Consider the following 55,443-nt stretch of genomic DNA (forward strand, 5'->3'; position numbering starts at 1 on the left):
GGAAGCACCGATCGCCGTGCACGTCACCTGCAGCACCCAGCACCTGGGGGAAAGCCAGGCGCTGATCGAACTGGCCCGGCGTTGCAGCAACAACGTGGTGATCCCCGAAGGCATCCACTGCTGCGGTTTCGCTGGCGACAAGGGCTTCACCACCCCGGAGCTCAATGCCCATTCGCTGCGCAGCCTCAAGGACGCGGTGCAGTACTGCAGCGAAGGCATCTCCACCAGCCGCACCTGTGAAATCGGCCTCAGCCAGCATGGCGGGATCGACTATCACGGGCTGGTCTACCTGGTGGACCGGGTCACCCGCGCCAAGTCCGCCTGAGGCCCAGGGTGCCCGGCGACGGGCGCCTGCTCCGGCCTTTTCGTATAAAAAACGAACCCCGGCCCACGGGCGCAGTCCACTCTCCAGGCCCACGATAAAAGTGGGCCTTCCCCCTGTGATCCAAGGAGACGACCATGAAGCGCTCTGCCCTGGCTGGACTGTTCATCACTGCTGCAATGTTGGCCTCATCGGCGTTCGCCGCCGGGCAAGAAGACCTGTGCCAGATCAACCTGCAAAAGATCCGCGACGCCAAGGTCAGCACCGAAGCCATGAGCTCGGACCTGAGCAGCGACATCGACTCCAAGGTCCAGCAAGCCACCGCCGAGCAGGCCAAGGGCACCGAGCAGGGCACCAAGAACTGCATCTCCCTGACCACCCAGGCGATCCAGATGTTGCAGAACAACACCAAGGGCGATCAGTAGCGCACCACCAAGGCCAACCTTCGGGTTGGCCTTCTGACGACGATTAGCGTAGAATCCGCCAACCTGTTGTCGATGCATGACAGGCTCGGGGCCGTTTTGGATTCGACGCCGGTTGCGAAACTTTAGGTGCATGCCGAGTTGGTAACAGAACTCGTAAATCCACTGTTGCAACTTCCTATAGTTGCCAATGACGAAACCTACGGGGATTACGCTCTCGCTGCGTAAGCGGCGCTAGCCCTTCCCCCCTGGTACCTTCGGGTCCAGCAATCATCAGGGGATGTCTGTAAACCCGAAATGATTGTCATATAGAACAGAATCGCCGTGCAGTACGTTGTGGACGAAGCGGCTAAAACTTACACAACTCGCCCAAAGCACCCTGCCCGTCGGGTCGCTGAGGGTTAACTCAATAGACACGGCTAAGCATGTAGGACCGACAGCGGAGTACTGGCGGACGGGGGTTCAAATCCCCCCGGCTCCACCAAATGATCAAAAAAAGACGTCCACGGACGTCTTTTTTTGTGCCTGCTATTCAGTACACCTTGATGGGCACAGAACACGAGGCTTGCATCCTGAATTTGAACTCAGCAGCAAAAGAGCGACGCGAACCGGTCAGACAGCCCCTCCTGACATAGAACAGATGCCTGGTTTCATCAGACCGCGACATTAACCGGCAGAGTTTTACAAAATAGCTCGTCTAAATCAGCGGGTGGCAGGTTAGCAAGAAGACTAGGCTGACGAAGTATGTCCTCAATGGGAAGCTCAAACGATTTGAAGGTTTCAGCCCAACCATTTACATTTATCCGATTGGCTAACTGATGAGCCGATGGAGCTGAGACATGAAAAGGGCCAATTTGCAGGAAACATGCGCTCGTCCGCGACGGACGACGTCTCTGCGTCAAATGGTGGGAGCTGCCGAAGCATTTGACCCTGTGCCCACATCATGCTCCATCACTAGAAAACCGTTCATTTCACTTGTGCTTTTTACGTCAATCTCACTGATTGAAGGCTGCAGTGCTCCAATACAAGCGTTCAAGCGAGACAGTATCGCTCCTCCACAGAACTAAAGCGCTTGTCGAGCAGGTCAATTTTCTTGACTTCTTCGCCAACGGAAAATAAAACATGAAGCCCTTAGCCACATAAATTAAAATAAAAGAGAATACTGGAAGCTCCAACATCTATCCTTATGAAAACCTTAATCTTACAAAAGGCTCCCAGAAAACATCTAACCTACATTAACTTTACAACATCTATCTTCACCCAAAACAGACACCTAAAATACTTAGCAAAATTAACTCAACAGAAATAGAATGCTAAAACACTTCTTCCAACTTACACGTTATCTGTTTGTCGGTGGTCTCACCTACGGAGCGGATCTTGGCACGTTTCTTCTACTATTGAATTTTTTTGGAGTGGATGCAATTCTTGCCAACCTAATCAGCAAGGTTTTAGCAGGTACATTTTCTTTTGTTGCACACCGAGCCTTCACTTTTGGTGTGAGCGATGCCGAAGGAAGAACACAGCAGGCAGTACGTTACTTCGCCCTGCTTGCACTGAACATCCCTCTCTCAGCCTTGATGTTATCCGCCATGATGTGGCTTACATCGATGGAAACCTGGGCCAAAGTCCTGTCGGACGTCTTGCTTATAATAATCAGCTATGCACAGTCAAAATTTATAGTGTTCAAAAGGGATAAAACCAACTATGAGTAATTTATTGGATGACGGCATTCATATAGCCAAGCGCAGCGACTTTAACTCCGACTTCATCACACAGTGGACCTCATTATTTAAGCGATGCTTCGGAGGCACCCAAAAAACAGCGGATCGAGTCTTCCAAAAGTACCAACTCAATGATTCCAGAATCTGCTATAGCGTCAAAAACGGCATCATGATAGCAGCCTATTGCGGCTTGAAATTAAGCCACGAAGGCTCTGCTGTTTTCCTCTCGACAGATACCATGTCCGATGGCACCCAGAAAGGCTCATCAATTACTCTTGGCAAGCGACTGTATAAGACCTTTCCCGAGGAAGAAATATCTGTCGTTTGTGGTTATCCAAACAAAAACATTAGAGCCATACGCGAAAGAGGTTTAGGTTGGACCCTTGAGGGTAATCTTTATTTGTATATAGGCATACCATTCCTTTGGCACCTATTCAGGAAGAAGATCAATGAAACCCTTTTATGGAAAGCTATAAGACCAAAAGACGGGTGGTATACCAGGGAAAAACCCCTCTTGGTCAACCTCCTCGGTAGAGATGGACTGTTCACCTCAAGCGCCGGACTCGTAATAACATTATCAGCCTATCGACCTGGAATATTTTTCATTAAAGCACCAGACTTTCTTTTCGAACCGAGATGGTTCGGCTACAGATTCCTGACCGAGGACACTGAAACAAACAAAGCATTTTTGCGGAAGGTCAAGTTCCTTGATCTCGATACAATCGACATCCCCTGAGTTCGAGGCCAGCGTATGAGACCAGTCTCCCTATTTCTATTAGCTCACCAGGATGACGAATTCGGAGTATTCCATCAGATCGAACACGAGTTGGCTGCCGGTCGGTGGGTTCGCTGCATATATGTAACCGATGGGGCTGCCACTGCTGATCCTGATGTCCGGGATAGAGAGTCTCTAATTGTTCTCCAAAAACTTGGTGTCGCAAGAGAGAACATAACGTTTGTCGGCCGACAGTTATCAATCGGTGATGGACAATTACATCGCCATATTGGCGCCTTCGCAGATTGGCTTGATCACTTCATTGATGATCATCCAACTCTACAATCGTGCTTTGTACCTGCTTGGGAAGGTGGCCACCCTGATCACGATCTGCTACATGCCGTGGCCGTGGAACTTTTAGCATCGCGCGCCGGTTCTACTCAAGTCTGGCAATACCCTCTATATAATGGAAGAAATTGCTCCGGCCCACTATTTCGCGCAATGTCACCACTGCCAGAAAATGGCCTTGTGGAAAAACAGGCAATTGCATGGAGGAGTCGTCTTCGATACATACGACTCTGCCTCTCCTATCCATCGCAATGGAAAAGCTGGGTAGGCCTCTTTCCATTCGTAGGTGGGCATTACCTATTCCATGGAGTCCAGAATCTACAAAAAGTGGAAAGGAAGCGCCTGGAACAACCACCTCATGAGCGCCCTCTTTATTATGAACGAAGAGGCTTTCTGAATTGGCCGACGATGCAAACTGCTATAGAGCAGCTGCATGACAAACTATCACGTCCTGACTGACCTCCTCACCGGAGGGGCCTCATCTCAAAGCCCTTCCGGCTGGCTTCCTCATATGCAGAGACAATACTGAACAGCCCCCTGCATTATCTTCAGTTCTTCACCGTCTCCTCCAACGAGAGACGGCCCAGCGGGCTCTGCTGGAAGTGTTCGATGTTCTTGCGCGAGATGTTGATGTACGGGCTGTAGTAGAGGTCGATCCAGTGGGTGTCCTGCTTGGCGATGGCCTGCAGCTCGGTGTACATCTGCTGGCGCTTGGCCGGGTCGGCCTCGACCCGGGCATCGGCTACCAGGGCCTTGACCTTGTCGTTCTTGTAGCGGGTCATGTAGTTCATGTTGGTGTCGTGCCCGAGGACGAAGGTGCTCTTCTGGTCGGGGTCGAGGATGTCGTTGGTCCAGTACATCACCGACAGGTCGTAGTCGCCGTCCACCAGCATCTGCCAGCTCTGGGTCGGGTCGACTTTCTGCAGGTTGGCGGTCACGCCCACGGCAGCCAGTTGCTGCTGGACCAGGACGGCGATCTGCTCGTCGGCCTCGTTGCCGGCATTGACCACGTAGTTGAGCTTCAGGCCCGAGGCCCCGGCATCCTTCAACAGTTGCTTGGCCTTGACCGGGTCATAGGGGCGCTGCGGGTTGTTGGCGTTGTGATACAGCGCGCCCTTGGGGATGTAGGAATAGGCCACCTGGCCCAGGCCGAAGGTCACGGTGTCGACCAGGGATTTCTTGTCGATCGCCATGTCCAGGGCCTGGCGCACTTCGGGTTTGCCCAGCAGGCCGTGATCGTGGTTGATCAACAAGTGATCTTCACGGGTGGAAGGGTCCATGTGGATCACCAGGTTCGGGTCTTTCTTCAGGGGCTCGACCCGGGAGAACGGCACGAAGATCGCCGAGTCCAGCTCGCCGGCCTGGACCTTCAGCATGCGGGTGTTGTCGTCCGGGATGGAGATCCACTCCACGCCATCCAGGCTCACCTTGTCGGCCTGCCAGAAGTGCGGGTTCTTCTCCAGCACCACGCGCTCGCCGCGCAGCCATTCCTTGACGATGAAGGCACCCGAGGCCACGGGCTCCTGGGCATAGGCGTCCTCGCCGAGTTTCTCCATGGCCTTCTGCGACAGGATCGAGACGTTGGGCGTGGCCAGTTGCGCGAGGAAAGGCACGGACGGTGCCTTGAGGGTCACCACCAGGGTCTGCGGGTCGGTGGCTTGGGCCTTGTCGATGATCTTGTAGGAATCGCTCCACAGCGAGCCCTTGTTGTCGCGAATCCGCAGCAGGCTGAACGCGGCATCGCCGGCGGTGATCGGCGAGCCGTCGGAGAACTTGGCCGGCCGCAGCTTGAAGGTGTAGGTCAGGCCGTCGGCAGACACCTGCCAGCTTTGTGCCAGGCCTGGCAGCAGCTTGGTGCCGGTGTTGTCGACCCGTACCAGCACGTCGTAGACGTTGGCGAAGACCCAGCTGTCGCGGTTCTGTGCGCTCTTGATGGGGTCGAAGGTGGTGCTTTCCTCACGGCAGCCAATGGTCAGCACCCCCGCCGCCTGGGCGATACCGGCGGCCAACGAACAGAGGGTCAATGTGGCGGCGGTCAACAACCGCAGGTGTTTCGAACGCATGGTCAAACTCCTTTTTGATGAACGTATTTCAAAGCACGGGTTCGGCGAGCACACAACGGTAGCTGTGCCCACCCAGGTCTCGATGGGGCGGCGGTGTTGCGGCGCAGGTGGATCGGGCCTGCCGGCAGCGCGGGTGGAAGGCACAGCCGCCTGGCAGTGCCAACGGGCTGGGTGGCTCACCCGGCAAGGGTTCGCTCGCCAAACGCCGATGGGGGTCGATATGCGGGATCGACTGGATCAACGCAGCGGTATAGGGATGGCGCGGGGCACCGAACACCGCATCGGTAGGCCCTTGCTCGACGATCTGCCCCAGATACATCACCGCCACCCGGCTGCACAGGCGCTGGACGATCGCCAGGTCGTGGGCGATGAACAGGATCGCCAGGTTCATGCGCTCGCGCAGCTCCAGCAGCAGGTTGATGATCTGCCCCTGGATGGACACGTCCAACGCCGCCACGCATTCATCGGCGACGATCAAGCGCGGTTCCACTGCCAGCGCCCGGGCGATCCCCACACGCTGGCACTGGCCGCCACTGAGCTCGCCCGGCTTGCGCCCGGCCAGTTCCGGGCGCAGCCCGACCAGGGTCAGCAACTCGTCGACCCGGCGCGCAATCAACGGTGCCGCGATCACGCCCTGTACCCGCAGCACTTCGGCGATGGCCTGGCCGATGCTCAGGCGTGGGTTGAGCGCGGCATAGGGGTCCTGGAAGATCATCGCGGTCTGCCGGCGCAGGTGCTGGATATCCAGCTTGCGGCCGCGTGTCACGTCCACGCCATCGAACAGCACCTGGCCTGCGTGGATGTCATTCAGGCGCAAGATGGCGCGGCCCAAGGTGCTCTTGCCGCTGCCCGACTCGCCCACCAGCCCCAGGATTTCCCCGGGGGCAAGGTGCAGCGACACCCCGTTGACCGCTTGCAGCCACTGAGGCTTGAAACCGAACAAACCCGTGCCGGGAGCGGCGAAGCGCACCTCTAGGTCCTTCACTTGCAGCAGGTTCATGACGGGCTTCCAGCCAGCAAGGGGTAATGACAGGCCACCCGCGTGCCCTGCCCCAGGGCTTGCATGTCCGGCAACGCCTGCGCGCAACGGCTGCCCGGCTGGAAGCAGCGGGGATTGAAACGGCAACCCGCCGGCAGGGCATCGAGCAACGGCGGCTGGCCGGCGATGGTACGCAGCCGGGCTTCACCGGCGCCATGGGTCGGCTGGCAACCGATCAGCGCCGCGGTATAGGGATGTCGTGGATGGGCCAGCAGCGCCTGCTTGTCGCCGTGTTCGCAGAGCCGGCCGGCGTACATCACCGCGATGGCATCGCAAGTCTGGGCGACCACGCCCAGGTCGTGGGTGATCATGATGATCGACAGCCCATGCCGGTCGCGCAGGTCCAGCAGCAGGCGCAGGATCTGCGCCTGCACGGTGACGTCCAGGGCCGTGGTCGGCTCGTCGGCGATCAGCACCTGGGGATTGCAGCCCAGGGCCACGGCGATCATCGCCCGCTGGCGCATGCCGCCGGAAAACTCGTGGGGGTAGCTGTCGATCCGCCGCTGCGGGTCGGGAATGCCTACCTGGCGCAGCACATCGATGGCCTTGGCCCGCGCCTCGCACCTGGAGGCGCCCTGGTGCAGGCGGATACCCTCGGATATCTGCTCGCCGATGCGCATCAGCGGGTCGAGATGACTGCTGGGGTTCTGGAAGATCATCCCCAGGCGCCGACCGCGCACACTGCGCATACCGGCCTCATCCAGTTGCAGCAAGTCCTGGCCGGCCAGTTGCACGGCCTTGCCCTGGGCCCGCAGGTTGGTCGCCGGCAACAGGCGCATCAGCGCCCGGCAGGCCATGGTCTTGCCCGAGCCGCTCTCGCCCACCAGGCCAAGGATCTCGCCCTCGGCCAGGTCGAATGACAAGCGATCCACCAGGGTGACCTCACGGCCATCGTTTTGGGCGATCACGCTGAGTTCTTCGACACGCAATACCGGCGAGGTCATGGGCGCCCCCCGAAGTGCTCGGCGATGCCGTCGGCCAACAGGCTGAAGCCCATGGCCAGGGTGACGATGGCCAATCCCGGGAAAGTGCAGAGCCACCAGGCCGAGGTGATGAAGCTCTGGCCCTCGGCGACCATGGTGCCCCACTCCGCGGTAGGTGGCTGCACGCCAAGGCCCAGGTAGCTGACCGCTGCGCCATTGAGCAGCACCAGCACCGCGTCGGACATGGAGAACACGATCGAGCCGAACAGCGCATTGGGCAGCAAATGGCGGAACAGGATGCGCCCATGGCCGAACCCCAGGCTCTTGGCCGCCAGGACGAAATCGCTGTGCTTGAGCACCAGGATCTGCGAGCGGATCAGCCGCGCGTAGGACACCCAGCCCACCAGGGCCATGGCGATGTAGAAGTTGCTCAGGCCCGGCCCGAGGATGGCCATGATCGCCAGCATCAGCACCAGGAACGGGAAGGCCAGGATCACATCGATCAAGCGCATGCACACCGTGTCGAAACGCCCGCCGATGTAACCGGCCAAGGCGCCGATGCAGGTGCCGATGAGGAACGGGAACAACACGCCGATCACCGCCAATTGCAAGTCGATGCGCGCGCCCCAGATCACCCGGGAGAGGATGTCGCGCCCGAAGTTGTCGGTGCCAAAGGGATGGGCCAGGCTCGGCGCCAACAGGCGGATATCGGTGTTCTGCGCGATCGGGTCGAAAGGCGCGACCCACGGCGCGCAGAGCGCCAGCAGCAACCAGCCGCCGACGATGGCCAGGCCCAGCACCATGGCCAACCGGCCATTGCGCAAGCCGAGGCCCAGGCGCCCGGCGGGGATCGAGGCCTGGACGCTCATCGCATGTTCACCCGGGGATCGATCGCCACCGTCACCACGTCGGCGAGGAAGTTGACCAGCACCGTGGCGCAGGCCAGCACCATGGCCACGCCCTGCACCACCATGTAGTCACGGGTGAAAATGCCACGCACCAGCAACTGGCCGATGCCGGGAATGGCGAACAGGCTTTCGATGACCACCGTGCCGCTGATCAGCCAGCCGATGTTCACCGCCAGCAGGTTGACCGCCGGCACCAGCGAGTTGGGCAAGACATGCCGGCGAAAGATCGCCCCTTCGGACAAGCCTCGGGCCCGGGCAGCAGTGGCGTGGTCGGCCTGCAGCTCCATGAGCATGCTGGCCCGCAGGTTGCGCACCAGCACCGCCGATAGCGCCAGGGCAATGGTCAGGCACGGCAGGACCATGTGGTGCAGCTTGTCGGCCAGGGTGCGGCCATAACCCGAGACCGGGAACAGCCCCAACTGCACGCTCAACAGCAGGATCAGCATGATCCCCAGCCAGAACGCCGGCATGCCCAGGCCAGCGGTGGTGAACAGGCGGATCAGGTGGTCGCTCCAGCCGCCCTTGTTGCGCGCCGCCAGCGTGGCCAGGGGAATGGCGATCAACAGCGCCAGCAACACGCTGCCGGACACCAGCAACAGCGTCGGCTCGATGCGGCTGGCAATCAGCTTGAGGGCATCGACCTTGTACAGCAGCGACTGGCCGAGATCGCCCTTGAGCAGGTTCTTGAGGAAATAGAAGTACTGCAGCCACAACGGCTGGTCCAGGCCGTACTGGGCGCGGATCTTGATCAACGCATCCGGGGTACTGCGCGAGCCCAGCAACGCCCGTGCCGGGTCGCCGGGAATGGAGCGCACCAGCACGAAGGTGATCAGGCTGATGCCGAACAACACCGGCAACAGCTGCAGCGGGCGCGACAGGATGAAGCGATAACGCGCCAGGTTCATGCACTAGCTCCGGTGGCGCTGCAGAAAGTCCAGCAACACCGGGAAGTAGGCCTGGGGTTCTTCGTAGAACGGCATATGGCTGCTGTTGGGGAAGACATGCAACTGGGCATCCTTGAGCGCCATCTTCATGCGCATGGCGCAGGCCGGGGTCAGCTCGTCGTGCTGGCCGGTGGTGATCAGCACCGGCATCTGGAAGCTGGCCATCTCCTGGATGCGGTTCCAGTCCTTGAGATTACCGGTATAGAGGAATTCGTTGGGGCCCTGCATGGTGACGTACGGCCCCATGTTCCAGTCGCCCAGGGAACGGTTCACCGGTGCCGGCCATTGCTCCAGGCGGCACACGTGCCGGTAGTTGAGCAGGGTGACCGCGGCCTGGTACTGGGGATGATCCAGGGTGCCCATGGCCTCGTGGCGCTGCATCATGGCCACGGTCTCGCTGCCCAGGGCGCTGCGCAGGCGCTCCAGTTCCAGGGACAGGTGCGGCAGGTCGCCGGCGGTGTTCTCCAGGATCAGGGTCTTGAGGGCCTGGGGATGATGGATAGCGTATTCGATCCCCAGCCAGCCACCCCAGGAATGCCCCAGCAGGTGGACCTGGCCCAGCTCCAGGGTCTGGCGCACGGTCTCTACCTCGGCCACGTAGCGGCCGATATCCCACAGCGCCGGATCGGTGGGCCGGTCCGAGGCGCCGGTGCCCAGCTGGTCGAAGGCAATCACCCGCAACCCATGCTCCTTGAGCCAGCCATGGCTATCGCGCAGGTAATCGCAGGGCAGGCCCGGGCCACCGTTCAGGCACAACAGCACCTCATCGCCTTCGCCAAAGCCATAGGCCACCAGTTTGTGACCATCGACTTGCACTTCGTATCGCTGGTCTGGCTCGACTTCACGCCACATCCTTGTTCTCCATCTGGTCAATGCCCTTTTGGCGAAACCTTACCGAGGAAGCCGTACGTCCATAACCTAGTATTTCCTATAGGTTTGGTCTGGCAGTCCTTTGTCCGGGCGTGGCATTCTACCGGCCCGATTTCAGGATTGAAATTGCCAAGGGAGCTGAATGGATGCAGACCAAGCTGTCTGATTTCAATGCCCGTCTCGTGTCCGGCAGGAGCCTGGACGAACAGATGGACAACGTATTGCGCATGGCCCAGGCGCTGGGCTTCGATGCCCTGGTCTACGACTACAGTCCGGTACCGCTGGACCACGAGGGAATATTGCTCACCCCTTCGGTGGTCAGGCTGCGCAACACCCCCGATGACTGGCAGTCGCTCTGGTGCCAGGAAGGCTTCTACCAGATCGATCCCGTCCAGCACGTGGCGGTCGATGCCGTTTCCCCTTTTGCCTGGTCCTATCGCCCGGAAGACGAGACGGTGCTGCAGCGGTTCATGGACCGCAACCATGCGCCCGTGATCAGCTACCTGCATGATTCGCAGATGACTTGCGGGGTCACGGTGCCGATCCATCTGCCCAAGGGCGGTTTCGCCACCCTGACGGGGCTGCGCTCGGACACCAGCGCCAGTTCCCTCGCCGATGCCCGCCAGGCCCTGGGGGATTTCACCCTGATCTCCCACGCCCTGCAGGAGGCGGCCTTCCCGCTGCTGGCCAAGGAGTCCCCGGCCTGCCGGATCCACCTGACCAAACGCGAGCGCGAGTGCCTGAAACTCGCGGCCGACGGGCTGACAGCGGCCGAAATCGCCAGCCGCCTGAACCGCTCGCTGGCCACCATCACCCTGCACCTGACCTCGGCGATGCACAAGCTGGGTGCCAAGAACCGGGTCCAGGCCGTGGTCAGGGCGACCCACTACCGCCTCCTGGATAGCTGAGCCGGCAAAAACCTATCTGTTTCTCTAGTTATCCCGGTGACCGCCTCCCGGTATCTTGTGTTGCAGGGTTTTTCACAGAGCGGCATGAAATGGAATTTCTCGCAACACGCGAAGGCTTTGCATCTTTTGGTCCCTACCAGACCTGGTATCGCATCACCGGCGACCTGGACAGCGGCTACACGCCGCTGGTGATCATCCATGGCGGCCCGGGCTGCACGCATGACTACCTCGACGCCTTCAGCGACATCGCCAGCAGCGGGCGCCCAGTGATCCACTACGACCAACTGGGCAACGGCCACTCGACCCACCTGCCGGAAAAAGACCCTGCGTTCTGGAACCTGCAACTGTTCCTCGAGGAACTGGACAACCTGCTCGACCACCTGCGTATCAGCAACGACTACGCGCTGCTGGGGCAGTCCTGGGGCGGCATGCTGGCCAGTGCCCATGCGGCCCGGCAGCCGGCCGGCCTGCGCGCGCTGATCGTCGCCAACTCCCCGGCGGACATGCGCACCTGGGTCGAGGAGGCCAATCGCCTGCGCCAGCTCCTGCCAGAGGATGTGCAGCAGACGCTGCTCGAGCACGAGCGGGTCGGTAACTACGGGGCCGCCGAATACCTCGCCGCATCACGGGTGTTCTACGACCGCCATGTGTGCCGGATCAGCCCCTGGCCGGACGAAGTGGCGCGCACCTTCGCCCAGGTCGATGCCGACCCGACCGTCTACCACGCCATGACCGGCCCCAACGAATTCCACATCATCGGCAACACCAAGGACCTGTCCATCGTCGATGGCCTGCACCGGATCAAGGTGCCGACCCTGTTGATTTCCGGGCGCCACGACGAAGCCACGCCAACCGTGGTCAAGCCGTTCCTGGATCTCGTGCCGGATATTCGCTGGGCGCTGTTCGAAGCCTCCAGCCACATGCCCCACATCGAGGAGCGCATGGCCTGCATGGGCACCGTGGTGAAATTCCTCGACGAATCCCTGGCCCGCTGATCTCCCCCTCGCCCCAGGCCTCCCGCGGCCTGGGCTGGCAGGCGCCGGGCTCAGCGCTCGGACATCACCACCATCACCTCGGCGTCCTCCACGCCTTCGGCCAGGTAGATATGGCCGATGCTGCTGTTGAAGTAGGCGGTTTCCTGCGGCCCGATGCTCACCTGCTCCCCCGTCTCGAACTGGATGCGCACCCGCCCGGACAGCACCAGGGCGAACTCCTGCCCAGGATGACGGATGTAGTCCTCGAACTGCTGCAGCTCACGGGCGAAGATCCGCGCATACATGGGCGTCATGTTGCGCCCCGGGAAATCGCCGGCCATGGGGTGGTAGTCATAGTTGCCGGTGCTGTAGCCCGGGGCATCGGCGATGGTGGTACTGACCACCGTGGGCTGCACCGCCCGGCTGGCCATGGCCGACGGGGCGAACAGCTGGGCGATGTCCACACCCAGGGCCCGGGCCGCCGCCGCGAGCTTTTCATAACTCACCGAAACCTGGGCCAGCTCCATTTTCGACAAGGTCGACAGCGCCACGCCGGAACGTTCCGAGAGCTGCTTGAGGGTCAATTTCTGCGCCTTGCGGATGCTGCGCAGGCGCGCGCCGACCTGGGTCCGGTCGGTCAGTGGATGGGCGGGGGAGCACGAGGCGGGCTGGGCTCGGTCGGCACTCATGGAGGCTCTCTGTCAGGCGGATAAGGACTGCCGCGACAGGAGCCGGGGCCAATGGCGAAATATTACCCCATGATCTCCGGTTGACTGGAAAATTCTCATATCTTAGATTTCTCGTATGCGAGAATTTATCTCGCAACCCTTTTCCGGACAATGAAGGTAGTTCGCCATGCACGACACCCAATGCTTCGATTTCGTCATCATCGGCGGCGGTATCGCCGGAGCCTCCCTGGCCTACCGCCTGGCCGGCCAGGCCAGCGTGCTGGTGCTGGAACGCGAATCGCAGCCGGGCTATCACGCCACCGGGCGCTCGGCGGCGATGTTCATGGAGGCCTACGGCACCCCGCAGATCCAGGCCCTGACCCGCGCCAGCCGGGCCTTCTATCAACGGCCTCCGGAAGGCTTCAGCGAGCACCCGCTGCTCGAACCCCGGGGTTGCCTGTACGTCGCCAACCACGAACAGCTGGATCAACTGCAGCAGACCTACGACGAAACCCGCGCCCGCTCGGCCAATGTGCGCCTGATCGACGCCGACCAGGCCCAGGCGCTGGTGCCCTGCCTGCGTCCCGAGGCCATCGCTGGCGCCATGCTGGAAACCGCTGCCCAGGACCTGGACGTGCACGCCCTGCACCAGGGCTTCCTGCGGGCCATGCGCCGGGCCGGCGGGGTCTTGCAGTGCGACGCGCAGATGGTCGAGGCCACCCGCGAAGACCGCCATTGGCTCCTCAGGCTCAAGAATGGCCGGCAGGTGCAGGCCCGCAGCCTGGTGAACGCCGCCGGCGCCTGGGCCGACGAGGTGGCCCGGTTGTGCGGCGTGGCGCCCGTGGGCCTGCAACCTTGCCGGCGCAGCGCCTTCACCTTCGAAGGTCCGCAAGACACCGACTTCAGCCGCTGGCCGGCAGTGATCGGCATCGACGAAAGCTTCTACTTCAAGCCCGATGCCGGCCAGCTGCTCGGTTCCCCGGCCAACGCCGACCCGGTGCCGCCCCAGGACGTGATGCCCGAGGAGCTGGACATCGCCACCGGCATCTACCACATCCAGAACGCCACCTCGCTGAACATCCGCCGTCCGCGCCACAGCTGGGCCGGCCTGCGCTCCTTCGTCGCCGATGGCGACCTGGTGGTGGGCTGGGACGACGACCGCGAAGGCTTCTTCTGGCTCGCGGCCCAGGGCGGCTACGGCATCCAGTCGGCCGCCGGTGTCTCGCAACTGGCCTGTGCCCTGTTGCTCGGCCAACCGGTCCCCGAAGAACTGCTGGGCCAGGGCGTCGACCCGCAGCGCCTGGCCCCGGCACGCTTGCGTTAATCCAAACCCCGTCCACGAGGAATACTCCATGTCCAACGAAATCCAGCGTTACCCCAGCTCCCTGCCCCTGCCCTTCTCCAGGGCGATCCGGGTCGGCGGCTTCCTGTTTCTCTCCGGGCAGATCCCCATGAGCGCCGAAGGCGAAGTGGTACGTGGCGATATTCGCGTCCAGACCGACGCGGCCATGCAGCGCATCGGCGACACCCTGGCCGAGTGCGGCGCGAGCTTCGACCAGGTGGTGAAAAGCACCGTCTGGATCACCGACATGCAGCACTTCGCCGGCTTCAACGAGGTGTACCAGGGCTACTTCAAGAACGGTTTCCCGGTGCGCTCCACGGTCGCTGCGCAACTGGCGCTGGGCGTGGACGTAGAGATCGAAGTCCAGGTCTGGGTCGGGGACAACTGAGCCACCCGCCCAACCTTCAAGTGCGATGCCCAGGATGACCACGGCCCTCCAGCGCCGTGGCGTCCTCCTTACATAACAAGAACAATCCGAGGCCAATCGTCATGAAAGAAAGTCTGAAGATCGCCGGCGCCTTCGTCGGTGTGATTGTCGGGGCGGGGTTCGCCTCCGGCCGGGAGCTGCTGCTGATGTTCGTCGATTTCGGTGTCTGGGGCCTGCTCGGGGCCGTGGTCAGCGCCGCGCTGTTCACCTTCCTCGGCATGGCCCTGGCCAGCCTGGGCAGCCGCTTGCGGGCTGCCTCGCACAAGGACGTGGTGCATGCCTTGTGCGGCCGGCACCTGGGCGCCCTGGTGGACCTGATGATCACCTTCTTCATGTTCGCCGTGACCGTGGTCATGCTCGCCGGCGGCGGCGCCCTGCTGGAGCAGCAGTTCGGCATCCCGGCCATCACCGGCAGCGTGCTGGTGACCCTGGTGGTGGTGGCCATCGTCTGCCTGGACGTGCACAAGGTGATCGGCATGATCGGCGCGGTGACCCCGTTCCTCATCATCACCGCCGTGGGCATCGCCCTGTACGGCGCCGCGACCCGCCACCTGGACTTCGAGCAACTCGACCACCTGGCCAGCCAGCAACAGGCCGGGGCCAGCCACTGGCTGCTGGGCGCCCTGCTCTACGTCTCCTACAACATCGTCGCCGGGGTGCCGATCCTGGCGATCATGGGTGGTGCGGCCAAGGGTGAGAAACAGGCGATGTGGGGCGGCATCCTTGGTGGTGCCTTGCTGGGCGTCTTGATGCTGGTGATGAGCCTGGGCCTGCTGTCGCGCCTGGACAGCGTGGCGCAGTTGCCAATGCCGATGCTGTCGATCGCCAGCGAAGTCTCGCCGACCCTGGGCCTGCTGATGGCGCTGATCATCTTCTGCATGATCCTCAACACCGCCGTCGGCACCCTGTACTCCTTCTCCGCCCGCCTGCTGCCCGCCGGCACCCGGCAGTTCCGCATCGGCTCGATCCTGGCCGGGGCCCTGGCCTTCGTCGGCAGCCTGGTGGGCTTCATCAGCCTGGTGGGCCAGGTCTACCCGTTCTTCGGCTACCTGGGTTTCCTGCTGATCGCCGCCGTGATCATCGGCTGGCTGCGCCCACGGCGGCTGGCGCTGGCGTAAGGCACCAGCTCGGATAGGCTCGGTACAAGCCACAAAAGCCCGGCCTGAACCGACAGCGGGTGCCCGAAGGCCCCCGCTGTCTCGTTGCGCCAGGCAGCCCTACGGCTGAACCGGCTCGGCCTGCGCCAGGGCATGCACCGAGCCACCGGCCAGCTTGCGCAGGGTCACGTAGAACACCGGGGTCAGGAACAAGCCCAGGAGCGTCACCCCGAGCATGCCGAAGAACACCGTGATCCCGGTGGCAGCGCGGATCTCGCTACCGGCGCCCGTACCGATCAGCAACGGCACCGCCCCGGCGATGAAGGCCACCGAAGTCATGACGATCGGCCGCAGACGCAGGCGGCAGGCCTCCAGCGCCGCGTCGACGATACCCCAGCCCTGGGCTTCCAGCTCCCGGGCGAACTCGACGATGAGGATCGCGTTCTTGCAGGCCAGGCCCATCAGCACCACCAGCCCGACCTGGACGAACACGTTGTTGTCGCCACCGCTGAGCCATACCCCGCTCAGCGCCGCCAGCATGCACACCGGCACGATCAGGATCACCGCCAGGGGCAGGGTCCAGCTTTCATAGAGCGCCGCCAGCACCAGGAACACCAGCATCACCGCAAGGGGGAAGACCACCAGCGCCGCATGGCTCTGGGTCACCTGTTGATAACTCAGGTCGGTCCACGCAAGGACGATGCCCTTGGGCAGCACCTGGTCGGCGATCTCCTGCAACTTGACCAGGACCTGGGCCGAGGAGAGCTGCTTGGGGTTGGCATCGCCGATCATCCCCGCCGCCGGGTAGCCGTTGTAGCGCACCACCGGGTCCGGGCCGAAGGTGTGGGTGACGGTGATCATCGCCGCCAGCGGCACCATCTCGCCCCGGTCGTTGCGTACCCGCAGCGCGCCGATGTCCTCGGCGCTCTGGCGATAACGGGCGTCGGCCTGGGCCATCACCCGGTACACCCGCCCGAACAGGTTGAAGTCGTTGACGTAGGCCGAGCCCAGGTAGACCTGCAAGGTGTTGAACACATCGCTCAGGGCCACACCCTGGGCCTTGGCCTTGACCCGGTCGACCTGCACTTCCAGCTGGGGAATGTTGGCCTGGTAGGAACTCACCGGGAAGCTCATGCCCGGGGTCCGGGCCACGGCCGCCTGGAAGGCGCTCATGGCCCCTTGCAGGGCGCCGTAGCCCAGGCCCTCGCGATCCTCCAGGTACAAGGCGTAGCCCGAGCCGTTGCCCAGGCCCTGGATCGGCGGCGGCAACAGCGCATAGGCGAAGCCTTCATGCAGTTGCGACAGCTTGGCGTTGAGCTCGGCGTTGATCTGCGCGGCGCTGCGGGTGCGCTGGTCGAACGGCTTGAGGATGATGTACGCCGCCATCACGTTGGGCGTATTCACCCCCTGCAAGGCATTCAGGCCACTGAAGGCCGGCGCCATGTCCACGCCTTCCACGCTCAGGGCGGTCTCGATGACCTTGCGCGTCAGCTCGTCGGTGCGCGACAGCGACGACCCCTCGGGCAGCTTGGTGCCGGCGAACAGGTAGAGCTTGTCCTGGGTCGGGATGAAACCGCCGGGCACGATCTGGAACAGCCAGACCGTGGCCACCAGCAACAGGCCGTAGATCGCGAAGACACTGCCGCGATGACGCAGGATCCCGGTGACCGATCCCTGGTAGCGCTCGGAGCTGCGATTGAAGAAGCGGTTGAAGACCTTGAAGAAGCCGCCCAGCAGGCGCTGGATCAAGCGTTCCAGGGGGTCCTTGGGGGCATCGTGGGGCTTGAGCAGCTTGGCCGCCAGCGCCGGCGACAGGGTCAGCGAGTTGATCGCCGAGATCACCGTGGAGATGGCGATGGTCACCGCGAACTGCTTGTAGAACTGCCCGGTGACGCCCGAGAGGAAGGCCATGGGCACGAACACCGCGCACAGCACCAGGGCGATGGCGACGATCGGCCCGGAGACCTCCTTCATCGCCCGGTGCGCGGCCTCCCGCGGGCGCAGGCCCTGGGCGATGAAGCGCTCGACGTTCTCCACCACCACGATGGCGTCATCCACCACGATGCCGATGGCCAGCACCATGCCGAACAGCGTCAGGGTGTTGATCGAGTACCCCAGCAGGTAGAGCCAGGCGAAGGTGCCGATGATCGACACCGGCACCGCCAGCAGCGGGATGATCGAAGCCCGCCAGGTCTGCAGGAACACGATCACCACCAGCACCACCAGGATCACCGCCTCGATCAGGGTGTGCTGCACCGCGGCGATGGACTCGCGGACGAACACCGTCGGGTCCCAGATCGCCTTGTAGGCCACGTCCTCGGGGAAGGTCTGCGCCAGCTCGTCGAACTTGGCATAGACCGCATCGGCCACCTGCAGGGCGTTGGCCCCCGGCAGCAGGAAGATGCCCACGGTGGCCTGCTCCTTGCCATCCAGGGAGGCACGCAGTGTGTAGTCGCCAGCTCCCAGCTCGATGCGCGCCACGTCGGACAACCGCACCACCTGGCCGTCCCTGCCGGACTTGAGCACGATATCGCCGAACTCCTGCTCGCTGCGCAGGCGTCCGCGAACGTTGATCGACAACAGGAAATCGGCCTTCTGCGGCGATGGTTCGGCCCCCAGCTGGCCCGCCGAGACCTGCACGTTCTGCTCGCGCACGGCGCTCAGCACGTCGGCCGCCGTCAACCCGCGAGACGCCAAAGCATCGGGGTCCAGCCACAGGCGCATGGCGTAGTCACCGGAGCCATAGACCCCGACATCACCGATGCCGGGCAGGCGCGACAGCGCATCCTTGACGTGCAGGGTCAGGTAGTTGCGCAAGTACAGCGAGTCGTAGTGGCCTTCCTTGGAATACAGGCTGACGTACATCAGCGGGGTCGGCGACTGCTTCTGGGTGGTGACGCCGTATTGCCGCACCTCCTCCGGCAAGCGTGACAACGCCTGGCTGACGCGGTTCTGCACCCGCACTGCGGCGGCGTCCGGATCGATGCCGGGGCTGAAGGTCACGGTCAGGGCCAGGGTGCCGTTGGAGCCGGCCACCGACTTCATGTACATGATGCCTTCGACGCCGTTGATCGCCTCCTCCAGGGGCACCGCCACCGACTCGGCGATTTCCTTGGGGTTGGCGCCAGGATAAGTGGCGCGGACCATGACGCTGGGCGGCACCACCTCGGGGTATTCCCCGGAGGGCAGCAGCGGGATCGAGATCAGCCCCAGGGCGAAAATGATGATCGACAAGACAATGGCGAAGATCGGCCGGTCGATGAAGAACTTCGAGAAATCCATGTTCCGTCTCCGTCAGTGGGCCGACAACGCCGGGGCATCAGGGCTCAACGACGGCTTCGCGCTGGACGGCGCCACCTCCTTGGGGCGGATCGGCATGCCGGGGTAGAAGATCTTCTGCGCGCCGCTGACCACCACCTGATCGCCTGGGGCCAGGCCCGACTCGATCACCCGCAAGCCATCGAGCAAGCGCCCGAGGGTCACGTCCTTGCGCACGGCCTTGTCCTCCGGGCCCAGCACATACACGTACTTGCGGTTCTGGTCGGTGAGGATCGCGCGATCGTCCACCAGCAGCGCCTGGGTTTCCCCGGCGCCCTCCAGGCGCACCCGCGCATACAGCCCGGGGGTCAGCTTGCCGCCGGGGTTGGGCAGTACCGCCCGGGCGCGGATGGTGCCGGTGGTGGCATCCACCCGGTTATCCAGGAAGTCCACCTGGCCACTGAAGGGAAAACTGTCGCGCTGGCTGGCCAGGCCGACCCGCACCTGATGGGCCAGCCCCGGGCGGGCACCCGCCACGGCCTGGTCGCTGTAACGCAGGAAGCTGTGCTCGTCGGCATCGAAGTAGACGTATATCGGGTCCTGGGACACCACTGTGGTCAGTACTGTCTGGTCGGCTTGGGCCAGGTTGCCCGCGGTGATCTGCGCCCGCCCGGCGCGCCCGGCGAACGGCGCCCGCACCTGGGTGAACCCCAGATTGAGCCGGGCCATGGCGACATCGGCGATGGCCGCATTGACCTGGGCCTGGCCCTGGCCCAGGGAGGCGCTGCGGATATCGCCCTCCTCGCGAGAAATCGCCGCCTGGCGAACCAGCGCCTGGCCGCGCTGGTCCTGGGCCTTGGCCAGGCGCAGCGAAGCCTGGGCCTGCTGCAGGCGCGCCTCGGCGCTGGCCAGGGCCTCGCGGTAAGGCCGCGGATCGATCTCGAACAGCACCTGGCCCTGGCGCACCTGTTCACCATCGCGAAACGCCACCCGGTCGACATAACCACTGACCCGTGGCCGCAGGTCGACGGTGTCTACCGCACTGATGCGCCCATTGAACTGGTCCCACTCGCGGATACTGCGCAAGGCCAGGGTACTGACCTCCACCTCCGGAGCCTGCGCCGCCGGGGGCGCCTTGCTTTCACCACAGGCCGCCAAGGCCAGGACCACGCCGTACAACGCCACACCTCGCGATACACCACGGGCCCGGTAGAGAACTCGCTGGGCTGAATTCACGAACATGCACTCCCCGACAATCGAACATTGGTTTTTTTGCTGCCGGCACGGTACAAGTTAAAGTCAACTTTAAGTAAAGCCCTCCCAGGAGCGAGCATGTATTCCCAAGGCGATCCTCACCTGACCATCACCGAAATCGCCCGACGCAGCGGAGTCAACGCCTCGGCGCTGCGTTTCTACGAGTCCCGCGGGCTGATCAATTCAGCCCGCTCCGGCAGCGGCCACCGGCGCTATCCACGCTCGGTGCTGCGGCGCGTGGCCTACATAGTGTTCGCCCAGCGGGTGGGCTTCTCCCTGGAGGAAATCAGCGAGCAGCTCGACGGCCTGCCCAACAACCACGCCCCCATGGGCGAAGACTGGCAACGCCTGTCCGCCACCTGGAAAGCCCGGGTGCAACAGCGCATCGCCGAGCTGGAACGGCTGAACATGAGCCTGGAGGAATGCATCGGCTGCGGCTGCATGTCCATGGACCATTGCAAGATGAACAACCCGGGGGATATCTACTCGCGCAACGGCTGCGGCGCCCGGCGCTGGATCGGCGACGAGAAGATCGATGTGGAGGAATTGCGGGGGGAAGCTTGAGTTTCTGGCAGCTCAGTGGCTATCGGGGCTGCCAGCGTGTGCCTGGAGCTAGCCGAAGGTTCTCATGAACGGCTCGGCACACTGCCTGATTGCGGCGACGACCTGCGGTGCTTGTTCAACCCATTCTGGCGAACAGGCCAACACCCGCTCCACAACTTGTAGCTGCTCGCGAATGACCTCTTCGGGCCGCGCTACATCACAGACCCTGGCAAATTCCAGCAAGCCTTGGCGCGAAGAGAACAGAGACTTGTTGCCAAGCAGATCCAGTGCAAGGACATCTTCCGGAATGTACGCGGTGGTATTGACGATGTCGTAGGCCGGCGCAAGCCGTGCGTTGCGCTGGGTAGGATCGGAGTACAACAGGCCAAAATTCTTCAGGTGGGCATCGCCATTACCCACGATGCAACTCAGGCTTACCATGGCAAACAACTGGTCTAGCGAGCCCCGCACGTGCTCGGGCGCACAGAACAGGCGGACTGCCTTGGCAATCGCCGAATAACTCTTGCCGTACTTCTGTTCGGTGCCCAGCCCCATCAGCGCAGCCATGTCCTCGAACCCCAGTGGGTCGAGCCGCTCGTCCCGATCGAAGCGACGCATGACGAACAATTTGCCGTTGGCGGATAGATAGAACTCCGGAACCGCAATCCCCGCCTCCCGGGCCATGGACATGCAAAGAAATTCGTTGATCGCCAGCCCTGGAAACTCATCCCGGCCACTTTTGATGATCAAGTCGGAAGTCTTCGAGGTAAAACGCGCTGGCATGGCGTCCTGCTGCTCAGGCACCAGCACCTTGGGCTGAACACCCGAGATACCGGCGCGCAGGATGTAGCGATCCACCAGGCCAGCGAAAATATCCTCGGTACCGTCCCAGGCCAGGATTTCCTCAAGCCGTTCTCCGGCAAACTGCTGGCGTTGCAAGAGCGCATCGATTTCAGGGGAGTGCACCATTACCCGGCCGATGGGAGAACTGCTGCCAGACAGGGCCAACAGCAACATGGGATCGATGCTCACCAACTTGGCCAGACGGTTGCGCAACTGCTCCAGAACATAACCTTCCGGCAGGTTCATCTGGAAAATCGGGTGCAGTTCGCGGTAGCGGTATTCCTCCAGGCGCACAGGCATCAACAGACTGATAGCGGCCTGGGCCACGGCGTCTTCGTGGTAGCGAAACAGATAGTCCCCGGCGGTATTGAAGACCTTTCCGCTCCCACCCTCTGGCGTTGCGACTTGCAGCATGGCCGGCATCACTCGAACACTCCCTGGATCTCGTCCAACGTGGGCATGGCGGCAGGCATCAGAGTGAACTCACAGTCCAGAGCTGCCAGTACTCGTGCGTACGCCATCATGCCCACCGACAAATCGCCCCTTTCGATGGTTATGACTTTCTGCCGGGTAATGCCTGCCAAGGAGGCCAAGCTGGCCTGGGTCAACCCGCGGTTCAGGCGGCGCTGGCGAATCTGCTCACCTAGACGCAATGTAATGAGTGCATGATCCATGTTCTATATACGTAACAATCAGATATTGAAGTAACGTATACATTACCTACAAAAAAATCAAAGCGACTCAGACCAGTTGCATTCGAGGCCCCAGGCAAAGCGGCTTCTGACCATCGGCGATACGGATTCCAGCCGCTATTGCTGACTTCTACGAACAACTGTATTGAGCATACCTGCCTGTTTCCCCCAGGCCGCGCCACGTACCTTGGCCCCACTGCAACCTGCCAAGGACTTTCCCATGTTCAATCGCTTGATCCTGCCCTTCACCCTGGTGTTTTCCATCGGTGCGGCCCATGCCGCCGATACCCAGAAGTGGTACCCCTCCAAATACGGCGCGCAAGACGAGATCGGCGCGGTCAACCTGCTGGATGCCCAATCGGTGCTCGATGCCGCGAAGCTGATCAAGACCGGCAAGACCTACCCGCTGGCGGTGCCCATCGACAAGAACCTGCCGGCCTTCCGCCACCGCAGCTTCCACCTGACCAACGTGCAACCCGGCGAAGCCGGCGGTACCTCCCTGGGGCCCAACAAGTTCACCTTCAACGATGAACTGGTGGTGGGCTGGACCGGGGTCGGCACCCAGCTCAACGGGATCGGCCACATCGGTATCGACAACGTCTACTACAACGGCAACCGCGCGGCGGACTTCGTCAGCGTCGAGGGCGTGAAGAAGCTCGGCATCGAGAAAGTGCCGCCGATCGTGACCCGGGGCGTGGTGCTGGACATGACCGCCGTCTACGGCAAGGCCATAGTCCCGGAGAAGACCGAGTTCACCGTCGCCGACATCCAGAAAGCCCTGGACCTGCAAGGCGTCAGCATCCGCAAGGGCGACGTGGTGCTGTTCAACACCGGCTGGCTGGAGCTGATCGGCAAGGACAACCAGAAATTCCTCGCGGTCGAGCCCGGTATCGGCATGGAGGCCGCCAAGTGGCTGGTGGACAAGCAGATCGTGGCCTTTGGCGGCGACACCTGGGCCTCGGAAATCTACCCGGCCAAAGATGGCCAGGAGTTCCCGGTCAACCAGTACATGCTGGCCAAGAACGGCATCTACAACCTGGAGCTGATCGACAGCCGGGCGCTGGTCCGGGACAAGGCCTGGGAGTTCATGTTCGTCCTCGGCCAACCGCTGTACAAAGGCTCGACCCAGGTCAACATCAACCCGGTGGCGATCCACTGATCGGCTGACCCGGATACGACCCGGCCGCGCCCTCCCCCGGAAGGCGCGGCTTTTTTATCGCCCTTGCTCAAAGCGGGCGCTCCATGACCAGGGTCCGCTCCTGGCCGTCGAACTGCTCGCGCACCGTGCGAAACCCCAGGCGCGCATAAAAACCTTCGGCGGTGATCGAGGCCGGGACGATCAACGACTGCTCGCCGGCCTCCCTGGCCGCTTGCTGCAAGACGGTCATCAGGTGCCGGCCGACACCGCGCTTATGCCAGGAGGGCTCGACGAACATGGTACGCACCACATTGGCGTCCAGGCTGGCGGTGCCCACCAGCACGCCATCGACCCAGGCGACGAACATCCGCCGGCGCTGCATCAGCTGCAGCACCCCGGCGGCGGTGAAACTGTGCCGGCCCCGTTCGATCACGCTTGCCGGGTAATCCCGGGCATTGCTGGTGAGCAGCGCCGCCAGGATCACCTGGCTGATCCGCGGGGCATCGGCCGCTGCGGCTTCACGTACCTGACACTGCATGAGCGCTCCCTGCCTGGCCCTGGTCAAAGGGCCAAATTACGTTGTGGCGCGCCGGCTGCCAAGGCGCTAGGGCAACTTGAACACCAGGCAGGGATTATCGTTCAAGCGCCCCTCGTACACCGGCTGCAGGTGCTCCAGCGCAGTGCCCTGGAGTTGTCCGCGCTCCTTGCGCGCGACAATCACCCAAGAGCCATGGGGCAGCCGATCCAGTTGTTGCACGGCGTCGTCCATGACGAACAGCGGTCGTTCGTCATAGTCCAGGTTCATCATGTAGCGCACCGCCCAGGTGTCCTGGCCGAGGTTGAAGAACACCAGCGGCCCGGGCCGTTCGGCCCGCAAGCGCTCGACCTGGGAGACGAAGCCCCGGGTGTCGTATTGCAGGTCCTTGGCCGGGTCCAGCACCGATACCAGCAGCAACCATTGCGCCGCCAGGGCCAGGCCACTGAGCAGCACCAGGCGGCGTCCCCGGTCTGCCATGGTGCGCCGCCAGTGGTACAACGCCAGCACTTGCAGCAAGGCGAAGATGACGACCAGCAACGGCATCGACACCGGCGGCCAGTAGCCGTGCTTGTGCCAGCTATGGCGCAGGATGAACAGCACCACGATGCACAGCCCCGGCAACAAGGCCACCAGCCACTGGTAGCCTTGGCCCACGCGGGCCAGCCATCCCTTGGCATTGAGCAGGCCGTAGGCCGCCACGGCAGCGAACATCGGCACCATGGGCAGGATGTAATAGGCGCGCTTGAAACTCGGCACAGAAAGCCCGAACAAGATCATCAGGCCACAAGCCCCCAGGCGCAGCACCAGTTGCAACTGCGCATCGACATGGCGTCGGGCCCACTGGCGCCGTAGCACCCAGAGCGTGGCCAGGGCCAGGGGCACGACCGGAAAGTAACGGTACAGCGACAGCTGGAAGTAGAAGTAGAACGGCTCGCCGCTCTCATCCAGGCGCCCACGCACCTGCATGCCGTAGACCTGCTGGACAAAACCGTCACCGCCACTGATATAGGCAAGCTTCATCAGCAGCCACCAGCAGCCGGCCAGGAGCGCGAGCCCCGCGATGCCGTAACCCACTACACGCATGAACATCGCCTTGCGCGCTTCTGGGGTACGAGCATCGCCCAGCAACCAGTAGAAGCAGATCACGCCACACACCTCCACCAACCCCAGGGGCCCGCGGATGGCAAAAGCCAGCACCAGCAGCGGCAACACCGCCAGTTGTCGCCATCGCGAGCCCAGCTGCTCGCCGGAGTGCAAGAGGTAGAAGGCGCCCAGGCACAACAGGGAAATCATCTGGTCCAGGCAAACCGAACGCGACTTGTCGAGCAACTGGCTGGTCAGCGCCGTGAGCAGTACCGAAAGCAGGGCCCAGGTCCGCCCCTGGGGCGCCAGCAAGCGATACAGCAGGGCCAGCACCCCGGCCGACGCCAGGGCCGTGGGCAGGATATTGGCCAGGTGGTTGGGGGCGCCGAACACCTGGGCGAACAGGTAGCTGAAAAAAGTCGCAGTCCCCAGGTAGTCCGGATAGGGCTGGCCATAGGTGGTGGGAAACAAACTGGCGCCGTGACGGAACATCTCCTGCAGAAACAGTGCCCAACGCCCATCGAAGCCCTGGGGCTGCTCGTCCCAGATGCCCCAGGTGAACAACACCAGCGCCACCAGGTATACCGCCCAGGACTCTGCACCGAAACGCTTTTCTCGAACCATCTTCGCTCTACCAGAAAGTGCCGGTGCCTGGGCTCGGCGGGAAGCAGGCAATGTTGCCGGAGCGACCACTGAACAGTGCCTGAACGACCTTCTGAAAATCGCGGCGCTTCGTCAGCGGGCCAGGGAGCACACGGAACCGGATCGCCAGCGACGCGGTGCCAAGGGCGACGCCCTGGCTCAGGTTGAACAGGGCCACAGGGCGCCCCTTCACTGCTGCCGCGCCTTGCCGGGGCGGCCAGCCTGCCTCTTGGCCGCGGTGGTGCGCCTGGGCTATAGCAGCCCGAGCGCCTTCACCGGGGTGTTTCGCAAGCTCCTGGGGCAGGCGCCCAGTCGCTACTTCGCCCGGGACCGGGCTTGAAAGGTCGCAGGCCCGGCAGTTGACCTGGCAGGCCCGGCCTGCGAGATCCGCGCTACAGGAACACGGCGGACAACATGCCCAGCGCGCCCAGGCAGAAGCCGATCAGCGCACCGCGCCCGGGCATCTGCTGGAACAGCGCCCAGATCACCAGCGGTTCCAGGAGCAGCAGCGAAGTCACCGAGACCACGGTGACGATCCAGATATCCCCCACCGCCATGTATCCCAGCCAGTAGGCCGCCAGCAGGCAAAGGCCACCCAGGCACATGATCAGCACCGGCACCAAGAGTCCGCTGCTCCCCGTGTTGCCGGCATGGGCCAGCCGCGCGACCACCACTTCACTGTAGATGGCGCAGAACTCGCCCAGCACCATCAGCCCTACAGCAGAAACTCCGAGTAATTCTTTGGACATGAAACAAACCCCTTCGTATTGAGAGCCCGATTTTTCAGCTCCCAGGCATTGATCGCTCCGTTGACGGAGCCGGCGTGGCAATGCACAGGGGTACGGGGCAACTCGGTTACGTTGAGGAACTTGATCATCTCCATCTCCTTCTGGGTGACTGACGCCAACATGGATCACAGCTCTGCTTGTATAAGTGATTTGCTCCCCCGGCGTCATCCGCCCGTGAGCCTTCGTCGCAAAAAAACCACGCAAACTCCACAGTCCACCAGCGCGCTTGCCGATAGCCTGGGGTGGTCATCCTCAACCTGCAGCCATTGCCTACCATGTCCCAGCCGTCCCTCCCTGTTCGAACCGTGCAACCCAGTGACTGGGTCGCCACCTACTTCATCGGCGTCGCGGCGCTGGCCCTGGTACTGACGCTCACGGTCTGCGTGATACTGCAGGTCTCCAACCGGGATCCGTGGAGCGACCTGGGCGGCTCGATATCGTTCTACGTGGTGGTGCTGCTGAGCACGGTGGTGATCGGGATCAGCGCCGCCCTGCCCAGTGTTCTGTTCTTCTGGCTGGCCCAGCGGTTCACCTGGCACCGCCTGCCGATCTACCTGGTGTGCGGCGCCCTGGCCGCCCTGCCCACCATTGCGGTGGTGAAGAGCCTGCTTTCCGGTTTCATCAGCCTTTCAACCAACGCCCCCGGCGTGGCCCGCTATCTGCCCGCGATGCTGCTGTTCAGCGCTTCGGGAGCCTTTCTGGGCGCCATCTTCTGGTGGCGCAGCGGACGTCACCTGCGCTGACGCCATCCCCCAGACACCGGTTTGCCGGCGAACAGACACGGGCCATGACCTTGGCCAGCCCACCTACCTGCTGAAGCGATATTTCCATGTCCTCGACACCTCCGACCCAACGCACAGTGCAACCTGAAGACTGGTTCGCCGCCTACTTCATCGGCGTCACCGCCCTGGCCGTGGTCGCGTCGGCAGGACTCATGCTGATGATGCTGGCCGGCGCCGGCACCGTGCGCTGGACCGAGATTTTCCAGGTGCTGTTCATGGGCCTGCTGACCCTGGTGGCGAGCGGCCTGGTGATCGGTATTCTCACAGCCCTGCCTTGCACCCTGTTCTTCTGGCTGGCCCATCGTTTTGCCTGGCGCAACGTGCTGATCTATCTGTTTTGTGGTGCAGTCTTTGCCTTGCCGACCATTCCCGTGGTGATGACCCTGATGCCCGATTCCTACGTCGACCTGCCCGAAGAGCCGCCAGTGCCCGGCCAGCTGGAGAACTACGCGTCCATGGCGCCGCTGTTCAGCACTTCGGGGGCCTTCCTGGGGTTGATATTCTGGTGGCGCAGCGGGCGCCATCTGCGCTGACGCGCCAGCGCCCGACACTCTCCTGCGCTTCAATGAGTTGCAACGGCGCCTGCCCGGGATTTCCCAACGCCCGCCGACCAGGCAGTTGCGTGACCTGGAAGCCGTTGGCCTGATACTGGACACGGCGTACGCCGAAGTCCCGCCGCGGTTGCAATGCCGATCAGTCAAGGAAATGGTAGGAGCGAGGCTTGCCCGCGATGGACTTGTGAGCGCTGCGTTTATCCAGCCAATACGCGCTACCGTTGACGTCCCTCGCGAGCATTCGAGCGTCGACCGGCTGCTCCTACCGGGATCACCTGAGGTCCCTGGCCGGCGCCCCAACCGCCCCCTGACCGCTAAGCACGACTGTCACCAAAACCCTCCACTTGTTCACAATTCGTTAAGACTCGCCTGCGTATACTCCGGCGCTTGCCCGCAGCCCTCGCCTGCCTCCCCGGACGCCATCCATGTCACGACCTGCCCCGTTGTTGTTCCTGCTGGCCTGCCTGCTGTTCTTCTTCGCCCTGGGCAACCATGAGCTGCAGGGTTCCACCGAAACCCGGGTCGCCGGGATCGCCATGCAGATGCACCTGGACGATGACTGGGTCACTCCGCGCCTGTTCGGCGTGCCCTTCCTGGAGAAACCGCCGCTGAGCCTGTGGCTCGATGCCGGCGCCATCCGCGCCTTCGGCGGTACGCCCCTGTCGGTACGACTGGCCTCGGCCTTTGCCGGGCTGTTCAGCGTCATGCTGCTGTATGGCCTGTTGCGGCGTTTCGGGCGTCCCGCCGCAGTGGCGCTGATGGCCGGGCTGATGCTGGCGACCATGGCCAGCTACTGGAGCAACGTACGCGGCGTGGGCGAGGATGCACTGCTGAGCCTGGGCGTGACCCTGGCCCTGCTGGCGTTCTTCCAGGCCCACCGGCGCCAGCAGGAGCGCCAGCCAGCCCCCCTGGCCTGGCTGGCATTCGCCGCCGGCATCGCCATCGCCACCCTGAGCAAGGGAGTACTGGGCCTGGCCATGCCGGGGGTGGTGATCTTCGCCTACCTGCTGGTGGACAGCCTGCTTGCCAAGCGCCTGGCCCTGGGCCATTGGGTACGACCCGCCTTGCTGACCCTGCTGGGCCTGGTGCCCCTGGCGATCTGGCTGGCGCTGCTGTACCAGCGCGGCGGCACGGCCGCCCTGGCGCAAGTGCTGTGGACCAACAGCATCGGACGCTTCAGCGGCTCCTTCGTCGAGGCCGGCCACTACGAACCCTTCTATTACTACCTGGCCAAGCTGCCCCAGGCCTTCCTGCCGTGGAACATCCTGGTCTACCTGGGCCTGTGGCACTGGCGCAAGGAACTGGCGAACAACCGCTACCTGCTGTTCTTCGTGCTCTGGCTGCTGGCGCAGTTCACCCTGCTGTGCCTGGCGTCGAGCAAGCGCACCGTGTACCTGATGTCGCTGACCCCGGCAGCGGCGGTGCTGGCGGCCGAGTACGGGGCGGTGCTGTACCAGCGCCTCGCCCGGCGCGCTGCGGGCAATGGGTTCTGGAGCGCGGTGGGACGCCGACGCAAGGGCCTGGTCGTGGGGCTGATGGGCCTGGTGGTGGCCGCCTACCTGGCGAACGCCCAGTGGTTCGCGCCGCGCCTGGACCGCGAGATGTCCTTCGTGCCGGTGACCGACCAGATCAAGGCGCTACGCGCCGAGGGCCACCAGTTGGTGCTCTACCAGGCCAGCGAACGCATCGCCGGAGCCAGTGTGTTCTACGTCCAGACGGTGCTCCAGGACCTGGAGTCCGAGGCCCAGCTCATGGCGTTTCTCGCCGAGTCGCCCAAGCACATGGCGATACTGGGCGGGCTGGAGCCACCCAAGTCGCCGCTGCAGGTGCAGAAAATGATGATGGTGGGACGCCAGGCCTACTATTTCGTCAACCTGGCACCCACCCACTGACACAACGAAAAACGGCACCCATCGGGGTGCCGTCGAGCTTGTCGGAGCGAGTAGGTCGCACCCGGCAAGCGCAGGATTACTGCGGGTTCTTCAGCTTGACCACGTCACCGGAGACCTTGGTGGTATAGCCATTGAGCACCCAGGCCCAGAACCAGTTTTCCTGGACCTGGGTATTGATCAGCGCATCGCCGCCCTTGGCCTTGATGGCAGCATTCTGGGCACGCACGAAACGGCTGTTCTGCTGGATCGGGATGAACCCGAACAGCATGATCCCGGTGGCGGTCGCTTCACTGTGGCCGATGACCGTGTACTGGCTGCTGTCCAGCTGCTGGGTCTTCATCGGAGCGCCGGTGCAACCAGCGAGAACCACGCCGAAACAGACAGTGGCAACGACTTTATTGATGTACTTCACGACACGACTCCATGAGCAAAACGCCGGGGAATCATTTCCCGGGCGGCGGCACTCTACTCGGCAAATTGGCAAATAGCCATTATTCGGCCCACCCCCGGAATTTCTCCTTTTATCATTCCCCCCGCTATAGCTCGCGCTCTGGCGCCCCTTGGGCGGGCGCAGGAATTGGCGACCACCTGGCGCGCACCTCCCCAGTTCGTCGGACGCGATCCAGCGCAGCAGCGCTGGGGCCGATACAACATCGGGGTGTAATAGTTCCCCGAAATAAGGGAGAGATTTCCTACTGCAAACCGGAATGGACATCTCCTTAGCATCGAACCGGCTTTATCCATAATTCCAAGGAGGTACCAAATGGACGTGAAAGACCTCAGCCTTATCGATGTTCGCCAACTTCCCCATTCGCTCCAGGCCCTCATCGACTGCATCGGCCTGGAAAACGCCTATCGCCTGACCTGCGAATACGGCGGCCGCCCCAAGTACATCCCCAAGCACGCCCAACGCACCACCCTGGCCCTGATCCTGCCGGCCGATGCCCTCAATGCACTGATCGAGCGCTTCGCGGGCCTGGCCCTGGAAATTCCCAAGGCCGACCACTTCTGCCGGCAGATCCGCAACCAGAACATCCAGTTGGAGAGCATGGGCGGGATTTCACGCAGCGTCCTGGCAGACAAATACGGCCTGAGCCTGCGCCAGATCGGCAATATCCGGCGCCTGGACGCCAGTACCTCCCGCTGAACGAGCACCTCTGGCCTGTGCCGATGACGCACCCGGCAGACCAGGGCAGGCTCATGCCATGGGCCAGCCAGAGGCGAATCGGCAAGAGTCGCGTCCACTCGGTGACCTCAGGGCTTGAGGCTCACCGAGCGCCAATCGCTGGCTTCGATCGACCCGAGCATCTTCGGTGCGCCGTCCAGGGTGTCGGTGGTGACGAACAGGGCCGCGCCGTATCCCAGGGTCGGAGTCGCCAGCTTCAGGTCACGTTCCAGTTGCGCCATGCATTCACTGTGGGTCACCAGCACCAGGTTATGTCCGGCGACCTTGTGCGCCAGGGCGTCGCGCAACATGTTGCCCTTGCAGTTGAAGAGCCAGTTGTCGCCGCTGCTGACCTTGCTGAACATGTAGCCGGCAGTCTGCGCGGTGCGGGTCAGGGGGCTATTGTAGATGTCGGCATGGGCCAGGCCCAGTTGCTCGAACCGCGCACCGAGCCCCACCGCCACGTCCCGGGCGCGGTCGGTGATACCGTCGGCCGGCCCCAGGCAAGGGGCATTGGACTGGTCGCAGCGCTCCACATGGCGCACCAGGACGATCATGTCGCCCTTGGCCCAACCGCTGGCCAATGCCTTGAGCCCACTGGCATTGCCGTGGGCCAGGTCGGGAACCGCCGCCGACTGGAGCAGGTACAGGCCCGCCAAAAGGCCCAGGCCCAGGCCCAGCAACCACGCCAGGTGCCGCTTGTAACGGGCCAGGGTGCGTCCCAGGGATGGGCCCCTGGCCTGCGCCAATACCAGTCTTGTGGTCACGTTCCAGTCGCCCTTTAGAGAATGATCCGGGTTATCGAGCAGCCCGTGCCGAGGCCAGGCAGGCCTGGTGGCAGACGAGCTGCGCCGCATGCCCAAGGGCAGCGACCGGCCAGACTCTAGGGGGATGACCGTGGGGCAGCGGTGAAATCAATGTGAAAAAAAGCTCAACGAAAAGGCGGTGCATCCCGCAAAATAGCCGTCAAAGCCTGAAACATTGTCTTGGCGCAATGCCGACGAAATCGTTTTAGCTATGGCACATCCCGCCGATACACCCCCTACAAATCACCTTGCTGGTCACCAAGAACAACAATCTTCCGGCCAACTGAGATCAAGAAGCGCTACGTTCCTGGAGGAATTCAATGAATAGCTGGTTCGCCAACATCAGCGTCAACCTTAAGTTGGGCCTGGGCTTCGGCCTGGTCCTGGCCCTGACCACCATTCTTGCACTGACCGGCTGGACCAGCCTGGGCGGCATGATCGACCGCAGCAACTGGATGAGCGACATCACCCAGTTGAACATCGGCCTGACCAAGCTGCGAGTCACACGCCTGCAATACATGCTGACCAACGGCGACGAAACCGCCGCGCAGAATGTCCAGGTCACCCTGGACGACTTCAGCGCCCAGCAGAAGAAGCTCCTGGCGTCGTTCCAGAGCCCGGAGAACATCAAGCTGCTGCAAGGCCTGGGCGCGACCATCGCCGCCTACCAGGACTCGCTGAACAAGATGCGCAACGCCTACCGCACCGGCAACGCCGCGCGCCAGGCCATGAACCAGAATGCCGACGACGCCAACGACCTGATCAACGGGATCAACGAGCGTGTCAAGCAGATGCCCCTGAGCGACGAGCGTTTCGAACAGTTCCAGGCCATCACCGAGGCCAAGGAAGCCTTCCAGCTGGCCCGCTATGAAGTGCGTGGCTACGTCACCACCAGCAACCCGGAGACCGAGCAGAAGGCCGTCGCCCAGCTCAACGCCGCGATCACCGAGCTCGAGCAGCTGAACAAGCACTTCAGCCGCACCCAAGGCGATGTCCTGCAACGCCTGACCACGGCCCTGACCGGCTACCGCAGCTCGCTGCAGACCTTCAAGGCAGCCTTCTCCGACGCCGTGCAGGCGCGCAAGGAAATGACCGACCAAGGCGCCGATATCGTCGAGCGCAGCGATGCCCTGTACCAGATCCAGCTGGATCGCCGCGATGTCGAAAGTGCCCAGGCCCGTAGCCTGCAACTGACCAGCACCCTGCTGGCGCTGCTGGTGGGCGTGCTGGCCGCGGTGATCATCACCCGCCAGATCACCCGTCCGCTGCGCGAGACCCTGGTAACGGTCGAGCGCATTGCCTCCGGCGACCTGACCCAGGACCTGCACGTCACCCGTCGTGACGAACTGGGCGTGCTGCAACAAGGCATCGCCCGCATGGGCGTGACCCTGCGCGAGCTGATCGGCGGTATCCGCGACGGCGTGACCCAGATCGCCAGCGCCGCCGAGGAACTGTCGGCGGTGACCGAGGAAACCAGCGCCGGGGTCAACAGCCAGAAAGTCGAGACCGACCAGGTGGCCACCGCCATGCACGAGATGACCGCCACCGTGCAGGAAGTCGCGCGCAACGCCGAGGAAGCCTCCCAGGCTGCGGCCGCCGCCGATGGCGAAGCCCGCGAAGGCGACAAGGTGGTGGCCCAGGCCATCGAGCAGATCGAGCGCCTGGCCAGCGAAGTGGTGCGCTCCACCGACGCCATGAACATGCTGCAACAGGAAAGCGACAAGATCGGCAGCGTCATGGACGTGATCAAGGCCGTGGCCGAACAGACCAACCTGCTGGCCCTGAACGCCGCCATCGAAGCCGCCCGCGCCGGTGAAGCCGGTCGTGGTTTCGCGGTGGTGGCCGACGAGGTCCGGGCCCTGGCCCAGCGCACCCAGAAGTCCACCGAGGAAATCGAGGAACTGGTGGCCGGCCTGCAGAACGGTACCCAGCAAGTGGCGACCGTGATGCACAACAGCCGGGTGCTGACCGACAGCAGTGTCGACCTGACGCGCAAGGCCGGCGCCTCCCTGGAGAACATCACCCGCACGGTGTCCAACATCCAGTCGATGAACCAGCAGATCGCCGCCGCGGCCGAAGAACAGAGCGCCGTGGCCGAGGAGATCAGCCGCAGCATCATCAACGTGCGCGATGTGTCGGAACAGACCGCCGCCGCCAGCGAGGAAACCGCGGCCTCCAGCGTCGAGCTGGCCCGCCTGGGCGGCCAACTGCAAATGATGGTCAGCCACTTCCGCGTCTGACTTGTAGCGCGTCCTTCGCTCATGTAGCCGCAGCCTTCGGCAGCGGCTACATGAGGTCTGCCGGACAGGCATTTACAGCGTTCGCGGTTTGCCCTTACCTTTCCCGGTCTCCATCCTGCTGTCCGAAGGATTCGTTGCCAGGAACCCAATCATGCCCAGCCTCGGTTTTACCTCGGTCCCGCCCCTGCTCAAGTACCTGCTCTATGCCGAGCAGTTGGGTATCGCCACGGAACCGGCGCTGGCAGCCGCCGGCTTGCAGGCGGAGCAGTTGAACGACACCAGCCTGCGCCTGCCGGTAGAGGTCCACGAACGCCTGCTGGACTACTTCTGCCTGCATTCGGGCGACCCGCTGTTCGGGCTCAATTCGGCACGCTTCGTCAAACCCAACTCCTGGAACGTACTGGGCTACATCACCATGAACTGCGCGACCCTGGGCGAAGCCATGGGCCGCATCATGCCGTTCGAGAAACTGGTGGGGGACATGGGCACCAGCCGCGCCGAAGTGCTAGGCGACGAAGTACGCCTGATCTGGAGCTGCCGCCACCAACGCCCGGACATCCGCCGGCACCTGGTGGAAAACGTGCTCGCCTCGTGGCTGCTGTATGCCCGCTGGATCGCCGACTCGCAGCTTTCGCCGGGTGCGGTGTGGTTCGAGCATCCACTGCCGGAACTGGCCCGGCTCGAGCAATACGAAGCGCTATTTGGCTGCCCGGTGCTGTTCCAGCAACCCTGCTCGGCCCTGGTGGCACCCCTGCACTACCTGCAACTGCCCCTGCGCCAGGCCGATGCGCGGCTGCTCAAGACCCTGGAAGACCATGCCCAGGCGATGATGGCCTCGCTGGCCGATGCGCCGGTGGCGCTGCAGGTGCAGAACGTCCTGCGCCAACTGCTCAAGGATGGCCTGCCGCGCAAGGAACAGGTGGCCGAACAGCTGCAAGTGTCGGTCAGTACCTTGCAGCGCCAGCTGCTCAAGGCCGGCACCTCCTACCAGCAGATCCTCGACGACCTGCGCCAGGAGTTGGCCGAGCACTATCTACGGCACAGCGAGCTGTCGATCCACGACATCGCCGATCGCCTGGGCTTCACCGAACCCCGTTCGTTCCACCGCAGCTTCAAGACCCGCACCGGCCTGACCCCGGGCCAGTTTCGCCAGGCTGCCCTCCCCTGCGCACAGGCCTGACCCGCATCAGGCACTGATGGTATTGGTGAATACCAACCGGTTACCGAAAGGATCGCTGATGGTCATGTCCAGGCTGCCCCAGGGCATGGCCTGGATACGCGGATCGGTGAACGGCAACTGCTTGGCCAGCAGCTGCTGCTGGAAGTCCTCCAGTTCGTCGGTATGGATGCGCAGCGCGGCGCCCGGGCTGCCGTCGCCCTGGTGCTCGGACAGATGCAGCACGCACTCGCCCCGGGAGACCTGCATGTACAGCGGCAGGTCGTGGGTGCAGCGGTGCTGCCAATCGAGGTGGAAGCCCAGGAAGTCCAGGTAAAACGCCCGGGCCTCGGCTTCATCGAAGATGCGCAGGACGGGGGTGGTTTTGCCAAAGCACATTAGGTGACTCCCTGACTGGAAACAGGTCGCTGAGAGCGACCCCGATTGCCAGCACTTCGGCGCCACGCGAGCTTTCTTTAATATCAATGCGCCACCACTGTGACGGCGATCAACAAATCAGCCTGGCGCATCGAAGCCCTGGCGCAAATCGCCATCCCGGGGCAGGAAGCGCCCATGGCGCTGCTCGCTGGCCTGGCCGGCGGCATAACTGCTCTCACCATTGACCCAGACCCCGTCGATCCCCTGGGCCGGGCGCCGTGGTTCCTGGAAGTCGGCCACGTCCCGGACCCGCTCTGGATCGAACAGCACCAGGTCGGCCCAATAGCCTTCGCGGATCTCGCCACGCTGGCGCAGGCCGAAGCGCGCCGCCGACAGGCCGGTCATCTTGTGCACCGCGGTGTGCAGCGGGAACAACCCCAGGTCGCGACTGAAGTGGCCCAGCACCCGGGGAAAGGCGCCCCATAACCGGGGATGGGGGAACGGGTCTTCCGGCAGGCCATCGGAGCCGACCATCGTCAGCGGGTGGGCGAGGATGCGCCGCACGTCGCTTTCGTCCATGCCGTAGTACACCGCTCCCGCCGGTTGCAGGCGCTTGGCGGCGGCCTGCAGGTCCAGGCCCCAGTCGGCGGCGATCTGCGAAAGGTCGCGTCCGCCCTGCTCGGGATGCGGCGTGGACCAGGTGATGGTGATGCGATAGGCATCGGTGACCTGCTTGAGGTCCAGGGTCGAGGAACTGGCGGCATAGGGATAGCAGTCGCAGCCCACCGGATGCTCCTGCGCCGCCTGTTCCAGGGCCGCCAGCAGTTGCGGGCTGCGCCCCCAGTTGCCGGCGCCGGCGCACTTGAGGTGGGAGATGATCACCGGTGCCCTGGCCGAACGGCCGATCAGGAAGGCTTCGTCCATGGCCTCCAGCACCGGCTCGAACTCGCTGCGCAGATGCGTGGCATACAGCGCGCCGAAGGCCGTCAACTCCTCGGCCAGCTGACGCACCTCATCGGTCTCGGCGCAGAAGGCACTGGCGTAGGCCAGCCCGGTGGACAGGCCCAGGGCGCCGTGCTCCAGGCTGTCGCGCAGTTGCCCACGCATCGCCGCGATCTCGCTGGCGCTCGCCGTGCGGTACAGGTCCGCCAGATGGTTGCTGCGCAGGGCGGTATGCCCCACCAGGGCCGCGACATTCACCGCCGGGCGGGCCGCATCCACCGCCGCGCGGTAGTCGGCGAAACGCGGGTAGACGAACATCTCGCGCTGCCCCAGCAGGTTCATCGGGTCCGGCGGATCGCCCTTGAGGGTCACCGGCGCGGCGCTGATGCCGCAGTTGCCGACCACCACCGTGGTCACCCCCTGGCTGAGCTTGGGCAGCATCTGCGGCTGGCGGATCACCACCGTGTCGTCATGGGTGTGCACATCGATGAAGCCCGGGGCCAGCACGCGGCCGGCGGCATCGATCTCGACCTCGGCGAGCGCACCGGCCAGCTCGCCGATGCGCTGGATGCGCCCGTCGAGGATGGCCAGGTCGGCGTGATAGCCAGGACGGTCGCTGCCGTCGATGACCAGGGCATTGCGGATCAGAGTGTCGTAGCGCATGTCAGTCTCCCAGGGGCAGGCTGTCGGCGCCGCCACGGTAATGGTCCAGGGCCAGCTTGATCCTGCGCAGGCGCTCTTGATTGTCGTCGGGCATGGCCAGGGCCAGTTCCGTGGCCAACACGTCGATGGCCAGCAGCATGCCGTAGCGGGCGGCGGTGGGCTTGTAGATGAACGGGGTCTCGGCGCTGTGCAGTGGCAACAGCACGTCCGCCAGCCCGGCCAGGGGCGAGTCGGGCAAGGTGATGGCGAGCACGGCGGCGCCGTAGCTGCGGGCCAGGGTCACCGCGTCCAGCAGCTCCGGGGTGAGGCCGCTGAGGGAACAGGCGATCACTGCGTGCTGCGGTCCCAGGGAGGCAGCGGTCACCCGCATCATCACCGGGTCATGGCAGGCGGCGATGCAGTAGCCCAGGCGCACCAGGCGCACCTGCAGCTCGGCGCTGCACAGGGTCGAACAGCCGCCGGTGCCGAAGGCGTGGATCATCCGCGCGCGGCCCAACAGGCGCACCGCATCGGCGAATTGCGCCTCCTCGAAACCCGCCAGGTGCCGGTGCAGCGTCGCCTCGATATCGCCGACGATCTGGCGGTAGAAACCGGACGCCTCGGTGCTCGCCCCCGGATCGAGGAAGCGGCTGCCCACGCCGCTGGCCTGGGCCAGTTGCAGGCGCAGCTGGCGCAAGTCCCGGCAGCCGACGCTGCGGGCGAAACGCGACAGGGTCGCGGCACTGACCTCGGCGCGCCGGGCCAGCTCCTCGAGGCTGGCGGAGGCGGCGAAGCCCACGTCATCGAGCATCAGCCGGGCGATCCGCGCCTCCCCGGTGCTGAGATCGTCCAGGCGCGAGCGGATCTGGTAAAGGATGTCCATCTAGAGAAACTCCGCGAGAACCAGGGTCAGGCCGAAGGCGATCAGCGAGATCAGGGTCTCCAGCACGGTCCAGGTCTTGAAGGTCTGGATGACGCTCATATTGAAGTATTCCTTGACCAGCCAGAAGCCGCCGTCGTTGACATGGGAGAGGATCACCGAGCCGGCGCCGGTGGCGATCACCAGCAGTTCGGGGTGGGGATAACCCAGGCCGACGGCCACCGGCGCCACCACCCCCGAGGCGGTGGTCAGGGCCACGGTGGCCGAACCGGTGGCGACCCGCATCAGCACCGCGAACAGCCAGCCCATCCACAACGGCGACAGCTGGAACTGATGGGCCAGGCCGGTCACCTGCTCGGTCACCCCGGAGTCGATGAGGATGCGGTTCAGGCCGCCACCGGCGCCCACCAGGAGGGTGATGCCGGCGGTCGGCGCCAGGCATTCGTTGGTGAACCTGAGGATCGACTCGCGGTTCAGCCCCTGGGCCAGGCCCAGGGTCCAGAAGCTCACCAGGGTGGCGATCAGCAGGGCGATCACCGAGTTGCCGATGAACAACAGGAACTGGTTGAGCCCGGTACCCGGGGCGGCGATCAGGTTGGCCCAGCCGCCCAGCAGCATCAGCACCACCGGCATCAGGATGGTGCCCAGGGTCAGGCGAAAGCTCGGCAGCCGCACGCGCGGTTCACGGTTGATGAACTGCTGCTCCAGCGGGTTGTGCGCCGGCAACTGGATGTGCGGCACGATCAGCCGCGCATACACCGGGCCGGCGATGATCGCCGTGGGCACGCCGATCAGGATCGCGTACAGCAAGGTCTGCCCCACCGGTGCCTGGTAGGCCTGCACCGCCAGCATCGCCCCCGGATGCGGCGGCACCAGGGCATGCACCACCGACAGCCCGGCGACCATCGGCAGGCCGACCATCAGCAGCGATACCCCGACCCGCCGCGCCACGGTGAAGGCGATCGGCACCAGCAGCACGAAACCCACCTCGAAGAACAACGGCAGCCCCACCAGGAAGGCGATGCAGACCATGGCCCAGTGGGCATTGCGCTCGCCGAAACGGGCCACCAGGGTGCGGGCCACCTGCTCGGCCCCGCCGGATTCGGCCATCAGCTTGCCGAGCATGGTGCCCAGGGCCACCACCAGGGCGATATGCCCCAGGGTCTTGCCGACCCCGGCCTCATAGGCCGCCACCACCCCGGAGGCCGGCATGCCGGCCACCAGCGCCAGGCCCACCGAGACCAGGGTAATGACGATGAAGGGATTGAGCCGGTAGCGCGCGATCAGGACGATCAACGCGATGATGGCGACTGCGGCGTAACCCAGCAGTCCGTAAGCCGATACAGGAGCCACGGATACCTCCTTGAAAACAGCGTCGTTTCGAATGGTTATGAAAGTTTTTAATCACTTCAGGCAGTGAATTTCAAACCATATGAAACTGATTTTCGTAAAGAGGCAGGCTTTGTCGTGCATGGCTATGCCAAAGCCCCGGTGATGAAAATCGGCACCGGTTATTTTCATGCATATGTCGGGCGGGACGGGCGAGCGCGAAGGCTCGCCCGCAGGCCGTCAGTCGTGCTGGACCCGGGCGCGCTTGAGCAGCTTCTTGCAGCGCTCGGACAGGTGCAGCACCCGCAACTGCTTGCCGGCCTTGGCATAGCGTTCGCGCAGGGTCATGAGCGCGGCGATGGCCGAATAGTCGACGAAGCTCAGGTGCCGGCAGTCGATGGTCACCCGCGATGGGTCGTTGGCCGGGTCGAACTGGTTGAGGAACGGCGTGGTGGAAGCGAAGAACAAGGTGCCGTGCAGGTGGTAGAGCTTGCTGCCGTCGGCTTCCAGGTGGCTGTCGGCGTACAGCTCGCGGGCCTGCTGCCAGGCGAAGTTGAGGGCGGCGATGACGATGCCGCACATGACCGCGGTGGCCAGGTCGGTGAACACGGTGATCACCGTCACCGCGAGGATCACCAGCACGTCGTTGAGCGGCACCTTGTTGACCACCCGCAAGGAGGCCCAGGCGAAGGTCTGCTGCGACACCACGAACATCACGCCCACCAGCGCCGCCAGGGGAATGCGCTCGATCAGCGGCGACAGGAACAGCACGAACAGCAGGATCAGCACCCCGGCCACGACCCCGGACAAGCGCCCACGGCCGCCGGAACTGAGGTTGATCACGGTCTGGCCGATCATCGCGCAGCCACCCATGCCGCCGAAGACGCCGGAGACCATGTTCGCCGCGCCCAGGGCCACGCACTCGCGGTTGGTGTAGCCGCGGGTCTCGGTGATCTCGTCGGTGAGGTTCAGGGTCAGCAGGGTTTCCAGCAAGCCGACCATGGCCATCAGGAAGGCATAGGGCGCGATGATGCCCAGGGTTTCCAGGGTCCAGGGCACCTCCGGCAGCGCCAGCGCCGGCAAGCCGCCGGCGATGTGGGCCATGTCCCCCAGGGTGCGGGTCGGCAACCCCAGCACGTACACCAGGAGGCCCACGCCAAGGATCGCCACCAGCGCCGGCGGCACCGCCCGGGTCAGGCGCGGCAGCAGGTAGACGATGGCCATGGTCAGCGCCACCAGGCCGGCCATCAGGTACAGCGGCTGGCCGCTGAGCCAGTGCTCGCCGCTCTTGAAATGCTCCAGCTGGGCCAGGGCGATGACGATCGCCAGGCCGTTGACGAAGCCCAGCATCACCGGGTGCGGCACCATGCGCACCAGCTTGCCCAGGCGCAGCAGGCCGAAGGCGATCATCACCAGCCCGCCCAGCAGTACCGTGGCCAGCAGGTACTGCACGCCGTGCTGCACCACCAGGGCGACGATCACCACCGCCATGGAGCCGGCAGCACCGGAGACCATGCCCGGACGGCCGCCGAACAACGCGGTCAGGGTGCAGATGAAGAAGGCGCCGTACAGGCCCATCAACGGGTTGAGGTGGGCGACCAGGGCGAAGGCGATGCACTCGGGCAGCAGGGCGAAGGAGGTAGTGAGTCCGGCCAGGACATCGGCACGCAGACGTTTTGCTTTCATGATTGACCTGATAGTTGGGCCGCGCAGGGGCCCGGGGAATGGCGGGGGAAATCAGGCGGGAATGGTACGGAATCAAGACGCCGCCGACCAGCCGGCCGTCGGCGCGCAGCCAAGCCCTTGCCGGAACCGGCGTACCGGCTCAGGCAAGGGCGCAGCGGTTACTTAACGACTTTGCCGACGCCACGCCCACGTGGGTCGGAAGCGGTTTCAAGCTGGGAACCATTGACCCGGATGGCCTGGATATCACCCATCTCCCAGCCCTGGTCCTCGAGGGTGTAGCCCATGGCCTTGAGTTCATCGGCGACCTGGCCGGTGAGCGGCGCATAGGCGTCGTAGTAGATCGTGTCCTTGGGCAGCAGTTGGTGATGCACGCGTTGCGCGGCCACGGCTTTCTCCAGGGGCAGGTGGAAGTCGTAGAGGTTGTTCAACACCTGGAAGATCGAGGTGAAGATCCGCGATCCGCCGGGAGTGCCCAGCACCAGGGTAACCTTGCCGTCGCGGGTCACCAGGCTCGGGCTCATGGACGACAGCATGCGCTTGCCCGGGGCGATGGCATTGGCATCGCCACCCACCACGCCGAAGGCATTGGCCACGCCGGGCTTGGCGCTGAAGTCGTCCATCTCGTCGTTGAGCAGGAACCCCGCGCCCTTGACCACCACGCCGCTGCCGTAGTCCCAGTTCAGGGTGTAGGTATTGCTCACTGCATTGCCCTGGGCATCGACGATGGAGAAATGGGTGGTCTGGTGCCGCTCCAGCCCTGGGCGCACCTTGTCGGTGGGCGAGATGGCGTCGGGGTTGACCTGGGCCGCGCGCTGCTTGAGGTAGGCCGGGTCGGTCAATGGCTTGACCGGCACCTCGGAAAACGCCGGATCGCCCAGGTAGTCGGCACGGTCGGCGAACACGCGCTTCTCGATTTCCGCCAGCAGGTGGATGTACTTGGCCGAATTGAGCTCGACGCCCTTGAAGTCCGCGGCGCGCTCTTCCTTGATGCCGATCAGCTGGGCCAGGGCGACCCCGCCGGAACTGGGCGGCGGTGCGGTGTACAGCACGTTGCCACGGAAACCCACCTGCAGCGGCTGGCGCCACTGGACCTTGTAGTCCTGCAGGTCCTGCTTGGTGATCAGGCCCTTGTCGGCCTGCATCTGGGCCACCAGCAAGTCGGCGGTCTTGCCGCTGTAGAACTCCTTGGCGCCCTGGTCGGCGATGCGTTCCAGGGTCGCCGCCAACTCCGGCTGGCGGAAGGTCTGGCCGGGTTGCATGCTGCCAAAGTAATCACCGAAGTTGGTGCTGCCGTTGAACAGCTTCAAGGCATCCTCGCGGTACTGGTACTGCTTGTCCGCCACCTTGAAGCCGTTCCTGGCGTAGGCCACTGCCGGGGTGACGAGTTCGCTCTAGGGCAGCTTGCCGAATTTCCGGTGGGCCTCCCACAGGCCCATCACGGTGCCCGGCACCCCGGCGGCGCGGGCGCCCACCAGGCTGAGGTTCTCGATCACCTCGCCCTTGTCATTCAGGTACATGTCGCGGGTCGCGGCCTTGGGCGCGGTTTCCCGGTAGTCGAGGAAATACGGCTTGCCGTCGATGAACAGCGTCATGAAGCCGCCACCGCCGATATTGCCGGCTTCGGGATAGGTCACGGCCAGGGTGAAGGCCGTGGCCACCGCAGCGTCCACCGCATTGCCGCCCTTCTTGAGGATCTGCGCCGCGACATCGGCGCCGTACTGGTTGGGTGCGGCCACCGCACCGCCTTCAAGGGGCGCGGCGAAGGCTGGAATACTGGCAGCGAGCGCCAGGCCCAGGGTGAGGGTCATGCACGGCAAGATACGCATGGAGTCCGTCCTTTATCGTTGTTTTCAGACCAGACGAACCTTAGCAGGCCGTTGAAAAACTATCTGCGTTGCCATCGCTGCGTTAAAAACAGGCCGGTGCGCCAGCCCGGTCAAAATGCTCATTTACCATTTGTAAACTGCGCTTTTTCGCCTGTTTTCGCCTTGCGCTGGCTGCCTCGCCTACGTTTTTCAACGGCCTGTTAGACGCTTTGTTGCGCGGAGGGCAAACGCCCACAGCAAAACGGCCGCCCGCAGGCAGCCGTTTGTCGCAGACGGATCAGTGGAGCAGCCGCTCCTCAGACCATCTCGTGCTCGATCCACTCCAGCACCGAAGTCCGCTGCGGCGCCCAGCCCAGCAGCTCGCGGGCCTTCTTGCCGCGCACCCGGCTGTTGGAGCCCAGGCCATAGTTGGCCATCTCGTAGCCCCACTCGGCCTCGGCGGCAGGCAGCGGCCAGTCCTCGGGTTCGCCCAGATGCAGGGCACGGGCCATGGCGCGGGTCATGTCGATGAAGGATGCCTCGCCGCTCTCGACGAAGTAGAAACTGCCCGGGGTGTTGCCGGTCAGGGCCAGGGCGTAGAGCGCCACCACGTCCTCGATGTGCACGTTGGACCAGATGTTCTGCCCCGGCCCGACGTGGCGCACCACACCGCTCTTGCGCGCTTGCTTGAGCAGGCGCGGCAGCTGCACGCTGTCACGCTTGACGCCCAGGCTGTGGCCGTAGATCAGGGTGTTGCACAGCACCGCCGAGTTCACCCCGTCCTTGGCCGCCGCCAGGATCAGGTTGTCGATGGCCACCCGGGCGGCCTTGTCCACGGTGGGCTCCGGCAACTGGTCTTCGTAGTAGACGGTATCGCTGGCCTTGCCGCCGGAAGCGTCGCCGACGATGCTCGAACCGCTGGTATGCAGGAACGGCTTGTTCGAACCCTTGAGCGCGGCCAGCAACACTTGCACCGCACCACGATGGTCGCTGCTGGCAGCGTTGATCACCGCGTCGGCGGCCCGGGCCTGTTCGCCCAGCAGGGCGCTGTCGTCCAGGCTGCCCACCACGGGCTTGATGCCCAGGGCCGTCAGCTCGGCGGCTTGCTCGGCGCTGCGCACCAGGCCAGTGACCTGATGCCCGGCCTTGACCAGGCCGGTGGCGATGGAACCGCCGATGAAACCCGCGGCACCGGTAACGAATACGTTCATGGAGAGACTCCCTGGGTGGATAAGTGATGGCGCCAGTATCGGCGCGCCTGTTCCGACGAAACAGCCGGGCTGGACCAAATCACTCTTGCGCAGGAATCACGAATCCCCAGCCTGGGAAGCATGACCTCAGCCCTCGAAGCCCGGGTCAGCGTAGTCGGCCAGCTTGCCCTGGATGAAGTCCAGGAAGCACTGGATGCGCAGGGCCAACTGCGAGTTGCGGTAGTACACGGCGTTGATCGGCTGGCGGTAGCCGCTGTTGAACTCGCCGAGGATCGGCATCAGGCGCCCGGCACGGATGTCGTCGATGGTCATGAAGTGCGACAGGCAGGCGATGCCCTGCCCCTCCAGTACCAGGTGGCGCAGGGTCTCGCCGCTGGAGGCGCTGATGCCCGGCTGGATCTGCCAGCGGTCGCCATGGGGGTGGCGCAGCGGCCAGTGGTTGAGGCTTTCGGTCTGGGTGAAGCCCAACAGCGTGTGTGCGCTGAGCTCGGCAACGCTGTGCGGGGTGCCATGGCGTTCCAGGTAAGCCGGGCTGGCCAGGATGCGCAACGGGCTGCAACCCAGGGAGCGGGCATGCAGGGTCGAGTCGGCCAGGGTGCCGATGCGGATCGCGATATCGGTGCTCTGCTCCAGGAGATCGATGATCAGGTCGTTGCTGTTGAGCTCCAGCTGGATATGCGGGTACAGACTGCGGAACTCGGCGATGTAGGGCACGATGGCATGCAGCATGAACGGCGAGGCGGCGTTGATCCGCAGGCGTCCCGAAGGGGTCTGCTGGCGCGACGACAGGCGCTCTTCCAGTTCGTCCATCTGGTCGAGGATCGACTTGGCCTGCTCGAAGAAATACTTGCCCTCCTCGGTCAGGTCCATGCGCCGGGTGGTGCGGTTGATCAGCGTGGTATCGAGCTTGGATTCCAGGCGCGACAAGGTGCGGCTGACCGCCGATGGCGTCTGCCCGACCTGCTCGGCGGCGGCGGAGATGGAACCGCACTCGATGACACAGACGAAGATCTGCAGTTCGTCGGATCTGGCTTTCACAGGGAACCCTCTATCGATTGGTAGCTGTAGCCGCGCGCAGACTGCGACGCGCGGCGGCTACAGGAACGGCCTACCGATATTAGCGGCTTTGGGCCTCAAGGCCGAACACCTGGCGCAGATGCTGCTCATAGCGGCGCACGTCGCCCTCGACGTCCGGACGCTTCATCACGTCGACGCAGAGGAAGGTCGGCAGGGGGCTCATGCCCAGGAACTGGTTGGCCTTGTGGAACGGGAAATAGACCGCGTCCACCCCTTTGCCTGCGAAGAAATCGCTCGGGTCGTCGAAGGCCTGCTGCGGTGCATTCCAGGTCAGCGAGAGCATGTACTGCTTGCCCTGGACCAGGCCGCCGCTGCCGTACTTCTGCGAAGCGTCGGAGCGGGTCCGGCCGTCGTTGGCATACAGGCTGCCGTGACCCTGGGTGAAGACTTCGTCGATGTACTTCTTGACGATCCAGGGCTCGCCCATCCACCAGGCAGGCATCTGGTAGACGATCACGTCGGCCCAGAGATACTTCGCCACTTCTTCCTGGGCGTCGTAGCCCTGGTCGATATGGGTGACCTTGACGTCCAGGCCGCCACGATCCAGCACCGCCAGCGCAACCTCATGCAAGGTAGTGTTGTAGCGGCCATCGGAGTGGGCGAATTGCTTGGCGCCATTGAGCAGCAGTACTTTTTTCATGAGCGGGCCCTGTCGCGGGAACGGCCCCTTGCATGCGTCGCGCGACGCCAGGCCGTTGGGGTGGAAAACGAGGGCGGCAGGTTAGTGAAGGGCTCGCGCGGGAATAAGCCCCGGGCGCTCAAAATACATTTGCCGCAAAGGCACGAATCAAACCTTGATTGTTGCCTTAGAATCCCTGGCAATTTCCTTTGCCATGAGTGCATCGCCATGTCCCGCCAGGCTTTCATCCTCCATGCCAAGACCCGCCCCGAACGGGCTGCCGAATTCGAAGCGCTGTTCCTGGGTTATGTCGCCGCCAGCCGGGCCGAACCCGGCTGCATCGAGTACCACATGCTGCGCGACCGGCAGGACCCTAGCCTGTTCATCTTCTACGAAGTCTGGGAGTCCCAGGAGGCACTGGACGTGCACTCCAACCTGCCGCACATGAAGCAGTTCCGCGATGCGCGCATGGAGTACCTGGAGCGCGACTTCGAGATCCGCGCCATCGACATGCTCAGCCCGGCTTCTGCTAGCCGCTGACGAGCAGGTGGGCCCCCAGCAGGGCCAGGCCGATGAAGAACACCCGCTTGAACAGCAATGCGCTGATGCGCTGGCGCAACCACTGCCCCAGCCACATGCCCAGCAGCGCCGGAACCAGGGCCAGCAACGAGGCCCCCAGCTCCGCACCGCCCAGTTGACCGCCCCAGGCCAGGCCGGCGGCCAGGGCCAGGGTCGAGACGGTGAATGACAGGCCCAGGGCCTGGACCAGCGCATCGCGGCCCAGGCCCAACGCTTGCAGGTAAGGCACCGCCGGAATCACGAATACCCCGGTGACCGCAGTGACCAGGCCAGTGGCCAACCCACACAAGGGCGCCAGCCAACGCTCATGGGCCGGGGCGATGCGCAGCTGCGGCAAGCACAGGCCCGCCAGGGCATAGAGCAACAGCGCCGCGCCCAGCCCCCGCACCACCCACGGCCCACCATCGATGCCCAGCCACAGGCAGCCGCCCAGGGTGCCGACGCAGGTCGCCAACAACAGCGGCCACAAACGCCTGAGCAGGGCCGGCAGGTGCCCACCCAAAGCCAGTTGCCAGAGATTGGTCAGGGTCGCCGGAATGATCAGCAAGGCCGCAGCCTGCGCCGGAGCCATAGCCAGCCCCAGGAGCCCCATGGCCACCGTGGGCAGGCCCAGGCCGATCACACCCTTGACCATGCCAGCCATGACGAAGATGCCGAGCACCCATAAAGACAGGGCCAGGCCGAGATCCTGATAGAACGCGAGGGAAGTATTCATGGGCCTATCCTGCACTCGCCCGGCTGCGCTGAAAATCTGCCATATACTGAGCCAGCCTCTTGCCGTACAAGAGGCTGGTTCCCGATACCCTGGCTGTGGAGGCCCCGCATGCACTTCGACCTGGTGGACCTGCGCTTGTACTTGAATGTCCTCGAAGCCGGAAATATCACCGCCGGCGCCCACCGCAGCCACCTGTCCCTGGCCGCCGCCAGCGCGCGGATCCGCGCCATGGAAAGCTCCCTGGGGATCGAGTTCCTCGAACGTGGCCGTCGCGGGGTCAGCCCGACACCGGCCGGCAAGGCCCTGGCCCAGCACGCCCGGACCCTGCTGCGGTATGCCGAGCACCTGCAGCAGGACCTCACCGAGTACGCCAGGGGGGTCAAGGGCCAGGTGCGCTTGCTGTGCAACACCAGCGCCCTGAGCGAATACCTGCCGGAGTTGCTGGCGGACTTCCTGCGTGACCGGCCCCAGGTCGACATCGAGCTGCAGGAGCTGCCCAGCATGCGCATCACCCATGCCCTGCGCCAGGGCGCGGCGGAGCTGGGCATCGTCTCCGACGCCGTGGATACCCATGGCCTGGAGAGCCGGCCGTTTCGCGACGACCCGCTGTTCCTGGCGATGCCTGTGGACCACCCATTGCGCCAGCAGGCCGAACCGCGCTTCAGCGACACCCTGGCCCACGACTATGTCGGCCTGGCCAGCCACAGCGCCCTGGCGGTGTACCTGGAAGAACAGGCCCTGCACCTGGGCCGGCGCATGCAGTTGCGAATCCGCGCCGAAGGCTTCGACGCCGCCCTGCGCATGGTGGCCCGTGGCGCCGGGCTGGCCCTGGTGCCCCAGGCCGCCGTGGAACGCAACCGCCACCTGGCCCTGCATGCCCGGCCCCTGGGCGAGCCCTGGGCCCGGCGCCGGTTGCTGCTGTGCGCCCGGGATTTCGCCACCTTGCCGCTGTATGCCCAGGAGCTGTGCCAGGCCTTGCTCGAACCTTGACTCTACCCCTAGGGGCAGACCTTAGCCTGCGGGCTTCTTCCTCAAGGACCAAGGCAATGAGCAAACGCATCCTGGTGATTCTCGGCCACCCCTCCCGCGCCAGCCTGTGCGCGGCATTGAGCGAGCGCTATGTCGCCGCGGCGCAGCAGGCCGGCAATGAAGTGCGCTGCCTGTACCTGGGCGACCTGCGCTTCGATCCGGTGCTGCAGGAGGGTTACCGACGGATCCAGCCACTGGAGGACGACCTGCAGCGAGCCCAGGCCGATATCCTCTGGGCCGAGCACCTGGCCTGGGTCTTCCCCATCTGGTGGGGCGGGATCCCGGCCTTGCTCAAGGGCTTTCTCGACCGGGTGCTGCTGCCCGGCTACGCCTTCAAGTACCGCCCCGGCAAGGCCTTTCCCGAGCAGTTGCTCAAGGGCCGCACCGCCGACCTGCTGGTGACCATGGACACCCCGCCCTGGTACTACCGCTGGTTCTACCGCATGCCCGGCCTGCACCAGATGCGCCGCACCACCCTGGCCTTCTGCGGCATCCGCACCTTGCGCACCCTGACTTTCGGCCCGGTGCTGGACGCCAGCGACCTGGCCCGCGCCAGCTGGTTGCAGCAGGCGGAGCGACTTGCCAGGCGCTGAATCTGCCCGATAATGCGCGGCACCCGGCCACCCTGCCCGGTCCAGCACAAGGAAGCCGCCATGTACATCGGCCAAGCCGCGCGATTGTCCGGAACCACCATCAAGAGCATCCGCCACTACGAGGCCATCGGCCTGTTGCCCGAAGCGCCGCGCCAGGGCCGCTACCGGCTCTATGACGCGCAGAGCGTCGAGCAACTGGTGTTCATCAAGTGCGCGCAACAGCTGGGATTCAAGCTCAAGGAGCTGCAACAGGTATTCGCCGCCCACCAGGGCCAGGCCTTCCCCTGGGACCAGGCCCAGGCGGCCCTGGCGCGCAAGAAGCGCGACCTGCGGCGCCAGATCGATGACCTGCAACAACTGCACGCCCGACTGGAAGCCTTCGAGGACAGCCTGCAACAGGCCCGGGAGGAGTGCCCCCTGGACAGCCTCTAGCGGGCCGTTGAAAAACTGGCGGCGTTGCCATCGCCTATGTTTTTCAACGGTCTGCCAGGGCCGCCCGGGAAGCGGCGCATCAGACTTGCGACAACGCGGCCGAGCTCCTGGACCGGCGGAAGAACAGCCAGTAGACCAGGCTCAGCAACAGCAGGAAGGGTACGCCGAACACCAGGGTCATCTTGAATGCATCGGTGAAGAAGGTAGTGATCATCACCGCCCCCATCAGGAACAAGCCGAGCAAGGTGCTGTAGGGAAACAGGCGCATGCGGAACGACAGCGGCTGCTCGCCATGGCGCTGGTGGTAGCGCCGGAAGCAGTAGTGGGTGAGGAAGATCATGAACCAGGTGAAGATCGCGCCGAACATCGAGATCGCCATCATCAGGGCAAACGAGCTCTCCGGGTAGAACACGTTGATCAGGGTCGCCAGGGCGATGCCGGAGCTGGACAGCAGCAAGGCATTGAGCGGGATCCCGCTCTTGCTCAGGGCGCCCATGGACTTGGGCGCATAACCGGCGCGGGACAGGCTGAACATCATCCGCGTGGTGATGTAGAGCTGGCTGTTCATGGCCGACAGCGCGGCGATCAGGATCACGAAGTTCATCACCCCGGTGGCCCCGGGAATGCCGATGGTCTGCATCACCGTGACGAACGGACTCTGGGCCTTGCCCGCCTGGACCCAGGGCACGATGGCCAGCATCAGTGCCAGGGTCAGCAGGTAGAACACCACCAGGCGCAGGATGGTGGCGCGAAACGCCTGCTTCACCGCGCGCTGCGGATCCTTGGCCTCACCGGCCGCCACCGCGATCATCTCCACGCTCAGGTAGCTGAAGATCGACACGATCACCGCGATCCACATGCCCTGCAAACCGTTGGGGAAGAAGCCGCCGTGGGCGCTGTAGTTGTGCACTCCGTAGTCGGGGTTGCCGGAGCCGAACACCACGTACACCGCCAGGATGATGAAGCCGACGATGGCGGCGATCTTGATGGTGGAGAACCAGTATTCGAAGTTGCCGAAGGTCTTCACGCTGATGGCGTTGAGCAGGATCAGCATGCTGGAGAAGGAGATGATCCACACCCACTCCGGCACGTTGGCGAACCAGTACTTCATGTACATGGCGATGGCCGTGACCTCGGCCCCCACCGCCAGGACGATGGCCGCCCAGTAGGCATAGCGCACCAGGAAACCGGCCAGGGGCCCGATGTAGAACTCGGCATAGGCGCCGAAGGAGCCGGAGGTGGAATGGGCCACGGTCATTTCCGCCAGGCACCCCATCAGCAGCAGGGTGATCAGGGCGCCGATGGCATAGCTGAGCAGCACGCTGGGCCCGGCATAACCTATGGCATAGGCGCTGCCCATGAACAGCCCGGTACCTATGGCTCCACCGATGGCGATCATGCTCATCTGGCCGGCGGTCAGCTGCCGCCTCAGGCCGTGCTCGCGATTGGAAATCGCTTCGAAACCCTTGTTGGTGGTGGTCACGTTCAGTGCCTCTTTATTGTTGTGTGCACGTGTTGATCTATTTGGCGGCGCGTCCTTGTGCCACGCAGTGTCGTCATGCGGCGCAGGCCGCGAGCGGGCCGGGCCCGGTCGCGGCCTGCGCCAGCGGCTAGCGGCTTCAGGTCACGCTGTGGCGCACCTGGAACTGCGGTTGCGCCCAGGTCTTGGCATCGAGGATCTCGCCGAGGATCTGCACCGCGTCCCACACCTCACTGAAGGTGGTGTACAGCGGGGTGAAGCCGAAGCGCATGATTCGCGGCTCGCGATAATCGCCGATCACGCCCCGGGCGATCAGGGCCTGGATCACCGCGTAGCCCTCGGGATGCTCGAAGCTCACGTGGCTGCCGCGCTTGGCGTGCTCACGGGGGGTCACCAGCGTGAGCTGGTGGCCGGCGCAGCGCTGCTCCACCAGTTCGATGAACAGGTCGGTCAGGGCCAGGGACTTGCGCCGCAGGCTCTGCATGTCGGTCTGCTCGAAGATCTCCAGGCCGCACTCGACCATCGCCAGCGAGGTGATCGGCTGGGTGCCGCACAGGTAGCGGGCGATACCGCTACTGGGTTCGTAGGCGGTGGCCATGTCGAACTGCCGGGCATGGCCGAACCAGCCGGACAACGGCTGGGTCACCAAGTCGCACAGTGCCGGGGCGACCCAGGCGAATGCCTGGGAGCCGGGGCCGCCATTGAGGTACTTGTAGGTGCAGCCGATGGCGTAGTCGGCGCCGCAACGCTTGAGCTCCACCGGCACCGCGCCGGCCGAGTGGGCCAGGTCCCAGATGCTCAGGGCGCCGGCCTCGTGGATCAGCCCGGTCAGTTGCTGCATGTCGTGCATGTGGCCGGTCTTGTAGTTGACGTGGGTGAGCATCACCACCGCGGTGTCCTGGTCGATGGCCGCCGGCACCTGCTCGGGGCTGTCCACCAGGCGCAGCGAATAGCCCTGCTGGAGCAGCTGGGTCAGGCCTTCGGCGATGTACAGGTCGGTGGGGAAGTTGCTGCTTTCGGAGACGATCACCCGGCGCTCGGGCGCGCGCTCGGCCTGGACCCGCAAAGCGGCGCTGAGCACCTTGAACAGGTTGATCGAGGTGGTGTCGGTGATCACCACTTCCCCGGCATCGGCGCCGATCAGCGGCGCCAGGCGATCGCCCAGGCGCTGGGACAGGTCGCGCCAGCCGGCGCTGTTCCAGCTGCGGATCAGGCCATCGCCCCACTCCTGCTCGATCACCTGTCGGGCCCGCTCCAGGGAGGCCACGGGGCGCGCGCCCAGGGAGTTGCCGTCGAGGTAGATGACCCCCTCGGGCAAGGCGAAGCGCTGGCGCAGCGGCGCCAGGGCATCTTGTTCATCGAGGCGCAGGCAGTGGTTTTTATCGATCATTGGAAGTCCTGTCTTGGTCAGTGCCCTGCCCGTCCCGAGCGGGAACGCAGGGCGTCGGCAATGGATAAACCCGGAAAATAATGAACGAAGCGATGGAGAATTTTCGTGCAAAGTGCGGCGCGATCCCGTACTAATCTCGAATTAAATTCTAAACCTTCAATAAAAAACGTGGATTTATGCCAGCCATGATTCTCGACGCCACCGACTTGCGCATCCTCCATCACCTGCAACAGGACGGGCGCATCAGCAACCAGGAACTGGCGGAGAAAGTCGCCCTCTCGCCCTCGGCCTGCCTGCGCCGGCTGCGCATGCTGGAGAACGAAGGCATCATCAGCGGCTACCGCGCCCAGCTCGACGCCGAACGCCTGGGCATCGAACTGGAGGCCATCGTCCACGTGTCCCTGCGCCAGGATGTGGAAGGCTGGCACGAGACCTTCATCGCCAAGGTCCAGCAGTGGCCGGAGGTGATGGCCGCCTACGTGATCACCGGCGCCAGCAACTACGTACTGCGCATCCAGGCACGCAACCTCAGGCACTTCTCGGACTTCATCGTCAACCACCTGAACCGCGCCAGCGGGGTCACCGACATCCGCTCGGAAATCGTCCTGCAGAAGATCAAGGAACAGAACAACCTGCTGGACCTGGTGCCACGCAAATGACCGCCGCGCCACCGCTCAGTTGCGGGTCGGATGGCGCTGGGCCGTGACGCTCGGGGCTTCGTCGAACAGCTTGCGGTACTCGGCGGAGAACCGCCCCAGGTGGGTGAAGCCCCAGCCCAGGGCAATCTCGGAAATGTTGCGCGCCGCGCCTTGCTCGAGAATTTCCTGGCGCACGCCGTTGAGTCGATGGCGCTTGAGATAGGCCATCGGTGACAGCGCGAAGTATTTGCCAAAGGCCTCGAACAGCTTGTAGCGCGAAACCCCGGCGGCGGCTTCCAGATCCTCCAGGTGCACCGCCTCGCGGGCATGCTCCTGCAGGTATTGGCGGGCCCGCACCAGGTAATGCGGCAGCTTGACCCCGAGCACCTGGCGCAACTCGCTGGAGTAATTGTTGGGCTGGGCCAGGATCAGGCCCTTGATCAGCGAGTTCTCGATCTCCCGGGTGAAGGCCAGTTGCTCGTAGAGCTCGTTGCCCTGGGCCAGTTCGCCGAGGAAGTGCCGGGCCATGCGCCACCAGGAAGCGGTCGCGCCATGCAGCGCATCCATGCCCGGCTCGAAGCGCAGCGGCTGCTGCACCGGTCGTTGCAGCAGGGCCTCCAGGGCCTCGCTCATGGCCGGCCGGGAAATCACCACCTGCAGCTTGCGACAGTCGCCGGAGATGGCCAGCGCCTGGCTTTCATTGGGGGCGATGATCACCCCATGGGCGCTGTCGGAGTGCAACAGGCGGCCGTCCTTGCTCAGCTCCTGCTGGCCACACAGCGGCAAGCTCAGGCTGTAGCTGCTGAAGCGCTCGATATCCTCGATATCCACCACCACGTCGGTGCCGTACTCGATGATGCCCAGGGTGGTGGCCCGCGACCTGAGCACATGGGCACTGTGGTGGAAACGGATCCGCTCCGGAGTGGCGGTCTCCAGGCGATGCGGGCCGCAGATGCCCGACATCCAGCGCCTGGCGCCTTCGAGGTCGTAGTGATCGACGCGAATATCGCGCAACTGCCCATCAGCCTTGTTGTTCATCACGGCACACCCACGGCAATTTTCTTTAGCGCGCTCTGACGGCGCGTCTTGTCTGGCAGGGCAAGTTTTGCGCCAACCGGCGAAGCTGCCAACCCAGTGGATAACAATAGCCGACTAAGTGGATAAACCGCCCGGCCATCCGGGTCGTGTCCACCCTCGTGCTGCCACCTGCCGTGTAGAAACGCCCCACTCTGCAGCCACAACACGGGGCGCCGCCGGGGGCTTTCACCCAACCTCCCGCGCTCGACCGCCACAACAGGCACCCTGGCCAATTTGTGGATGCGCTTGGCCGACTAAGCGGATAGCCACCCCTGCCCCGCTCTCACTCTAATGACCGTACCGATTGGCCTGAATAAAAAAGGTACCGACCATGAGTGGTGCAAGAAGCATCGAGCAATGGCAAGAGTTCATCCACGGCTGCCTGGATTTTCGCCCCGCTGACGGGGTGTTCCGCATCGCCCGGGAGATGTTCACCGAGCCCGAGCTGTTCGACCTGGAGATGGAGCTGATCTTCGAGAAGAACTGGATCTACGCCTGTCACGAAAGCGAACTGCCCAACAACCACGACTTCGTCACGATGCGGGCCGGACGCCAGCCGATGATCATCACCCGCGACGGCGAGGGCCGGCTCAATGCGCTGGTCAACGCCTGCCAGCATCGCGGCACCACCCTGACCCGGGTCGGCAAGGGCAACCAGTCGACCTTCACCTGCCCCTTCCATGCCTGGTGCTACAAGAGCGACGGCCGTCTGGTGAAGGTCAAGGCCCCCGGCGAGTACGCCGAGGATTTCGACAAGGCCACCCGCGGCCTGAAGAAAGCCCGGATCGATAGCTACAAGGGCTTCGTGTTCATCAGCCTGGACGCGAGCGGCGAAGACTCCCTGGAAGACTTCCTCGGCGACGCCAGGATCTTCTTCGACATGATGGTCGCCCAGTCGCCCACCGGCGAGCTGGAGGTGCTGCCGGGCAAGTCCGCCTACACCTACGACGGCAACTGGAAACTGCAGAACGAGAACGGCCTGGACGGTTATCACGTCAGCACCGTGCACTACAACTACGTGGCCACGGTGCAGCATCGCCAGCAGGTCAACAGCGAGAACGGCACCGCCAGCGCCACCCTGGACTACAGCAAGCTCGGAGCCGGCGATGCCGCCACCGACGACGGCTGGTTCGCCTTCGCCAACGGCCACAGCGTGCTGTTCAGCGAGATGCCCAACCCGGCGGTGCGCTCCGGCTACGCCAGCATCATGCCGCGCCTGGTGGAGGAGTACGGCCAGGCCCGGGCCGAATGGATGATGCATCGCCTGCGCAACCTGAACATCTATCCCAGCCTGTTCTTCCTCGACCAGATCAGCTCGCAGCTGCGGATCATCCGCCCCATGGCCTGGAACAAGACCGAGATCATCAGCCAGTGCATCGGCGTCAAGGGCGAGAGCGACGCCGACCGGGAAAACCGCATCCGCCAGTTCGAGGACTTCTTCAACGTCTCGGGCATGGGCACCCCGGACGACCTGGTGGAATTCCGCGAGGCCCAGCGCGGCTTCCAGGCCCGCCTGGAACGCTGGAGCGATGTCTCCCGCGGCCATCATCGCTGGGCCACCGGGCCGACCGCCAACACACGGAACCTGGACATCCAGCCGGCCATGACCGGCACCGAGATCACCCATGAAGGGCTGTACGTCAACCAGCACGAGAACTGGCAGCGCTTTCTCCTCGACGGCCTGCAGCGCCGGCCCCTGAAACTGCGGGAGGCATGACCATGGATGCACAACTGCAATACCGCATCGAACAATTCTTCTATCGCAAGTCCGAGCTGTGCGACGCCCAGGACTGGGACGCCTACCTGCAACTGTTCGCCCCGGACAGCGTGTTCCACCTGCCCCAATGGGATTCCGAGCATGTCTATACCCAGGACC

Annotated in this window: 55 protein-coding genes, 1 other RNA gene and 2 pseudogenes (2 of these 58 running past the window's edge); 28 read left to right on the top strand and 30 right to left on the bottom strand. The window is 64.0% G+C overall.

All coding sequences use genetic code 11. The features are described 5' to 3' along the window. From AC3WK8_RS19720 to AC3WK8_RS19745, 6 genes are all read left to right on the top strand, one after another. On the top strand, positions 1 to 325 hold the 3' portion of the coding sequence (locus tag AC3WK8_RS19720; RefSeq protein WP_103325659.1) for an FAD-binding and (Fe-S)-binding domain-containing protein. Its footprint begins 2,486 nt before the window's first position; only the last 325 of its 2,811 coding nucleotides appear in the window; the start codon falls outside the window, past its left edge; the stop codon is at positions 323 to 325. 134 nt (positions 326 to 459) lie between these two features. Then, positions 460 to 747 carry a PA2433 domain-containing protein gene (locus tag AC3WK8_RS19725; protein WP_103325660.1) on the top strand — a complete coding sequence of 96 codons (288 nt, stop codon included), beginning with the start codon at positions 460 to 462 and terminating at the stop codon, positions 745 to 747. An 87-nt stretch (positions 748 to 834) separates the two neighbouring features. After that, positions 835 to 1,228: a transfer-messenger RNA gene (gene ssrA, locus AC3WK8_RS19730) on the top strand. A gap of 826 nt (positions 1,229 to 2,054) precedes the next feature. Then, positions 2,055 to 2,456 (top strand): GtrA family protein, encoded by a 402-nt coding sequence (locus AC3WK8_RS19735; protein ID WP_103325661.1) that lies wholly within the window; start codon positions 2,055 to 2,057, stop codon positions 2,454 to 2,456. After that, the gene (locus AC3WK8_RS19740; protein WP_103325662.1) at positions 2,449 to 3,201 is read left to right on the top strand and encodes a hypothetical protein; all 753 of its coding nucleotides are present in this window, start codon (positions 2,449 to 2,451) and stop codon (positions 3,199 to 3,201) included. Before AC3WK8_RS19735 ends, AC3WK8_RS19740 begins: the two co-directional genes overlap by 8 nt. A gap of 15 nt (positions 3,202 to 3,216) precedes the next feature. Next, entirely contained in the window at positions 3,217 to 3,987 is a 771-nt protein-coding gene (locus tag AC3WK8_RS19745; RefSeq protein WP_103325663.1) for a PIG-L deacetylase family protein, read from the top strand. 89 nt (positions 3,988 to 4,076) lie between these two features. Here AC3WK8_RS19745 and AC3WK8_RS19750 read toward each other — a convergent pair whose 3' ends face one another. From AC3WK8_RS19750 to AC3WK8_RS19775, 6 genes are read right to left on the bottom strand one after another with little or no spacing between them, the layout of a single operon-like run. Then, a complete protein-coding gene (locus AC3WK8_RS19750; RefSeq protein ID WP_103325664.1) occupies positions 4,077 to 5,591 on the bottom strand; it encodes an ABC transporter substrate-binding protein in 1,515 nt (504 codons plus the stop codon). Between the two features lie 28 nt (positions 5,592 to 5,619). Further along, a complete protein-coding gene (locus AC3WK8_RS19755; RefSeq protein ID WP_103325665.1) occupies positions 5,620 to 6,591 on the bottom strand; it encodes an ABC transporter ATP-binding protein in 972 nt (323 codons plus the stop codon). Beyond that, on the bottom strand, positions 6,588 to 7,574 hold the full coding sequence (locus tag AC3WK8_RS19760) for an ABC transporter ATP-binding protein (protein ID WP_103325666.1): 987 nt from the start codon (positions 7,572 to 7,574) through the stop codon (positions 6,588 to 6,590). The genes AC3WK8_RS19755 and AC3WK8_RS19760 overlap by 4 nt, the downstream gene beginning before the upstream one ends. Next, a complete protein-coding gene (locus AC3WK8_RS19765) occupies positions 7,571 to 8,422 on the bottom strand; it encodes an ABC transporter permease (RefSeq protein WP_085598964.1) in 852 nt (283 codons plus the stop codon). Before AC3WK8_RS19765 ends, AC3WK8_RS19760 begins: the two co-directional genes overlap by 4 nt. Beyond that, positions 8,419 to 9,366: an ABC transporter permease gene (locus AC3WK8_RS19770; protein ID WP_022638992.1), complete on the bottom strand. Its 948-nt coding sequence runs from the start codon at positions 9,364 to 9,366 to the stop codon at positions 8,419 to 8,421. Before AC3WK8_RS19770 ends, AC3WK8_RS19765 begins: the two co-directional genes overlap by 4 nt. Positions 9,367 to 9,369: 3 nt before the next feature. Further along, a complete protein-coding gene (locus tag AC3WK8_RS19775) occupies positions 9,370 to 10,257 on the bottom strand; it encodes a proline iminopeptidase-family hydrolase (protein ID WP_085598962.1) in 888 nt (295 codons plus the stop codon). 164 nt (positions 10,258 to 10,421) lie between these two features. Here AC3WK8_RS19775 and AC3WK8_RS19780 point away from each other — a divergent pair, with 164 nt between their 5' ends. Together AC3WK8_RS19780 and AC3WK8_RS19785 are read left to right on the top strand one after the other, a co-directional pair. Then, on the top strand, positions 10,422 to 11,183 hold the full coding sequence (locus tag AC3WK8_RS19780) for a LuxR family transcriptional regulator (protein ID WP_022638990.1): 762 nt from the start codon (positions 10,422 to 10,424) through the stop codon (positions 11,181 to 11,183). 89 nt (positions 11,184 to 11,272) lie between these two features. Beyond that, the gene (locus AC3WK8_RS19785; protein WP_053136865.1) at positions 11,273 to 12,178 is read left to right on the top strand and encodes a proline iminopeptidase-family hydrolase; all 906 of its coding nucleotides are present in this window, start codon (positions 11,273 to 11,275) and stop codon (positions 12,176 to 12,178) included. Between the two features lie 50 nt (positions 12,179 to 12,228). Here the strand turns inward: AC3WK8_RS19785 and AC3WK8_RS19790 are convergent, their stop codons facing one another. After that, entirely contained in the window at positions 12,229 to 12,846 is a 618-nt protein-coding gene (locus tag AC3WK8_RS19790; protein WP_022638988.1) for a helix-turn-helix domain-containing protein, read from the bottom strand. Between the two features lie 166 nt (positions 12,847 to 13,012). Here AC3WK8_RS19790 and AC3WK8_RS19795 point away from each other — a divergent pair, with 166 nt between their 5' ends. From AC3WK8_RS19795 to AC3WK8_RS19805, 3 genes are all read left to right on the top strand, one after another. Beyond that, positions 13,013 to 14,149, top strand: a complete 1,137-nt coding sequence (locus AC3WK8_RS19795) for an NAD(P)/FAD-dependent oxidoreductase (protein WP_103325667.1) — start codon at positions 13,013 to 13,015, stop codon at positions 14,147 to 14,149. A 28-nt stretch (positions 14,150 to 14,177) separates the two neighbouring features. Beyond that, entirely contained in the window at positions 14,178 to 14,555 is a 378-nt protein-coding gene (locus AC3WK8_RS19800) for a RidA family protein (protein ID WP_022638986.1), read from the top strand. Between the two features lie 101 nt (positions 14,556 to 14,656). After that, on the top strand, positions 14,657 to 15,712 hold the full coding sequence (locus AC3WK8_RS19805) for a YkvI family membrane protein (RefSeq protein ID WP_085598954.1): 1,056 nt from the start codon (positions 14,657 to 14,659) through the stop codon (positions 15,710 to 15,712). A 99-nt stretch (positions 15,713 to 15,811) separates the two neighbouring features. Here the strand turns inward: AC3WK8_RS19805 and AC3WK8_RS19810 are convergent, their stop codons facing one another. After that, entirely contained in the window at positions 15,812 to 18,973 is a 3,162-nt protein-coding gene (locus AC3WK8_RS19810) for an efflux RND transporter permease subunit (RefSeq protein WP_085598952.1), read from the bottom strand. Between the two features lie 12 nt (positions 18,974 to 18,985). Further along, the gene (locus AC3WK8_RS19815; RefSeq protein ID WP_256592315.1) at positions 18,986 to 20,185 is read right to left on the bottom strand and encodes an efflux RND transporter periplasmic adaptor subunit; all 1,200 of its coding nucleotides are present in this window, start codon (positions 20,183 to 20,185) and stop codon (positions 18,986 to 18,988) included. A gap of 96 nt (positions 20,186 to 20,281) precedes the next feature. On the opposite strand from AC3WK8_RS19815, the gene soxR reads away from it, so the two are divergent. Then, a complete protein-coding gene (gene soxR / locus AC3WK8_RS19820; protein WP_022638981.1) occupies positions 20,282 to 20,767 on the top strand; it encodes a redox-sensitive transcriptional activator SoxR in 486 nt (161 codons plus the stop codon). Positions 20,768 to 20,815: 48 nt separating this feature from the next. Here soxR and AC3WK8_RS19825 read toward each other — a convergent pair whose 3' ends face one another. Both AC3WK8_RS19825 and AC3WK8_RS19830 read right to left on the bottom strand, forming a co-directional pair. After that, a complete protein-coding gene (locus AC3WK8_RS19825) occupies positions 20,816 to 22,012 on the bottom strand; it encodes a type II toxin-antitoxin system HipA family toxin (protein WP_103325669.1) in 1,197 nt (398 codons plus the stop codon). After that, positions 22,012 to 22,263, bottom strand: coding sequence for a helix-turn-helix transcriptional regulator (locus tag AC3WK8_RS19830; RefSeq protein WP_022638979.1), 252 nt, complete (start codon positions 22,261 to 22,263; stop codon positions 22,012 to 22,014). Before AC3WK8_RS19830 ends, AC3WK8_RS19825 begins: the two co-directional genes overlap by 1 nt. Before the next feature lie 238 nt (positions 22,264 to 22,501). Here AC3WK8_RS19830 and AC3WK8_RS19835 point away from each other — a divergent pair, with 238 nt between their 5' ends. Then, complete coding sequence (locus tag AC3WK8_RS19835) at positions 22,502 to 23,440, top strand: cyclase family protein (RefSeq protein WP_022638978.1); 939 nt, start codon at positions 22,502 to 22,504, stop codon at positions 23,438 to 23,440. Between the two features lie 67 nt (positions 23,441 to 23,507). On the opposite strand, the gene AC3WK8_RS19840 is transcribed toward AC3WK8_RS19835, so the two are convergent. From AC3WK8_RS19840 to AC3WK8_RS19850, 3 genes are all read right to left on the bottom strand, one after another. After that, positions 23,508 to 23,957 (bottom strand): GNAT family N-acetyltransferase, encoded by a 450-nt coding sequence (locus AC3WK8_RS19840; RefSeq protein ID WP_103325670.1) that lies wholly within the window; start codon positions 23,955 to 23,957, stop codon positions 23,508 to 23,510. 66 nt (positions 23,958 to 24,023) lie between these two features. Beyond that, positions 24,024 to 25,664 carry an ArnT family glycosyltransferase gene (locus tag AC3WK8_RS19845; RefSeq protein WP_103325671.1) on the bottom strand — a complete coding sequence of 547 codons (1,641 nt, stop codon included), beginning with the start codon at positions 25,662 to 25,664 and terminating at the stop codon, positions 24,024 to 24,026. Positions 25,665 to 25,671: 7 nt separating this feature from the next. After that, positions 25,672 to 25,860 (bottom strand): hypothetical protein, encoded by a 189-nt coding sequence (locus AC3WK8_RS19850; RefSeq protein ID WP_143494770.1) that lies wholly within the window; start codon positions 25,858 to 25,860, stop codon positions 25,672 to 25,674. Positions 25,861 to 25,902: 42 nt separating this feature from the next. Here AC3WK8_RS19850 and AC3WK8_RS19855 point away from each other — a divergent pair. Further along, positions 25,903 to 26,022: pseudogene (locus AC3WK8_RS19855) on the top strand (AraC family transcriptional regulator); the annotation flags it as partial. Between the two features lie 52 nt (positions 26,023 to 26,074). Here AC3WK8_RS19855 and AC3WK8_RS19860 read toward each other — a convergent pair. Continuing rightward, a complete protein-coding gene (locus AC3WK8_RS19860; RefSeq protein ID WP_022638973.1) occupies positions 26,075 to 26,392 on the bottom strand; it encodes a hypothetical protein in 318 nt (105 codons plus the stop codon). Positions 26,393 to 26,775: 383 nt separating this feature from the next. Between AC3WK8_RS19860 and AC3WK8_RS19865 the strand changes: the two genes are divergently transcribed. The 4 genes from AC3WK8_RS19865 to AC3WK8_RS19880 all read left to right on the top strand — a co-directional run bounded on the left by AC3WK8_RS19865 (position 26,776) and on the right by AC3WK8_RS19880 (position 29,698). Then, on the top strand, positions 26,776 to 27,213 hold the full coding sequence (locus AC3WK8_RS19865) for a hypothetical protein (protein ID WP_310650753.1): 438 nt from the start codon (positions 26,776 to 26,778) through the stop codon (positions 27,211 to 27,213). Between the two features lie 86 nt (positions 27,214 to 27,299). After that, positions 27,300 to 27,785 (top strand): hypothetical protein, encoded by a 486-nt coding sequence (locus AC3WK8_RS19870; RefSeq protein WP_178088037.1) that lies wholly within the window; start codon positions 27,300 to 27,302, stop codon positions 27,783 to 27,785. Between the two features lie 22 nt (positions 27,786 to 27,807). Then, entirely contained in the window at positions 27,808 to 28,302 is a 495-nt protein-coding gene (locus AC3WK8_RS19875) for a winged helix-turn-helix transcriptional regulator (protein WP_256592321.1), read from the top strand. Then, positions 28,232 to 29,698 (top strand): ArnT family glycosyltransferase, encoded by a 1,467-nt coding sequence (locus tag AC3WK8_RS19880; RefSeq protein WP_103325673.1) that lies wholly within the window; start codon positions 28,232 to 28,234, stop codon positions 29,696 to 29,698. The genes AC3WK8_RS19875 and AC3WK8_RS19880 overlap by 71 nt, the downstream gene beginning before the upstream one ends. Before the next feature lie 76 nt (positions 29,699 to 29,774). On the opposite strand, the gene AC3WK8_RS19885 is transcribed toward AC3WK8_RS19880, so the two are convergent. Continuing rightward, complete coding sequence (locus AC3WK8_RS19885; protein ID WP_085598934.1) at positions 29,775 to 30,110, bottom strand: hypothetical protein; 336 nt, start codon at positions 30,108 to 30,110, stop codon at positions 29,775 to 29,777. 351 nt (positions 30,111 to 30,461) lie between these two features. Here AC3WK8_RS19885 and AC3WK8_RS19890 point away from each other — a divergent pair, with 351 nt between their 5' ends. After that, positions 30,462 to 30,845 carry a transcriptional regulator gene (locus tag AC3WK8_RS19890; RefSeq protein ID WP_085598932.1) on the top strand — a complete coding sequence of 128 codons (384 nt, stop codon included), beginning with the start codon at positions 30,462 to 30,464 and terminating at the stop codon, positions 30,843 to 30,845. Positions 30,846 to 30,952: 107 nt separating this feature from the next. Here AC3WK8_RS19890 and pmrG read toward each other — a convergent pair whose 3' ends face one another. After that, a complete protein-coding gene (pmrG, locus tag AC3WK8_RS19895) occupies positions 30,953 to 31,630 on the bottom strand; it encodes a lipopolysaccharide core heptose(II)-phosphate phosphatase PmrG (protein ID WP_085598930.1) in 678 nt (225 codons plus the stop codon). A gap of 359 nt (positions 31,631 to 31,989) precedes the next feature. Here pmrG and AC3WK8_RS19900 point away from each other — a divergent pair, with 359 nt between their 5' ends. Together AC3WK8_RS19900 and gliR are read left to right on the top strand one after the other, a co-directional pair. Further along, the gene (locus tag AC3WK8_RS19900) at positions 31,990 to 33,909 is read left to right on the top strand and encodes a HAMP domain-containing methyl-accepting chemotaxis protein (RefSeq protein ID WP_103325674.1); all 1,920 of its coding nucleotides are present in this window, start codon (positions 31,990 to 31,992) and stop codon (positions 33,907 to 33,909) included. Between the two features lie 151 nt (positions 33,910 to 34,060). Further along, the gene (gene gliR, locus AC3WK8_RS19905) at positions 34,061 to 35,089 is read left to right on the top strand and encodes an AraC family transcriptional regulator GliR (protein WP_103325675.1); all 1,029 of its coding nucleotides are present in this window, start codon (positions 34,061 to 34,063) and stop codon (positions 35,087 to 35,089) included. A 6-nt stretch (positions 35,090 to 35,095) separates the two neighbouring features. Here the strand turns inward: gliR and AC3WK8_RS19910 are convergent, their stop codons facing one another. The 9 genes and pseudogenes from AC3WK8_RS19910 to mdaB all read right to left on the bottom strand — a co-directional run bounded on the left by AC3WK8_RS19910 (position 35,096) and on the right by mdaB (position 45,655). Then, positions 35,096 to 35,464 (bottom strand): glyoxalase superfamily protein, encoded by a 369-nt coding sequence (locus tag AC3WK8_RS19910; RefSeq protein ID WP_085598923.1) that lies wholly within the window; start codon positions 35,462 to 35,464, stop codon positions 35,096 to 35,098. 117 nt (positions 35,465 to 35,581) lie between these two features. Next, entirely contained in the window at positions 35,582 to 37,048 is a 1,467-nt protein-coding gene (locus tag AC3WK8_RS19915; RefSeq protein ID WP_103325676.1) for an N-acyl-D-amino-acid deacylase family protein, read from the bottom strand. Between the two features lies 1 nt (position 37,049). Then, complete coding sequence (locus tag AC3WK8_RS19920; protein WP_103325677.1) at positions 37,050 to 37,910, bottom strand: MurR/RpiR family transcriptional regulator; 861 nt, start codon at positions 37,908 to 37,910, stop codon at positions 37,050 to 37,052. Then, entirely contained in the window at positions 37,911 to 39,260 is a 1,350-nt protein-coding gene (locus AC3WK8_RS19925; RefSeq protein WP_103325678.1) for a GntT/GntP/DsdX family permease, read from the bottom strand. 216 nt (positions 39,261 to 39,476) lie between these two features. Further along, positions 39,477 to 40,922 (bottom strand): SulP family inorganic anion transporter, encoded by a 1,446-nt coding sequence (locus AC3WK8_RS19930; RefSeq protein WP_103325679.1) that lies wholly within the window; start codon positions 40,920 to 40,922, stop codon positions 39,477 to 39,479. Between the two features lie 158 nt (positions 40,923 to 41,080). Then, positions 41,081 to 42,748, bottom strand: a pseudogene (gene ggt / locus AC3WK8_RS19935) (gamma-glutamyltransferase). A 296-nt stretch (positions 42,749 to 43,044) separates the two neighbouring features. Beyond that, positions 43,045 to 43,938 (bottom strand): NAD-dependent epimerase/dehydratase family protein, encoded by an 894-nt coding sequence (locus AC3WK8_RS19940; RefSeq protein WP_085598911.1) that lies wholly within the window; start codon positions 43,936 to 43,938, stop codon positions 43,045 to 43,047. A 126-nt stretch (positions 43,939 to 44,064) separates the two neighbouring features. Beyond that, on the bottom strand, positions 44,065 to 44,976 hold the full coding sequence (locus AC3WK8_RS19945; RefSeq protein ID WP_085598909.1) for a LysR family transcriptional regulator: 912 nt from the start codon (positions 44,974 to 44,976) through the stop codon (positions 44,065 to 44,067). A gap of 79 nt (positions 44,977 to 45,055) precedes the next feature. Beyond that, a complete protein-coding gene (mdaB, locus tag AC3WK8_RS19950) occupies positions 45,056 to 45,655 on the bottom strand; it encodes an NADPH:quinone oxidoreductase MdaB (RefSeq protein ID WP_085598906.1) in 600 nt (199 codons plus the stop codon). Positions 45,656 to 45,862: 207 nt separating this feature from the next. Between mdaB and AC3WK8_RS19955 the strand changes: the two genes are divergently transcribed. Continuing rightward, positions 45,863 to 46,174: a putative quinol monooxygenase gene (locus AC3WK8_RS19955; RefSeq protein WP_053136805.1), complete on the top strand. Its 312-nt coding sequence runs from the start codon at positions 45,863 to 45,865 to the stop codon at positions 46,172 to 46,174. On the opposite strand, the gene AC3WK8_RS19960 is transcribed toward AC3WK8_RS19955, so the two are convergent. Beyond that, complete coding sequence (locus AC3WK8_RS19960) at positions 46,164 to 46,928, bottom strand: sulfite exporter TauE/SafE family protein (RefSeq protein ID WP_103325680.1); 765 nt, start codon at positions 46,926 to 46,928, stop codon at positions 46,164 to 46,166. The two genes, AC3WK8_RS19955 and AC3WK8_RS19960, sit on opposite strands and share 11 nt — an antisense overlap. A gap of 108 nt (positions 46,929 to 47,036) precedes the next feature. Between AC3WK8_RS19960 and AC3WK8_RS19965 the strand changes: the two genes are divergently transcribed. Genes AC3WK8_RS19965 through AC3WK8_RS19975 form a run of 3 tightly spaced genes read left to right on the top strand, consistent with a single transcriptional unit; the run spans position 47,037 to position 48,982 of the window. Next, positions 47,037 to 47,918, top strand: coding sequence for a LysR family transcriptional regulator (locus AC3WK8_RS19965; protein ID WP_103325681.1), 882 nt, complete (start codon positions 47,037 to 47,039; stop codon positions 47,916 to 47,918). A 56-nt stretch (positions 47,919 to 47,974) separates the two neighbouring features. Beyond that, the gene (locus tag AC3WK8_RS19970; RefSeq protein WP_103325682.1) at positions 47,975 to 48,550 is read left to right on the top strand and encodes an NAD(P)H-dependent oxidoreductase; all 576 of its coding nucleotides are present in this window, start codon (positions 47,975 to 47,977) and stop codon (positions 48,548 to 48,550) included. A 60-nt stretch (positions 48,551 to 48,610) separates the two neighbouring features. After that, on the top strand, positions 48,611 to 48,982 hold the full coding sequence (locus tag AC3WK8_RS19975) for a MerR family transcriptional regulator (protein WP_022638945.1): 372 nt from the start codon (positions 48,611 to 48,613) through the stop codon (positions 48,980 to 48,982). Between the two features lie 79 nt (positions 48,983 to 49,061). Here AC3WK8_RS19975 and AC3WK8_RS19980 read toward each other — a convergent pair whose 3' ends face one another. After that, positions 49,062 to 50,465, bottom strand: a complete 1,404-nt coding sequence (locus tag AC3WK8_RS19980) for an amino acid permease (protein ID WP_085598896.1) — start codon at positions 50,463 to 50,465, stop codon at positions 49,062 to 49,064. 136 nt (positions 50,466 to 50,601) lie between these two features. Then, positions 50,602 to 51,852, bottom strand: a complete 1,251-nt coding sequence (gene kynU / locus AC3WK8_RS19985) for a kynureninase (RefSeq protein ID WP_103325683.1) — start codon at positions 51,850 to 51,852, stop codon at positions 50,602 to 50,604. Between the two features lie 185 nt (positions 51,853 to 52,037). On the opposite strand from kynU, the gene AC3WK8_RS19990 reads away from it, so the two are divergent. Beyond that, on the top strand, positions 52,038 to 52,511 hold the full coding sequence (locus tag AC3WK8_RS19990) for an Lrp/AsnC family transcriptional regulator (protein WP_022638944.1): 474 nt from the start codon (positions 52,038 to 52,040) through the stop codon (positions 52,509 to 52,511). A 15-nt stretch (positions 52,512 to 52,526) separates the two neighbouring features. Here AC3WK8_RS19990 and AC3WK8_RS19995 read toward each other — a convergent pair whose 3' ends face one another. Then, complete coding sequence (locus tag AC3WK8_RS19995) at positions 52,527 to 53,528, bottom strand: AraC family transcriptional regulator (protein WP_103325684.1); 1,002 nt, start codon at positions 53,526 to 53,528, stop codon at positions 52,527 to 52,529. A 370-nt stretch (positions 53,529 to 53,898) separates the two neighbouring features. Here AC3WK8_RS19995 and antA point away from each other — a divergent pair, with 370 nt between their 5' ends. Both antA and antB read left to right on the top strand, forming a co-directional pair. Beyond that, the gene (antA, locus tag AC3WK8_RS20000) at positions 53,899 to 55,284 is read left to right on the top strand and encodes an anthranilate 1,2-dioxygenase large subunit (RefSeq protein ID WP_103325685.1); all 1,386 of its coding nucleotides are present in this window, start codon (positions 53,899 to 53,901) and stop codon (positions 55,282 to 55,284) included. 2 nt (positions 55,285 to 55,286) lie between these two features. Further along, a protein-coding gene (gene antB / locus AC3WK8_RS20005) for an anthranilate 1,2-dioxygenase small subunit (RefSeq protein WP_085598892.1) crosses the window boundary here: on the top strand, positions 55,287 to 55,443 show its 5' portion. The gene runs 335 nt beyond the window's last position; 157 of the gene's 492 nt are visible here — the first part of the coding sequence; it begins with the start codon at positions 55,287 to 55,289; the stop codon falls past the right edge of the window.

Source organism: Pseudomonas sp. FW507-12TSA, from assembly GCF_058781435.1.

Bases quoted from the DNA above. Each gene is read 5' to 3' on its own strand.
- AC3WK8_RS19725 (WP_103325660.1), top strand. From the start codon at position 460: ATGAAGCGCTCTGCCCTGGCTGGACTGTTCATCACTGCTGCAATGTTG.
- AC3WK8_RS19735 (WP_103325661.1), top strand. From the start codon at position 2,055: ATGCTAAAACACTTCTTCCAACTTACACGTTATCTGTTTGTCGGTGGT.
- AC3WK8_RS19740 (WP_103325662.1), top strand. From the start codon at position 2,449: ATGAGTAATTTATTGGATGACGGCATTCATATAGCCAAGCGCAGCGAC.
- AC3WK8_RS19745 (WP_103325663.1), top strand. From the start codon at position 3,217: ATGAGACCAGTCTCCCTATTTCTATTAGCTCACCAGGATGACGAATTC.
- AC3WK8_RS19750 (WP_103325664.1), bottom strand. From the start codon at position 5,591: ATGCGTTCGAAACACCTGCGGTTGTTGACCGCCGCCACATTGACCCTC.
- AC3WK8_RS19755 (WP_103325665.1), bottom strand. From the start codon at position 6,591: ATGAACCTGCTGCAAGTGAAGGACCTAGAGGTGCGCTTCGCCGCTCCC.
- AC3WK8_RS19760 (WP_103325666.1), bottom strand. From the start codon at position 7,574: ATGACCTCGCCGGTATTGCGTGTCGAAGAACTCAGCGTGATCGCCCAA.
- AC3WK8_RS19765 (WP_085598964.1), bottom strand. From the start codon at position 8,422: ATGAGCGTCCAGGCCTCGATCCCCGCCGGGCGCCTGGGCCTCGGCTTG.
- AC3WK8_RS19770 (WP_022638992.1), bottom strand. From the start codon at position 9,366: ATGAACCTGGCGCGTTATCGCTTCATCCTGTCGCGCCCGCTGCAGCTG.
- AC3WK8_RS19775 (WP_085598962.1), bottom strand. From the start codon at position 10,257: ATGTGGCGTGAAGTCGAGCCAGACCAGCGATACGAAGTGCAAGTCGAT.
- AC3WK8_RS19780 (WP_022638990.1), top strand. From the start codon at position 10,422: ATGCAGACCAAGCTGTCTGATTTCAATGCCCGTCTCGTGTCCGGCAGG.
- AC3WK8_RS19785 (WP_053136865.1), top strand. From the start codon at position 11,273: ATGGAATTTCTCGCAACACGCGAAGGCTTTGCATCTTTTGGTCCCTAC.
- AC3WK8_RS19790 (WP_022638988.1), bottom strand. From the start codon at position 12,846: ATGAGTGCCGACCGAGCCCAGCCCGCCTCGTGCTCCCCCGCCCATCCA.
- AC3WK8_RS19795 (WP_103325667.1), top strand. From the start codon at position 13,013: ATGCACGACACCCAATGCTTCGATTTCGTCATCATCGGCGGCGGTATC.
- AC3WK8_RS19800 (WP_022638986.1), top strand. From the start codon at position 14,178: ATGTCCAACGAAATCCAGCGTTACCCCAGCTCCCTGCCCCTGCCCTTC.
- AC3WK8_RS19805 (WP_085598954.1), top strand. From the start codon at position 14,657: ATGAAAGAAAGTCTGAAGATCGCCGGCGCCTTCGTCGGTGTGATTGTC.
- AC3WK8_RS19810 (WP_085598952.1), bottom strand. From the start codon at position 18,973: ATGGATTTCTCGAAGTTCTTCATCGACCGGCCGATCTTCGCCATTGTC.
- soxR (WP_022638981.1), top strand. From the start codon at position 20,282: ATGTATTCCCAAGGCGATCCTCACCTGACCATCACCGAAATCGCCCGA.
- AC3WK8_RS19825 (WP_103325669.1), bottom strand. From the start codon at position 22,012: ATGCCGGCCATGCTGCAAGTCGCAACGCCAGAGGGTGGGAGCGGAAAG.
- AC3WK8_RS19830 (WP_022638979.1), bottom strand. From the start codon at position 22,263: ATGGATCATGCACTCATTACATTGCGTCTAGGTGAGCAGATTCGCCAG.
- AC3WK8_RS19835 (WP_022638978.1), top strand. From the start codon at position 22,502: ATGTTCAATCGCTTGATCCTGCCCTTCACCCTGGTGTTTTCCATCGGT.
- AC3WK8_RS19840 (WP_103325670.1), bottom strand. From the start codon at position 23,957: ATGCAGTGTCAGGTACGTGAAGCCGCAGCGGCCGATGCCCCGCGGATC.
- AC3WK8_RS19845 (WP_103325671.1), bottom strand. From the start codon at position 25,664: ATGGTTCGAGAAAAGCGTTTCGGTGCAGAGTCCTGGGCGGTATACCTG.
- AC3WK8_RS19860 (WP_022638973.1), bottom strand. From the start codon at position 26,392: ATGGTGCTGGGCGAGTTCTGCGCCATCTACAGTGAAGTGGTGGTCGCG.
- AC3WK8_RS19870 (WP_178088037.1), top strand. From the start codon at position 27,300: ATGTCCTCGACACCTCCGACCCAACGCACAGTGCAACCTGAAGACTGG.
- AC3WK8_RS19880 (WP_103325673.1), top strand. From the start codon at position 28,232: ATGTCACGACCTGCCCCGTTGTTGTTCCTGCTGGCCTGCCTGCTGTTC.
- AC3WK8_RS19890 (WP_085598932.1), top strand. From the start codon at position 30,462: ATGGACGTGAAAGACCTCAGCCTTATCGATGTTCGCCAACTTCCCCAT.
- AC3WK8_RS19900 (WP_103325674.1), top strand. From the start codon at position 31,990: ATGAATAGCTGGTTCGCCAACATCAGCGTCAACCTTAAGTTGGGCCTG.
- gliR (WP_103325675.1), top strand. From the start codon at position 34,061: ATGCCCAGCCTCGGTTTTACCTCGGTCCCGCCCCTGCTCAAGTACCTG.
- AC3WK8_RS19910 (WP_085598923.1), bottom strand. From the start codon at position 35,464: ATGTGCTTTGGCAAAACCACCCCCGTCCTGCGCATCTTCGATGAAGCC.
- AC3WK8_RS19915 (WP_103325676.1), bottom strand. From the start codon at position 37,048: ATGCGCTACGACACTCTGATCCGCAATGCCCTGGTCATCGACGGCAGC.
- AC3WK8_RS19920 (WP_103325677.1), bottom strand. From the start codon at position 37,910: ATGGACATCCTTTACCAGATCCGCTCGCGCCTGGACGATCTCAGCACC.
- AC3WK8_RS19930 (WP_103325679.1), bottom strand. From the start codon at position 40,922: ATGAAAGCAAAACGTCTGCGTGCCGATGTCCTGGCCGGACTCACTACC.
- AC3WK8_RS19940 (WP_085598911.1), bottom strand. From the start codon at position 43,938: ATGAACGTATTCGTTACCGGTGCCGCGGGTTTCATCGGCGGTTCCATC.
- mdaB (WP_085598906.1), bottom strand. From the start codon at position 45,655: ATGAAAAAAGTACTGCTGCTCAATGGCGCCAAGCAATTCGCCCACTCC.
- AC3WK8_RS19955 (WP_053136805.1), top strand. From the start codon at position 45,863: ATGTCCCGCCAGGCTTTCATCCTCCATGCCAAGACCCGCCCCGAACGG.
- AC3WK8_RS19960 (WP_103325680.1), bottom strand. From the start codon at position 46,928: ATGAATACTTCCCTCGCGTTCTATCAGGATCTCGGCCTGGCCCTGTCT.
- AC3WK8_RS19965 (WP_103325681.1), top strand. From the start codon at position 47,037: ATGCACTTCGACCTGGTGGACCTGCGCTTGTACTTGAATGTCCTCGAA.
- AC3WK8_RS19970 (WP_103325682.1), top strand. From the start codon at position 47,975: ATGAGCAAACGCATCCTGGTGATTCTCGGCCACCCCTCCCGCGCCAGC.
- AC3WK8_RS19975 (WP_022638945.1), top strand. From the start codon at position 48,611: ATGTACATCGGCCAAGCCGCGCGATTGTCCGGAACCACCATCAAGAGC.
- kynU (WP_103325683.1), bottom strand. From the start codon at position 51,852: ATGATCGATAAAAACCACTGCCTGCGCCTCGATGAACAAGATGCCCTG.
- AC3WK8_RS19990 (WP_022638944.1), top strand. From the start codon at position 52,038: ATGATTCTCGACGCCACCGACTTGCGCATCCTCCATCACCTGCAACAG.
- AC3WK8_RS19995 (WP_103325684.1), bottom strand. From the start codon at position 53,528: ATGAACAACAAGGCTGATGGGCAGTTGCGCGATATTCGCGTCGATCAC.
- antA (WP_103325685.1), top strand. From the start codon at position 53,899: ATGAGTGGTGCAAGAAGCATCGAGCAATGGCAAGAGTTCATCCACGGC.